This window comes from Soonwooa sp. T0.1_25 (assembly GCF_057652215.1).
This window is the reverse complement of sequence record NZ_JBYFBZ010000001.1, coordinates 115,343-172,222: the sequence shown is the minus strand read 5'-3', so window position 1 is coordinate 172,222 and position 56,880 is coordinate 115,343. Positions and strand designations below refer to the sequence as shown.

General features: G+C 35.7%; 63 protein-coding genes (2 of these 63 only partly in view). 39 read left to right on the top strand and 24 right to left on the bottom strand.

From position 1 onward, the window contains the following. Both AC23MB_RS00835 and AC23MB_RS00830 read left to right on the top strand, forming a co-directional pair. Positions 1-1,161: the 3' portion of a prolyl oligopeptidase family serine peptidase gene (locus AC23MB_RS00835; protein ID WP_487786284.1), read on the top strand. The gene continues 960 nt to the left of window position 1, outside the view; 1,161 of the gene's 2,121 nt are visible here — the last part of the coding sequence; its start codon lies beyond the left edge, outside the window; it ends in the stop codon at positions 1,159-1,161. Between the two features lie 96 nt (positions 1,162-1,257). Continuing rightward, positions 1,258-1,692 carry a hypothetical protein gene (locus AC23MB_RS00830; RefSeq protein WP_374329299.1) on the top strand — a complete coding sequence of 145 codons (435 nt, stop codon included), beginning with the start codon at positions 1,258-1,260 and terminating at the stop codon, positions 1,690-1,692. A 43-nt stretch (positions 1,693-1,735) separates the two neighbouring features. On the opposite strand, the gene AC23MB_RS00825 is transcribed toward AC23MB_RS00830, so the two are convergent. Next, entirely contained in the window at positions 1,736-2,206 is a 471-nt protein-coding gene (locus tag AC23MB_RS00825) for a YdeI/OmpD-associated family protein (RefSeq protein ID WP_374329298.1), read from the bottom strand. A gap of 61 nt (positions 2,207-2,267) precedes the next feature. Then, the gene (locus tag AC23MB_RS00820) at positions 2,268-3,809 is read right to left on the bottom strand and encodes a glycine--tRNA ligase (RefSeq protein ID WP_374329297.1); all 1,542 of its coding nucleotides are present in this window, start codon (positions 3,807-3,809) and stop codon (positions 2,268-2,270) included. Positions 3,810-4,132: 323 nt separating this feature from the next. Between AC23MB_RS00820 and AC23MB_RS00815 the strand changes: the two genes are divergently transcribed. The 3 genes from AC23MB_RS00815 to AC23MB_RS00805 all read left to right on the top strand — a co-directional run bounded on the left by AC23MB_RS00815 (position 4,133) and on the right by AC23MB_RS00805 (position 5,762). Next, positions 4,133-4,465 (top strand): DMT family transporter, encoded by a 333-nt coding sequence (locus tag AC23MB_RS00815; RefSeq protein ID WP_487786283.1) that lies wholly within the window; start codon positions 4,133-4,135, stop codon positions 4,463-4,465. Positions 4,466-4,824: 359 nt separating this feature from the next. Next, complete coding sequence (locus AC23MB_RS00810; protein ID WP_487786282.1) at positions 4,825-5,019, top strand: DUF4177 domain-containing protein; 195 nt, start codon at positions 4,825-4,827, stop codon at positions 5,017-5,019. Between the two features lie 53 nt (positions 5,020-5,072). Next, entirely contained in the window at positions 5,073-5,762 is a 690-nt protein-coding gene (locus AC23MB_RS00805) for a VIT1/CCC1 transporter family protein (RefSeq protein ID WP_374330173.1), read from the top strand. An 8-nt stretch (positions 5,763-5,770) separates the two neighbouring features. Here the strand turns inward: AC23MB_RS00805 and AC23MB_RS00800 are convergent, their stop codons facing one another. After that, on the bottom strand, positions 5,771-6,820 hold the full coding sequence (locus tag AC23MB_RS00800) for a DUF389 domain-containing protein (protein ID WP_313027641.1): 1,050 nt from the start codon (positions 6,818-6,820) through the stop codon (positions 5,771-5,773). 117 nt (positions 6,821-6,937) lie between these two features. Between AC23MB_RS00800 and AC23MB_RS00795 the strand changes: the two genes are divergently transcribed. Beyond that, positions 6,938-7,639, top strand: coding sequence for a pseudouridine synthase (locus AC23MB_RS00795; RefSeq protein ID WP_487786281.1), 702 nt, complete (start codon positions 6,938-6,940; stop codon positions 7,637-7,639). Positions 7,640-7,676: 37 nt separating this feature from the next. Here AC23MB_RS00795 and AC23MB_RS00790 read toward each other — a convergent pair whose 3' ends face one another. Beyond that, on the bottom strand, positions 7,677-7,991 hold the full coding sequence (locus tag AC23MB_RS00790) for a hypothetical protein (protein ID WP_313027647.1): 315 nt from the start codon (positions 7,989-7,991) through the stop codon (positions 7,677-7,679). Positions 7,992-8,304: 313 nt separating this feature from the next. Next, the gene (locus AC23MB_RS00785) at positions 8,305-8,601 is read right to left on the bottom strand and encodes a GEVED domain-containing protein (RefSeq protein WP_312322304.1); all 297 of its coding nucleotides are present in this window, start codon (positions 8,599-8,601) and stop codon (positions 8,305-8,307) included. Positions 8,602-8,924: 323 nt separating this feature from the next. Between AC23MB_RS00785 and AC23MB_RS00780 the strand changes: the two genes are divergently transcribed. From AC23MB_RS00780 to scpA, 3 genes are all read left to right on the top strand, one after another. After that, positions 8,925-9,962 (top strand): quinone-dependent dihydroorotate dehydrogenase, encoded by a 1,038-nt coding sequence (locus AC23MB_RS00780; RefSeq protein ID WP_312322299.1) that lies wholly within the window; start codon positions 8,925-8,927, stop codon positions 9,960-9,962. Between the two features lie 33 nt (positions 9,963-9,995). Continuing rightward, complete coding sequence (locus tag AC23MB_RS00775; RefSeq protein ID WP_312322298.1) at positions 9,996-10,226, top strand: putative signal transducing protein; 231 nt, start codon at positions 9,996-9,998, stop codon at positions 10,224-10,226. An 85-nt stretch (positions 10,227-10,311) separates the two neighbouring features. Next, on the top strand, positions 10,312-12,432 hold the full coding sequence (scpA, locus tag AC23MB_RS00770; RefSeq protein WP_374330177.1) for a methylmalonyl-CoA mutase: 2,121 nt from the start codon (positions 10,312-10,314) through the stop codon (positions 12,430-12,432). Positions 12,433-12,574: 142 nt separating this feature from the next. Here the strand turns inward: scpA and AC23MB_RS00765 are convergent, their stop codons facing one another. Continuing rightward, positions 12,575-12,868 carry a hypothetical protein gene (locus tag AC23MB_RS00765; RefSeq protein ID WP_313028440.1) on the bottom strand — a complete coding sequence of 98 codons (294 nt, stop codon included), beginning with the start codon at positions 12,866-12,868 and terminating at the stop codon, positions 12,575-12,577. Positions 12,869-12,960: 92 nt separating this feature from the next. On the opposite strand from AC23MB_RS00765, the gene meaB reads away from it, so the two are divergent. After that, positions 12,961-13,947 (top strand): methylmalonyl Co-A mutase-associated GTPase MeaB, encoded by a 987-nt coding sequence (gene meaB / locus AC23MB_RS00760; RefSeq protein WP_313028441.1) that lies wholly within the window; start codon positions 12,961-12,963, stop codon positions 13,945-13,947. Between the two features lie 23 nt (positions 13,948-13,970). On the opposite strand, the gene AC23MB_RS00755 is transcribed toward meaB, so the two are convergent. Then, complete coding sequence (locus AC23MB_RS00755) at positions 13,971-14,498, bottom strand: DUF4251 domain-containing protein (RefSeq protein ID WP_312322295.1); 528 nt, start codon at positions 14,496-14,498, stop codon at positions 13,971-13,973. A gap of 107 nt (positions 14,499-14,605) precedes the next feature. On the opposite strand from AC23MB_RS00755, the gene AC23MB_RS00750 reads away from it, so the two are divergent. Next, complete coding sequence (locus tag AC23MB_RS00750; protein WP_313028442.1) at positions 14,606-15,409, top strand: M48 family metallopeptidase; 804 nt, start codon at positions 14,606-14,608, stop codon at positions 15,407-15,409. Between the two features lie 70 nt (positions 15,410-15,479). Here the strand turns inward: AC23MB_RS00750 and AC23MB_RS00745 are convergent, their stop codons facing one another. Further along, positions 15,480-18,008, bottom strand: coding sequence for an ATP-dependent Clp protease ATP-binding subunit (locus AC23MB_RS00745; RefSeq protein WP_374330180.1), 2,529 nt, complete (start codon positions 18,006-18,008; stop codon positions 15,480-15,482). A 162-nt stretch (positions 18,009-18,170) separates the two neighbouring features. Here AC23MB_RS00745 and AC23MB_RS00740 point away from each other — a divergent pair, with 162 nt between their 5' ends. Continuing rightward, positions 18,171-18,395: a uroporphyrinogen decarboxylase gene (locus AC23MB_RS00740; protein WP_312322290.1), complete on the top strand. Its 225-nt coding sequence runs from the start codon at positions 18,171-18,173 to the stop codon at positions 18,393-18,395. Further along, positions 18,395-19,504, top strand: a complete 1,110-nt coding sequence (locus tag AC23MB_RS00735; protein ID WP_374330183.1) for a glycosyltransferase — start codon at positions 18,395-18,397, stop codon at positions 19,502-19,504. Before AC23MB_RS00740 ends, AC23MB_RS00735 begins: the two co-directional genes overlap by 1 nt. A gap of 73 nt (positions 19,505-19,577) precedes the next feature. Here AC23MB_RS00735 and thiL read toward each other — a convergent pair whose 3' ends face one another. Together thiL and AC23MB_RS00725 are read right to left on the bottom strand one after the other, a co-directional pair. Then, positions 19,578-20,633 (bottom strand): thiamine-phosphate kinase, encoded by a 1,056-nt coding sequence (gene thiL / locus AC23MB_RS00730; RefSeq protein ID WP_312324770.1) that lies wholly within the window; start codon positions 20,631-20,633, stop codon positions 19,578-19,580. Positions 20,634-20,637: 4 nt separating this feature from the next. Further along, a complete protein-coding gene (locus tag AC23MB_RS00725; RefSeq protein ID WP_313028446.1) occupies positions 20,638-21,135 on the bottom strand; it encodes an acyl-CoA thioesterase in 498 nt (165 codons plus the stop codon). Positions 21,136-21,321: 186 nt separating this feature from the next. Between AC23MB_RS00725 and AC23MB_RS00720 the strand changes: the two genes are divergently transcribed. Genes AC23MB_RS00720 through AC23MB_RS00705 form a run of 4 tightly spaced genes read left to right on the top strand, consistent with a single transcriptional unit; the run spans position 21,322 to position 24,491 of the window. Then, entirely contained in the window at positions 21,322-22,575 is a 1,254-nt protein-coding gene (locus AC23MB_RS00720) for a BaiN/RdsA family NAD(P)/FAD-dependent oxidoreductase (protein WP_313028447.1), read from the top strand. A gap of 1 nt (position 22,576) precedes the next feature. After that, on the top strand, positions 22,577-23,227 hold the full coding sequence (locus tag AC23MB_RS00715) for a DUF2306 domain-containing protein (RefSeq protein WP_312323507.1): 651 nt from the start codon (positions 22,577-22,579) through the stop codon (positions 23,225-23,227). Then, complete coding sequence (locus tag AC23MB_RS00710; RefSeq protein WP_312323505.1) at positions 23,217-24,122, top strand: YARHG domain-containing protein; 906 nt, start codon at positions 23,217-23,219, stop codon at positions 24,120-24,122. The genes AC23MB_RS00715 and AC23MB_RS00710 overlap by 11 nt, the downstream gene beginning before the upstream one ends. Before the next feature lie 36 nt (positions 24,123-24,158). Next, entirely contained in the window at positions 24,159-24,491 is a 333-nt protein-coding gene (locus AC23MB_RS00705; RefSeq protein WP_079667573.1) for a bacteriophage spanin2 family protein, read from the top strand. A gap of 58 nt (positions 24,492-24,549) precedes the next feature. Here AC23MB_RS00705 and AC23MB_RS00700 read toward each other — a convergent pair whose 3' ends face one another. The 7 genes from AC23MB_RS00700 to AC23MB_RS00670 form a co-directional block, all read right to left on the bottom strand. After that, a complete protein-coding gene (locus AC23MB_RS00700; RefSeq protein WP_487786280.1) occupies positions 24,550-24,888 on the bottom strand; it encodes a hypothetical protein in 339 nt (112 codons plus the stop codon). A 137-nt stretch (positions 24,889-25,025) separates the two neighbouring features. After that, positions 25,026-25,400 (bottom strand): hypothetical protein, encoded by a 375-nt coding sequence (locus AC23MB_RS00695; protein ID WP_487786279.1) that lies wholly within the window; start codon positions 25,398-25,400, stop codon positions 25,026-25,028. Positions 25,401-25,508: 108 nt separating this feature from the next. Next, entirely contained in the window at positions 25,509-26,168 is a 660-nt protein-coding gene (locus tag AC23MB_RS00690) for a PA3715 family protein (protein ID WP_312323502.1), read from the bottom strand. An 86-nt stretch (positions 26,169-26,254) separates the two neighbouring features. After that, entirely contained in the window at positions 26,255-26,605 is a 351-nt protein-coding gene (locus tag AC23MB_RS00685; protein WP_312323500.1) for a hypothetical protein, read from the bottom strand. After that, complete coding sequence (locus tag AC23MB_RS00680; protein WP_312323499.1) at positions 26,602-26,808, bottom strand: DUF6688 family protein; 207 nt, start codon at positions 26,806-26,808, stop codon at positions 26,602-26,604. The genes AC23MB_RS00685 and AC23MB_RS00680 overlap by 4 nt, the downstream gene beginning before the upstream one ends. 388 nt (positions 26,809-27,196) lie before the next feature. Continuing rightward, the gene (locus tag AC23MB_RS00675) at positions 27,197-27,580 is read right to left on the bottom strand and encodes a ribosomal maturation YjgA family protein (protein WP_312323498.1); all 384 of its coding nucleotides are present in this window, start codon (positions 27,578-27,580) and stop codon (positions 27,197-27,199) included. 124 nt (positions 27,581-27,704) lie between these two features. Next, on the bottom strand, positions 27,705-28,064 hold the full coding sequence (locus tag AC23MB_RS00670; protein WP_312323497.1) for a hypothetical protein: 360 nt from the start codon (positions 28,062-28,064) through the stop codon (positions 27,705-27,707). Positions 28,065-28,684: 620 nt separating this feature from the next. On the opposite strand from AC23MB_RS00670, the gene AC23MB_RS00665 reads away from it, so the two are divergent. The 3 genes from AC23MB_RS00665 (at position 28,685) to AC23MB_RS00655 (ending at position 30,278) form a co-directional block, all read left to right on the top strand. Beyond that, a complete protein-coding gene (locus tag AC23MB_RS00665; protein ID WP_312323774.1) occupies positions 28,685-28,972 on the top strand; it encodes a hypothetical protein in 288 nt (95 codons plus the stop codon). Between the two features lie 58 nt (positions 28,973-29,030). After that, on the top strand, positions 29,031-29,408 hold the full coding sequence (locus AC23MB_RS00660; RefSeq protein ID WP_487786278.1) for a hypothetical protein: 378 nt from the start codon (positions 29,031-29,033) through the stop codon (positions 29,406-29,408). Between the two features lie 360 nt (positions 29,409-29,768). Beyond that, a complete protein-coding gene (locus AC23MB_RS00655; RefSeq protein ID WP_487786277.1) occupies positions 29,769-30,278 on the top strand; it encodes a hypothetical protein in 510 nt (169 codons plus the stop codon). A 58-nt stretch (positions 30,279-30,336) separates the two neighbouring features. Here the strand turns inward: AC23MB_RS00655 and mutS are convergent, their stop codons facing one another. Then, a complete protein-coding gene (gene mutS / locus AC23MB_RS00650; protein ID WP_487786276.1) occupies positions 30,337-32,925 on the bottom strand; it encodes a DNA mismatch repair protein MutS in 2,589 nt (862 codons plus the stop codon). A 123-nt stretch (positions 32,926-33,048) separates the two neighbouring features. Between mutS and AC23MB_RS00645 the strand changes: the two genes are divergently transcribed. The 9 genes from AC23MB_RS00645 (at position 33,049) to AC23MB_RS00605 (ending at position 40,911) form a co-directional block, all read left to right on the top strand. Next, entirely contained in the window at positions 33,049-33,927 is an 879-nt protein-coding gene (locus AC23MB_RS00645; protein WP_487786275.1) for a bestrophin family protein, read from the top strand. Between the two features lie 3 nt (positions 33,928-33,930). Then, on the top strand, positions 33,931-34,464 hold the full coding sequence (locus tag AC23MB_RS00640) for an RNA methyltransferase (protein WP_374330215.1): 534 nt from the start codon (positions 33,931-33,933) through the stop codon (positions 34,462-34,464). Positions 34,465-34,717: 253 nt separating this feature from the next. Beyond that, on the top strand, positions 34,718-35,371 hold the full coding sequence (locus tag AC23MB_RS00635) for a CBS domain-containing protein (protein ID WP_312322909.1): 654 nt from the start codon (positions 34,718-34,720) through the stop codon (positions 35,369-35,371). A gap of 3 nt (positions 35,372-35,374) precedes the next feature. Beyond that, positions 35,375-36,244 carry an NAD kinase gene (locus AC23MB_RS00630; RefSeq protein ID WP_487786274.1) on the top strand — a complete coding sequence of 290 codons (870 nt, stop codon included), beginning with the start codon at positions 35,375-35,377 and terminating at the stop codon, positions 36,242-36,244. A gap of 235 nt (positions 36,245-36,479) precedes the next feature. Beyond that, the gene (gene fbaA, locus AC23MB_RS00625; RefSeq protein WP_312322906.1) at positions 36,480-37,547 is read left to right on the top strand and encodes a class II fructose-bisphosphate aldolase; all 1,068 of its coding nucleotides are present in this window, start codon (positions 36,480-36,482) and stop codon (positions 37,545-37,547) included. Positions 37,548-37,644: 97 nt separating this feature from the next. Next, positions 37,645-38,496, top strand: coding sequence for an acetyl-CoA carboxylase, carboxyltransferase subunit beta (accD, locus tag AC23MB_RS00620; protein WP_079667596.1), 852 nt, complete (start codon positions 37,645-37,647; stop codon positions 38,494-38,496). A gap of 33 nt (positions 38,497-38,529) precedes the next feature. Beyond that, entirely contained in the window at positions 38,530-39,042 is a 513-nt protein-coding gene (locus AC23MB_RS00615; protein ID WP_312322905.1) for a DUF6973 domain-containing protein, read from the top strand. Between the two features lie 69 nt (positions 39,043-39,111). Further along, positions 39,112-40,512, top strand: a complete 1,401-nt coding sequence (locus AC23MB_RS00610; RefSeq protein ID WP_312322904.1) for a nucleoside recognition domain-containing protein — start codon at positions 39,112-39,114, stop codon at positions 40,510-40,512. A gap of 3 nt (positions 40,513-40,515) precedes the next feature. Further along, positions 40,516-40,911 (top strand): hypothetical protein, encoded by a 396-nt coding sequence (locus tag AC23MB_RS00605; RefSeq protein ID WP_313028473.1) that lies wholly within the window; start codon positions 40,516-40,518, stop codon positions 40,909-40,911. Here AC23MB_RS00605 and AC23MB_RS00600 read toward each other — a convergent pair. The 3 genes from AC23MB_RS00600 to AC23MB_RS00590 form a co-directional block, all read right to left on the bottom strand. Next, a complete protein-coding gene (locus AC23MB_RS00600; RefSeq protein WP_374330235.1) occupies positions 40,908-42,440 on the bottom strand; it encodes a YifB family Mg chelatase-like AAA ATPase in 1,533 nt (510 codons plus the stop codon). The genes AC23MB_RS00605 and AC23MB_RS00600 overlap by 4 nt on opposite strands. 108 nt (positions 42,441-42,548) lie before the next feature. Beyond that, on the bottom strand, positions 42,549-43,625 hold the full coding sequence (locus AC23MB_RS00595) for a mannose-1-phosphate guanylyltransferase (protein ID WP_374330238.1): 1,077 nt from the start codon (positions 43,623-43,625) through the stop codon (positions 42,549-42,551). A 3-nt stretch (positions 43,626-43,628) separates the two neighbouring features. After that, on the bottom strand, positions 43,629-44,216 hold the full coding sequence (locus AC23MB_RS00590) for a SprT-like domain-containing protein (RefSeq protein WP_374330240.1): 588 nt from the start codon (positions 44,214-44,216) through the stop codon (positions 43,629-43,631). An 88-nt stretch (positions 44,217-44,304) separates the two neighbouring features. Here AC23MB_RS00590 and AC23MB_RS00585 point away from each other — a divergent pair, with 88 nt between their 5' ends. Beyond that, positions 44,305-45,993, top strand: coding sequence for an ATP-binding protein (locus AC23MB_RS00585; RefSeq protein ID WP_374330242.1), 1,689 nt, complete (start codon positions 44,305-44,307; stop codon positions 45,991-45,993). A gap of 9 nt (positions 45,994-46,002) precedes the next feature. Further along, complete coding sequence (locus tag AC23MB_RS00580) at positions 46,003-46,668, top strand: response regulator (RefSeq protein ID WP_487786273.1); 666 nt, start codon at positions 46,003-46,005, stop codon at positions 46,666-46,668. A gap of 174 nt (positions 46,669-46,842) precedes the next feature. Here the strand turns inward: AC23MB_RS00580 and AC23MB_RS00575 are convergent, their stop codons facing one another. The 3 genes from AC23MB_RS00575 to AC23MB_RS00565 are packed head-to-tail and all read right to left on the bottom strand — an operon-like array spanning position 46,843 to position 48,727. After that, a complete protein-coding gene (locus AC23MB_RS00575; protein WP_313215504.1) occupies positions 46,843-47,286 on the bottom strand; it encodes a GNAT family N-acetyltransferase in 444 nt (147 codons plus the stop codon). Next, on the bottom strand, positions 47,286-47,906 hold the full coding sequence (gene yihA / locus AC23MB_RS00570; RefSeq protein WP_313215506.1) for a ribosome biogenesis GTP-binding protein YihA/YsxC: 621 nt from the start codon (positions 47,904-47,906) through the stop codon (positions 47,286-47,288). The genes AC23MB_RS00575 and yihA overlap by 1 nt, the downstream gene beginning before the upstream one ends. Before the next feature lie 59 nt (positions 47,907-47,965). Further along, the gene (locus tag AC23MB_RS00565; protein ID WP_487786272.1) at positions 47,966-48,727 is read right to left on the bottom strand and encodes an alpha/beta fold hydrolase; all 762 of its coding nucleotides are present in this window, start codon (positions 48,725-48,727) and stop codon (positions 47,966-47,968) included. Positions 48,728-49,036: 309 nt separating this feature from the next. On the opposite strand from AC23MB_RS00565, the gene AC23MB_RS00560 reads away from it, so the two are divergent. The 8 genes in view from AC23MB_RS00560 to murD are tightly spaced (at most 41 nt apart) and all read left to right on the top strand, a layout consistent with a single transcriptional unit that may run on beyond the window. Further along, entirely contained in the window at positions 49,037-49,504 is a 468-nt protein-coding gene (locus tag AC23MB_RS00560) for a division/cell wall cluster transcriptional repressor MraZ (RefSeq protein WP_079667606.1), read from the top strand. Beyond that, positions 49,494-50,387: a 16S rRNA (cytosine(1402)-N(4))-methyltransferase RsmH gene (gene rsmH / locus AC23MB_RS00555; protein WP_487786271.1), complete on the top strand. Its 894-nt coding sequence runs from the start codon at positions 49,494-49,496 to the stop codon at positions 50,385-50,387. Before AC23MB_RS00560 ends, rsmH begins: the two co-directional genes overlap by 11 nt. A 17-nt stretch (positions 50,388-50,404) precedes the next feature. After that, the gene (locus AC23MB_RS00550; RefSeq protein ID WP_313215512.1) at positions 50,405-50,773 is read left to right on the top strand and encodes an FtsL-like putative cell division protein; all 369 of its coding nucleotides are present in this window, start codon (positions 50,405-50,407) and stop codon (positions 50,771-50,773) included. Then, a complete protein-coding gene (locus AC23MB_RS00545; RefSeq protein WP_313215514.1) occupies positions 50,754-52,748 on the top strand; it encodes a penicillin-binding transpeptidase domain-containing protein in 1,995 nt (664 codons plus the stop codon). The genes AC23MB_RS00550 and AC23MB_RS00545 overlap by 20 nt, the downstream gene beginning before the upstream one ends. Positions 52,749-52,758: 10 nt before the next feature. Further along, the gene (locus tag AC23MB_RS00540) at positions 52,759-54,219 is read left to right on the top strand and encodes a UDP-N-acetylmuramoyl-L-alanyl-D-glutamate--2,6-diaminopimelate ligase (RefSeq protein WP_313028485.1); all 1,461 of its coding nucleotides are present in this window, start codon (positions 52,759-52,761) and stop codon (positions 54,217-54,219) included. Positions 54,220-54,260: 41 nt separating this feature from the next. Next, complete coding sequence (locus tag AC23MB_RS00535) at positions 54,261-54,638, top strand: four helix bundle protein (RefSeq protein WP_312321909.1); 378 nt, start codon at positions 54,261-54,263, stop codon at positions 54,636-54,638. A 32-nt stretch (positions 54,639-54,670) separates the two neighbouring features. Then, complete coding sequence (mraY, locus tag AC23MB_RS00530) at positions 54,671-55,912, top strand: phospho-N-acetylmuramoyl-pentapeptide-transferase (protein WP_313028486.1); 1,242 nt, start codon at positions 54,671-54,673, stop codon at positions 55,910-55,912. A 12-nt stretch (positions 55,913-55,924) separates the two neighbouring features. Next, positions 55,925-56,880: the 5' portion of a UDP-N-acetylmuramoyl-L-alanine--D-glutamate ligase gene (murD, locus tag AC23MB_RS00525; protein ID WP_487786270.1), read on the top strand. It continues 382 nt past the right edge of the window; 956 of the gene's 1,338 nt are visible here — the first part of the coding sequence; its start codon is at positions 55,925-55,927; its stop codon lies beyond the right edge, outside the window.

Below are 56,880 nucleotides of genomic sequence, written 5' to 3'. Positions count from 1 at the left end.
CGTTTGGTAAAGGCAAATATGGCAAATCCAACACCTGATAAATGGACTAATGTTATCCCAGAAACCGAAAATGTTTTAGGAATAACTTCTGGCGGTGGTTACTTCTTTGCAACCTATATGATCGATGCGATTGATCAGGTTAAACAATATGATAAAACAGGAAAATTAGTTAGAAATATCGAACTTCCAGGTAAAGGAAATATTGCTGGTTTTGGCGGAAAATCTAGTGACCAAGATGTTTATTTCACGTTTACAAATTATGTAACGCCATCTAGCGTGTATCGTTATAACATCGCTGCTGGAACTTCCCGTCAAACGCAACGTCCAATTGTGGATTTTCAGTCAGAGAATTTTGTGTCAGAGCAGGTTTTCTTCACATCAAAAGATGGAACCAAAATCCCGATGATGATCAACTATAAAAAAGGTTTGAAAATGGATGGCAAAAATCCTACAATCCTTTATTCTTATGGTGGATTTAATATTAGTTTGCAACCAGTATTTTCTGTGGTTAATGCCATCTGGATGGAAAACGGAGGTATCTATGCTGTACCTAACATCCGTGGTGGTGGCGAATATGGTAAAAAATGGCACGATGCAGGAACCAAGCAACAAAAGAAAAACGTATTTGAAGATTTTATAGCTGCTGGAGAATATCTACAATCCAAAGGTTATACATCCAAGGATTATATGGCACTTTCTGGACGATCTAACGGTGGTTTGTTGGTTGGTGCGACGATGACAATGCGTCCTGACCTTGCGAAAGTTGCCTTTCCAGGTGTTGGCGTGTTAGATATGTTGCGTTATAACAAATTTACGGCGGGAGCTGGTTGGTCTTACGATTACGGTACGGCTGAAGATTCTAAAGAAATGTTCGATTATCTAAAATCTTATTCGCCGGTTCACAATGTTAAAAAAGGTGTGTGCTACCCTTCTACTATGATTATTACAAGTGATCATGACGACAGAGTTGTGCCAGCACATTCGTTTAAATTTGGCGCAGAATTACAGGAAAAACAATCTTGTAAAAATCCAATTTTATTAAGAATTGAAAAGAATGCAGGTCACGGCGCAGGTCGTTCTACAGATCAAATAATTGGTGAAAATGGTGATTTGTTATCATTTGCACTTTTTGAAATGGGTATTAAATCTTTAAAAAAATAAATTTTAAATAAAATTCCTCGATAATTTTTGTCGGGGAATTTTGCTTTTGGAAAGTTATTTGCATGCTTTTAACAACTTAAAAATCAACCAAATTCTATGAAAACAAATCTTCTTATAGCAACAGTTTTGCTAAGTTTAGTAAGTCTATCTTGCAAAAAAAATGAAGGCGGAAACAAAGGCGTTATTTCAGAATCTTCATCATCAGAAACGACAGTTGTCGATAATAACGGAAATGTTGATACATTAACAACATCAACAGAGCAAACAACTAATGGTAACCAAACCATGGAGACTTCGATAGCTTACAAAGGATTAGACGGGACACGTGCGAAGGCGACTTTCTCTTCTGGAAAAAGTGGAAAAACACTTGTCATCGAATCAGCAAATAATCAAAAATATCAATTAGATTTTAAATCCAAAACTGCTGATGGCGAGCATTATGAAAGAAATGGCGTTTCTGCGAATACCAAAGGCGATTCTTTGATTATTTCGCAAGGTGACACCGAAATACCATTGGTTAAAGTTAAATAATTTACCAAAACTAGGATTAAATAAAAAGGGATTTGAAGCAGTTTCAAATCCCGTTTTTTCCGTCCAAGATCATCTCGATCATTTTAATTTTCCGGCGTTCGCGTGTCTCTTCTTTTTTGGCTTCTTCAATCCAACGGATGTATTCTTTACGGTGTGTGTAGGACATTTTCTCGTAAAGTTCTTTGGCTTTTTGGTTCTCATCCAACAAAATTTTAACATCATCAGGAACCACCACTACTCTTTCTTCCTCGTCTTTCCAAAGTTTAACATCAACTTGATCTCCAAACGTTTTTCCAAGTTGTTTTCTAACGGCTTGTGTTAAGCCTACACAATGTCCAAAACCCATATTAGCAAGACTTCCGCGGTATTCAACCTTGTCATCAAATATGACTTTTATTTTAACTTGTCCTTTAGTCCCAAACAATTTTTGAACATCAAAAGGAAAAACAACAAAAGCGGCATTTATATCATCGTGTTGTTGGATTTGTGCTGAAAAAAGAATTGAATTTTCCATAGTTTAAAAATACGAAAAACCTCTCCGAAGAAAGGTTTTTGTTTTTAAAGATTTTTATCTCTTAAATTTTACTCAAAAGCGTTCTAAAATTCACTTTTTCGTCGATAATTCTTCTCAGTTCAGAAACCGGAACACGCTCTTGTTGCATCGTGTCACGATCACGCAAAGTCACCGTGTTCTCGGTTAACGAATCGTGGTCAACCGTGATACAGAAAGGCGTACCCAAAGCATCATTTCTTCTGTAACGCTTACCGATACTGTCTTTTTCTTCATAAATTAAGTTGAAATCATATTTCAAATCATTGAAGATTTTTTCTGCATATTCGCCCAAACCATCTTTCTTCATCAATGGAAGAATCGCTGCTTTTACTGGAGCCAAAGCTGGTGGAAGTGATAAAACAGTTCTTTCTGATCCATCTTCTAAAACTTCGTCTTTTAGACAATGAGAGAAAATAGCTAAGAACAATCTGTCAAGACCAACCGACGTTTCTACAACGTACGGAACATAGCTTTCGTTTCTTTCTGGATCGAAATATTGCAATTTTTTACCTGAATGTTTTTCGTGAGCCGTAAGGTCAAAATCCGTTCTCGAGTGGATACCTTCCAATTCCTTGAATCCAAATGGAAATCTAAACTCAATATCCGCCGCAGCATTCGCATAATGCGCCAACTTTTCGTGATCGTGGAATTTATAATTCTCTTGGCCCAAACCTAAAGCCAAATGCCAATTTAGACGTTTTGTTTTCCATTGCTCGTAGAACTCCAATTCTGTTCCTGGTGGAACGAAAAATTGCATTTCCATTTGCTCGAACTCACGCATTCTGAAAATAAATTGTCTCGCAACAATCTCGTTTCTAAAAGCTTTTCCGATTTGCGCAATCCCGAAAGGCAATTTATGTCTTGACGTTTTTTGTACGTTTAGATAGTTTACGAAAATTCCTTGTGCCGTTTCTGGACGCAGATACAAATCCATTGCAGAATCTGCCGAAGCTCCCAATTTCGTTCCGAACATCAAGTTGAATTGTCTGACTTCCGTCCAGTTTCTAGAACCTGTGTCAGGATCAGCAATTTCCAACTCTTCTATTAAAGCTTTCACATCCGCTAAATCATTATTTTCTAACGAACGAGCCAATCTTTTCAGCGCTGCATCTTGCTTTGCACGATATTCCAAAACTCGCGGATTAGTCGATTCAAATTCTGCTTTATTAAAAGCATCACCGAATCTTTTCGCTGCTTTTTCTATCTCTTTTTGTGCTTTATCTTCTAATTTCGCCGCCCAATCTTCCACCAAAACATCGGCGCGGAAACGTTTTTTAGAATCTTTATTATCAATTAACGGATCATTGAAAGCATCAACGTGTCCCGAAGCCTTCCAAATTGTAGGATGCATAAAAATCGCCGAGTCAATACCCACGATATTTTCGTTCAACTGAACCATTGCTTTCCACCAATATTGCTTGATGTTATTCTTTAGTTCAGCACCATTTTGTCCATAATCGTATATTGCCGAAAGCCCGTCGTACACCTCGCTAGAAGGGAAAATAAAACCATATTCTTTTGCGTGCGACACCACTTTCTTAAAAACGTCTTCCTGTTTTGCCATAGTTCCAATGAGTTATTATGCAAAAATAGGCTTTTCTTTTGTCCTAGTCAACGGTCGAGCAGCAAAATTATTAGGAGCCGGGAACCTGCTTTCGCTACTCGCTATCTTGCTATTTCTTTCCCTAGGCTTTTCCCACGCAAGATGAGCTCAAACACGCCGCTCAATCAGGGCTACGGAATTTGGTATATTTATATAGTTTGGGTAATAATCACCCAACTTCGTGCTATTTAGAGAGAAATGAATATCCTATTTTCTCACTACAAAAACGAATTAATTTTTCAACACACTTAAATTAATCACGAAATTTGCGTAAAATTAAAATTATGAAAGCAGGCTTTTTTCTTTTTATCGCGATTGTTTTTGAAATTATTGCCACCACATTTCTCAAAAAATCAGAAGGTTTTACAAAGCTTATTCCTACTATTATTACAACTATTGGCTATGCCGGCGCATTTTATTTTCTTAGTAATACCCTAAAAACCATTCCTGTTGGGATTGCTTATGCCATTTGGTCAGGCGTAGGAATTGTGTTGATTAGTTTGGTGGGAATGTTTGTTTTCAAACAAGTCCCCGATCTTCCAACAATCATCGGAATGGTTTTAATCATCGCTGGCGTTGTGGTGATAAATGTTTTTTCTAAATCTAGTGCCCATTAATTTCGAAAATTTAAAAGTACGTCAGTTCGAGTGTTTTTTCGAAATGAAATGAAGAAAAAATATATCGAGAACTTATTATTAAACTTCTCGATACGCTGCGCTACTCGAAGTGACGTTGAATCAAGTGTTTTAAAAAACTTATATTATCTTTACCCGTTGTGCATTTTGAGGTGTTTTCGTCACTTCGAGTAGATTTTTTTAAAAAAATCGTATCGAGAAGTTTGTAATTTTGAAGATAAATCTATTCTCGATACATTTTTTCTCCACTCTGTTACGAAAAAACACTCGAATTGACGAATCAAATATTAAAATGTTTCAAAATGCACAACGGGTTATCTTTAGAAAAAATTATTTAAAATTTGAGAAAACGTTTCGAATACAAAACTGTGGAAGTTAAATCAAAAAGCGTGTGGACTAACGAAGTACCAACTGACGAAATTGATGAAACTCTCAATAAATATGGACAAGATGGTTGGGAACTTGTTGCGATAAAAGTAATTAGTTCTATGGGAACATCACTTTCGAGTTTGTACACCTTTAAAAGAGAATTTTAAATCATTTCCTTTTCAGCGAAACTTCCTTAAATTTATATGACATTTCACTACTTATGAGAAAAATGGAAGAACATTATGTCACTCGAATTGGCTGGTTGCGTGCTGCAGTTTTGGGTGCGAATGACGGTTTGCTTTCCACCACAAGTATAGTTATTGGCGTTGCTGCGGCTCAAGCGACAAGAGATTCTGTGGCTTTGGCAGCTCTTGCAGGGATGATTGCAGGTGCAATGTCGATGGCAGCAGGAGAATATGTTTCTGTGAGTTCACAAGCCGACACTGAAAAAGCCGATATCGAACGCGAACGAAAAGAACTTGAGGAAAATCCAGAGTTTGAACTTCTAGAATTAGCTAAAATCTACGAAAAAAGAGGCGTTTCAAAAGCTACGGCTTTGCAAGTTGCCAAAGAATTACATTCTCACGATGCGCTAGAAGCACACGCCAAAGACGAACTCGGAATCAACGAAATTTCTGCCGCAAGACCTTTACAAGCGGCTATTGCTTCTTTCTTTTCATTTTTGGGCGGCGCAATTATCCCAATGATTGTTGCACTTCTTGCTCCAATCGAGAGGATGGTCTATTGGCAATACGGACTTGCCCTATTTTTCTTAATGGTCTTGGGTGCCATCGCCGCAAAAACAGGAGGTTCTAATATTCTGACAGGCGTTCTTCGTATCGGCTTTTGGGGGACATTTGCGATGGGAACAACCGCTTTAGTAGGACATTTTTTTGGAACAAATGTTTAAACTTTAAATTATTTCTGCTCGGTTTCTTTTAGTTTTTGTTTCAAATCGTTCATTTGAGATTGCAGGAATTTTATTTCGCTGCTTGTGGACGTTGTTTGCTTGGAATAATGCCAAACCAATTCGATGTCTTTATTCAGCATATCGTGTTCGTACAACTCGTTTTTCGATAAAAATGTGGAGTCGTTCAGAACGGTAATATCCAAATATTTTTTATCTCCTTTTTTGAAGGCTTTGTAGTTTACAATAGCTATTTCAGGTGTTTTATCTTCAATTTTTTTAATGTATTGGTCGGCTTCAATTCTAAAATTTTCTTTATTCCATTTTTTAACGGTTAAGAAAATACTTGGTGTCAAAACCAAAATCGAAAGAACGGTAATAATCAAAGTGGTCTGCTTACTTTTCCCTTGAGAATTAAGTAAATAATAGCGTTGATACCCCAAAATGATGCTCAAAATCCAGGTTCCAATCCCGATAAACACGCAATTCACCAAATAATAATACAAACCACCGAAAAAGTATTCCCAATTTCCATTGGCCAAACCAAAACCAGCCGTGCAAAGCGGCGGAATACAAGCGGTTGCAACCGCAACTCCTGCAATAGTTTTAATGGCTTCTTTTCGAGTTATCCCAATAAACCAAGCCAAACCACCAAAAAGCGCAATCATACAATCGAAAACTGTCGCTTCCTTAAATGCTTCCAACTGACTTGTTTCCGAATGAAAAGGTGTAATCATAAAATAAACTGTAGACGCCAAAAGACTGGTGACAATCATGATGAGCCAATTCCAAACTGAAAGCTTAATTAAGTTTTTATCATGAATTGAAAGTCCAAACGAAAGTCCAACAACGGGTCCCATCAAAGGAGAAATTAACATCGCGCCAATCACCGCAGCTTGACTGTTAACATTCAAACCAATGCAAGCAATTGCCATTGCACAAACCAATAACCAAAGATTATGACCTCGAAAATGAATGCCTTCTTCAATCTCGTTGTAGGTGTCTTTCTCCTCTTCTTCCTTAGAAAGCCGAAACAGGTTTATAATATTGAACAAACTCATCAAATTGATTTTATAACAAAAATATGTAAAAATTGGACTTACGCTTTTCATCATTTTATAAATTCTTTGTTTAAACACACATTAAAAATTTCTACAAGAAATCTTTATTTTTGCAAAATGTTAGAAATTCTGTATCGCGACGAGCATCTTATCGCCATCAATAAACCCAGCGGATTGTTGGTGCACAAATCCTATTATGCAGGACCTGCGGACGAATATGCGGTAGAAAAACTAACGAACCAAATTGGTCAAAAAGTGCATCTTGTTCACCGATTAGACAGAAAAACGTCAGGTGTTTTGCTTTTTGCTTTAAATAAAGAAACCTTGAAACTCATCAGCGACCAATTCGTGAGTCGTGACGTTGAAAAGAAATACATTGCGATTCTTCGAGGTTGGACAAAAGATGAAGAAACCATCGATTACGACTTAGCAAACGAAAATGAAGTTATCCAAAATGCCATCACGTATTATCGTCGTTTACAAACATCCGAAATCGATTTGCCTTTTAGAAAACATCAAACTTCGCGATACTCATTTGTGGAAGCCATTCCTGAAACTGGAAGATTTCATCAGTTAAGAAAGCATTTTAAACATATTTTGCATCCCATTTTGGGTTGCCGAAAACATGGTTGCAACAAGCAAAATAAATTGTGGTTGCAGACTTTCAATATTACGGCGATGCCTTTGCATTCGCATCAGCTAAATTTTGTTCATCCGATAACAAGCGAAGAAATCTCAATTAACGCAAGCCTAAACGTCAATCCAGAATTTTTGGAAATCGCTAAAATTTTGAGTTTTGATTTAAAGCAATACATATAAATTAAGAAGGCTTAAATCAATTTAGACTTTCTTTTGTTTAGAAATTATAGCTCATTGCCATGCCATTACCAGCCGATTCTACTTTAAAATAAGGTTGAAATGCCATTGCTTCTTCATTTTCTGTAGCTACTGCTTTTTTGAAGTTTTTGACAGCTCCTGAAAAAAAAGGAATGCTCAACAATGCAATAGCTGCGCTAACACCAAATACTGTCAATCGAGCGGAGTTATTAGGCTTCACTTTAGAAGTCTCACCAAAAGGAGTGTATATAGTTGATTCATGTGAGTTAAAAAGGATATGACCCAAGCTCAAACCCATCCCGAAGCCTCCTGTATGTGCTAAAATATCACCCACCGTTTTGTTAGTTCTTCCTTTTTTTACAAAGATGATAGCTTCTCTATTGCTAAAAACTTGATTGTATTTTGAAATTTTGTAGTTTGTTCCATTTTTTTCGAACTTGCTTCCGTTGAATGTAACTTGCGCAAAGCTAACTTGACTTAATAAAGCGACGGATAATAGTAGTGTTTTTTTTCATAGTTTATTTTAGATTGGCGACTCTAGTTTTATTTTTTGAATTAAAAATAAAAATGCGGACATATTGCCCGCGCTTTCTTTCACTTTTACGATTTCGAATTGATCGTAAGTTGTACTTTGTCGTGTTTGGATGTTAATCTATTGTAGGGTTTGGATAGATTGTGGTTGTAGAAACTGAGGTTTCGTTTGTTCCTAAATTACCAGTAACTTTCAAAGAGTAATCTTCCACTTGTCCATAGTCAAAAGTTCTACAAGGATCTGTCCTGAAACCAGCATATTGTAAAACCAATATCATTCTTAATTTTGGTTTTTTAATAGCACTGCTTGGTACAGTAAATGGTATTTTGAATGGTTTGTTAAATGTTGGCAAGCCAGAACCTCCAATCATTTCATTAGCTCCAGAGAAGCTACCATCGTTGTTCCAGTCGATATATGCGCCATAAGTTTCAGCAGAACTTCCTCCTTGTGTTATGCTACTAAGAATTAGTAGGTTTTTTTTTCATATTAATAATTATTGTTTTGGAGGCTGCAATATAGAAAAAAATTAATTTAAAATATATTTTTGGTTAATAATTAACCCTTTTTTTGTTTTTAATCAAAGATTTTTTATTTAAATATAGGTTTTTGAAAAGGATGCAATAATTGATTATTTAAATGAATACTTCATAATTGTGGAAAGATATTATATGTTAATTTTAACCAAATAAGTTAATATCACTTTAGATTTGACTAAATTTGTAAAACTTTTCTTTGATGTACAAAAGTATCATACGTCCAATTCTCTTCAAATTCGATCCTGAAGAAGTCCATCACTTTACATTTTCAATGCTTAAGAATTTTGGTTTTTTAACCAGATTATTTCTTCCAAAACCTATTGTTGATAAGCGTTTGGAACGAGAAGTTTTTGGTTTGAAATTTAAAAATCCAGTAGGCTTAGCAGCAGGATTTGATAAAAATGCAGTTCTTTTTAATGAGCTAGCGGATTTAGGATTTGGCTTTGTAGAAATCGGAACTGTAACGCCAAAAGCGCAAGCTGGAAATCCAAAAAAACGCCTATTCCGATTGATTGAAGACGGCGGAATTATCAACCGAATGGGATTTAATAATGATGGTTTGGATGCCGCAATCGAAAAATTGAAAACCAATAAAGGAAAAATCATCATCGGTGGAAATATTGGAAAAAACACCAACACGACTCCCGAAAATTACACCCAAGATTATTTGGATTGTTTCGAAGGCCTTCATCCTCATGTGGATTATTTTGTTTTGAATGTAAGTTGTCCGAATGTTGGAAGTCACGCCAAATTGGAAGATGTTGAATATCTGCGAGAGTTGATCACAGAAGTGAAAAAAATCAATGTTTCTAAAGCAAACCCAAAACCTATTTTACTAAAGATAGCACCAGATCTTAATAACAATCAATTGGATGAAATTATCGACTTGATTGCTGAAACTAAAATTGACGGTGTAATCGTCTCTAACACCTCTATTAATCGCGAAGGTTTAAAAACTTCTCCCGAAATTTTATCTGAAATCGGAAATGGTGGCTTAAGCGGAAAACCAATTCGTGAACGTAGTACAAAAATGATAAAATATCTAGCGGATAAAAGCAATCGTGCCTTTCCAATTGTTGGTGTAGGCGGGATTCATTCTACAAAAGATGCAATGGAAAAACTGGATGCAGGAGCTAGTTTGGTACAATTATACACTGGTTTCATTTACGAAGGTCCACAATTAATTAATGATATTAATGCTGAACTTCTGAAAAGAGCAAGTCGTCTTCCAAGATAACTTAATTGAGTTTTTTATTTAAATTTAAAAAATATGGAACTTGTAACGCTAAAAGTTTTTAATACAGAACCTGAAGCCCAAATGATAAAGGCTTTTTTGGAAGCCAATGATGTCGAATGTTTTGTGTTCGGAAATGTCTTGGCAAATACTTATAATGTTTTCAACTTGACTTCTGGCGGTGTTCAGCTAAAAGTTGCTGAAGAAAATCTTGAAACTGCAAAACAGCTTTTAGAGGATTTTTATAAGCAAGATGAGAACGAATAATTTTAGTTCAAAATTCTATTTTAAAGCTTTGTTCTAAGATAAAGTCCCCTAAAAGTTGTAAATTTACAGAGATAAAAATCCCATTATGCGACAAGCCATAAAGGCGACAAAGCCTGATTTTAATATTCAATATACCGAGCCAGAAATCTACTATTTCGAAAAAGATGGACTTCAACTAAAGTCTTCGTACACAGCTTCTGATTCTCAAAATTTAACCGAAAAGTCATATTCTGCAGGGATCGCGCCTTACTTGCGTGGACCCTATTCCACGATGTATGTTCAAAAACCTTGGACCATTCGTCAATATGCAGGGTTTTCAACAGCGGAAGAATCCAATGCTTTCTACAGAAGAAACTTGGCGGCTGGACAAAAAGGATTGTCGGTAGCATTTGATTTAGCGACGCATAGAGGTTATGATTCTGACCATCCAAGAGTGGTTGGTGATGTCGGGAAAGCGGGTGTTGCAATTGACTCTGTGGAGGATATGAAGATTTTGTTCAACGAAATTCCTTTAGACCAAATATCGGTTTCGATGACGATGAATGGTGCGGTTTTGCCGATTTTGTCATTCTATATAGTTGCTGCGGAAGAGCAAGGCGTTTCTCAAGATTTGCTTTCTGGAACTATCCAAAATGATATCCTTAAGGAGTTTATGGTGCGTAATACTTATATTTATCCACCAACGCCGTCCATGAAGATTATCGCTGATATTTTTGAATACACTTCTAAAAATATTCCTAAGTTTAATTCGATTTCTATTTCTGGTTATCATATGCAGGAAGCTGGTGCAACACCAGTTTTAGAAATGGCTTATACACTTGCTGATGGTTTAGAATACGTTAGAACAGGAATAAAAGCTGGGATGAATGTTGATGATTTTGCACCGCGTTTATCATTTTTCTGGGCAATCGGGATGAATCATTTTATGGAAATCGCCAAAATGCGGGCTGCACGTTATATTTGGGCAAATCTTTTAACACAATTCAATCCTCAAAATCAAAAATCTTTGGCTCTAAGAACGCACTCACAAACTTCTGGATGGAGTTTGACAGAGCAGGAGCCATTTAACAATATTACAAGAACTGCTATCGAAGCTTTGTCATCGGCTTTGGGCGGAACGCAATCTTTGCACACAAACGCTTTGGATGAAGCGATTGCGCTACCAACCGATTATTCAGCGAAAATTGCGAGAAATACACAGATTATTCTGCAGCAAGAAAGCGGCATTTGCAATGTTGTTGACCCAATGGGCGGCTCAGATTTGGTGGAAGCCTTGACGCAACAGATGATTGAAGAAGCGATGAAGTACATCGATGAGGTTGAGAAAGAAGGTGGGATGACAAAAGCAATAGAAGCAGGTATTCCAAAGATGAGAATTGAGGAAGCAGCAGCCATTAAACAAGCTAAAATTGACAGTGGAGAAGAATTTATCATTGGTGTTAACTCGTTTAAATCTCAGTTAAAACAAGAAGATATTGAGATTCTGGATATTGATAATTCTGTGGTTCGTCAAAAGCAAATCGAAAGACTTAACAACATCAAAGCAACGCGTGATAATGCCGCTGTTGAAGATATCTTGAATCAAATTCGTCAATCTGCGAAAACCACGGAAGGTAATCTTTTAGCTTTATGTATCGAAGCAGCACGTCGTCGTGTTACTTTGGGCGAAATGTCGGATGCGATGGAAGAGAGCTTTGGTCGTTATAAAGCCAATATCAAAACTATTTCGGGTGTATATGCTATGAATGCTGGTAAAAATGAATACTTCGATAAAGCGGTAAAACTAACCGAAAAATTCGAGGAAGAAGAAGGACGTCGTCCAAGAATTATGGTCGCAAAAATGGGGCAGGACGGACACGACCGTGGTGCCAAAGTTGTTGCGACAGCCTTTGCTGATATGGGATTTGATGTGGATGTTGCGCCATTGTTTCAAACGCCAGAAGAGGTTGCAAAACAAGCCATCGAAAATGATATTCATATTTTAGGTGTTTCTTCTCTGGCTGCGGGACACAAAACTCTTGTGCCACAAGTTGTTGAAGAATTAAAAAAGCTAGGTGCAGAAGATATTACAGTAGTTGTTGGTGGTGTTATACCGCAGCAAGATTACGAATTTTTGTATGCCAACGGCGCTGACCATATTTTTGGTCCCGGAACTAATCTTCCAAAATGTGCCGTAGAAATTTTAGAAAAAATGTTGGTTAAATAATCACGTTTATTAAATATATTGAAAAGAAAATCTTCAGGAATGCCTGAAGATTTTTTTATTTAAATTCAATTTGTTGTGAAATAAAAACGCGCTTTCCATTTCTGAAAAACGCGTTCCGTTTAATATAAAAATGTGATTGGGTTTAGTTTTTTGCGTTGGCACTTACGTAAGCCAATAACCAAGTTCCTTCCTCGGCGCTTAGTTTTGCTTTAGGCGCCATTCTTTCGACAATCGGTTTCCATTCGCTAGCTGTATGGTCTGTTGTTGCTGGTAAATCATGGCATTTTCCACATCTTGCGTCAAACAACGTTTTCGCTGTTGCCATTTGTTCTTTGGTAATACCGTATGAACTTCCTTCGTTATTTGCAGTATTTCTTGAGGTACAAGAATATACCAAAGTCAATGCAAAAACAGCGGTATATAGGTATTTTTTCATTATTTTTGATCTTTGAGTTATTTCAAATTTATAAATTAAAACTGAAACTACTCAGATATAAAAACAATTTATAAACATTCCAAATTCTCAAGATGAGCGTTGAAATATCCTTAGAAACTTTAGTTGAAGGTATAAAATCTGGTGATAAAAGATTGATTGCTAAGGCGATAACATTGGTTGAAAGTAAGAAGTTGGAACATCGCGAAAAAGCCGAGCAACTTCTTAAAGCGATTATGCCATTAACAGGAAAATCAATTCGGGTTGGTATTACAGGCGTTCCAGGAGCGGGAAAATCGACGTTTATTGAGAGTTTTGGACAACTCGCCATCAAGAACGGAAAGAAAGTTGCGGTGCTTGCAATTGATCCAAGTTCTGCGATTAACAAAGGTAGTATTCTCGGTGATAAAACCAGAATGGAAGATCTTGCTAAAGATCCAAACGCGTTTATCCGTCCAAGTCCGAGTTCTGGATTTCTGGGCGGCGTTGCCAATGCAACTTTTGAAACCATGTTAATTTGTGAAGCAGCCGGATATGATTATATCTTGATAGAAACCGTTGGCGTAGGACAGAGCGAAGTTTTGGTTGCCGATATTTCCGATGTTTTTTTGTTTTTAAAAATTATCGGCGGTGGTGACGAGTTACAAGGCATCAAACGCGGCATTATGGAAATGGTAGACGTTATTTTCATTAATAAAGTGTCGGATGAGAATCTTCAACAAGCTAAAAATACAAAGCTGGAATTAACGCGTGCACTTCAATTTATGCCACCAAAAGAAAAAGACTGGAAAGTCCCAGTTTTGCTTGGCTCAGCGCTTAATCATCAAGGTTTAGAAAATGTTTACGAAAAAATCGATGATTTTATTTCTTTAAAAAAATCAAGCGGACGTTTTGAAGAAGTTCGACAACTACAAGGTGAAAAACGTTTTCAATATTGGGTTCAAGCTTATATTTTAGAACAAACAAAAAAGAATCAACAATTGGATGAAGCTTTTAATGAACATAAAAAAAATGCTTCAGAATTGTTGTCTAATCCAAGTTCTGAAGCACGTGAGTTTGTTAATAAATTGTTGAAGTCTTAGTAAGATTTAAAAAAAATTAAATTCTATTTTGTATTTAAATTTGAGATATAACCGTCGTAACTTATTGGTTGTCTGTCGTTAGCGTTGATGGATAAAAATGCGCTTCCGTTTTTGAATACTTCCAAAATAAATGTTGGTGTATTCGATTGGTCGTTGACATTAATTGTTACCACCCAATTTCCTTTTTTATTTTGGGTTTTTGAAACTCGGAAATCTTTAGATTCGAATCTGAAAGAATTCTTATTAAAGTCGCCATAACTTGCGTTGTATAATCTTCCAAAATAGGGAAGTGTCACTTCTAGTTTGTCCGATTTTAAATCAAATCCATAACCACTGTCCAAATTTGTAACTCTTGATGAAGTCGCGCCAGGAATAGAATTCATAACATTAATGACATCCAAATTGGTAGGCAGAGCCGATTTAGCATTAAACGTAAATTCTGCTTTTTCGATAACTGCGTCTACCGCTGTGGTTTCCATATAGTTTTGCGTAGAACACGAACTTAATGATAATAAAGCGAGACAAAATATGATTAAACTAAACTTTTTCATAATTAACTTTTGTTGTGAATACAGCAAAATTAATGCTAATTAGAATTTGATTTCAGATATTTGGAATAATAATTGTTAATTGGAAAATATTTATAAAATCCTAAACTATGAAAGTAACAAAAATATTAGGACTAGGCGCAATATCAATGTCATTGATGGCCTGTGTAACGAATCCCGTAACAGGACGTTCTTCGTTACAAATAGCAAACAATTCTGAGATCGCTACAATGGCATCTCAAGAATACAAAACAACTTTGTCAAAAGCAAAAGTTATTACTGGTACAGCCGATGCTAACCGTGTAAAAAATGTCGGAAACCGTATAAAACAAGCTGCAGAAAAATACTATACAAGCATTGGTCGACAATCTGACTTGGCGAATTATAATTGGGAGTTTAACCTTTTGCAAGATTCTCAACTTAATGCTTGGTGTATGCCAGGTGGTAAGGTTGCAGTCTATACTGGAATTCTTCCTGTTACTAAGGATGATGATGGTTTAGCTGTTGTTATGGGACACGAAATCTCTCATGCTTTGGCAGGTCACGGTAACGAACGTATTTCTCAAGCTATGCTTGCACAATATGGTGGTTCTATTTTGGGAAGTTCAATTAACAATGCACAGTGGGCTAGTATTTTCCAGCAAGTTTATCCAATTGGGGCACAAGTAGGATTATTAGCTTACGGAAGAAAACAAGAGCGAGAAGCTGATAAAATGGGATTATATCTTATGGGGATGGCTGGTTACGATCCAAGAACAGCACCAGCTTTTTGGGAAAGAATGGAAGCTTCTTCTAAAGGTAGTGCGGTACCTCAATTCTTGTCAACTCACCCAAATCCATCGAGTAGAATTGCAGATATTAATGAAGCAATGCCACAAGCTTTAGAATATTATAGGGCTGCAGGCGGAAAATAATTTTTAAAATTTAAAATAAAAAACGGGCACTCAAATTTGAGTGCCCGTTTTCATTTGATATGAAATAATATTATTCAGCGCTTTCTTTTTTACGCTCTTTTTTTGGCGCTTCACTTTCCAATGCATCTTTAGCATCATTAAGTTTAAGCGTTACCAATTGTCCTTCTTTCATTTGTTTGTTAACCAACATTTCAGCCAAAAGATCTTCGATGTACTTTTGGATTGCACGTTTTAATGGACGCGCACCAAAGTCTTTATCCCAACCTTTTTCGGCAATAAAGTCACGCGCTTCATCTGTTAATTGTACTTTGTAACCTAACTTTTCGATTCTAGAATACAATTTGTTAAGTTCAAGATCGATAATTTTCTTGATGTCATCTTTCTCAAGAGAGTTGAAGATAATAATGTCATCAATACGATTCAAGAATTCTGGAGCGAAAGCTTTCTTCAAAGCATTTTCGATAGTTCCTCTCGCACGAGCATCGCTGGTTGTTTTCTTTGCAGAAGTACCAAATCCGACACCATCACCAAAGTCTTTAAGATCTCTAGTCCCAATGTTAGATGTTAAAATGATAATCGTGTTACGGAAATCAATTTTTCTACCCAAGCTGTCCGTTACGTGACCTTCATCCAAGATTTGTAATAAAATATTGAATACATCAGGATGCGCTTTTTCGATTTCATCTAAAAGAACGACTGCATAAGGCTTACGTCTAACAGCTTCCGTCAATTGTCCACCTTCTTCGTAACCAACATATCCAGGAGGCGCGCCAACCAATCTAGACACCGCAAATTTCTCCATATATTCACTCATATCGATGCGGATCAAAGCATCGTCAGAATCGAATAATTCGCGCGCCATAACTTTGGCTAATTCGGTTTTACCAACACCTGTTGTTCCTAAGAAAATAAAGGTTCCGATAGGTCTGTTAGGATCTTTAAGTCCAGCTCTGTTACGTTGGATGGCTTTAACAACTTTTTTAACAGCCTCTTCTTGACCGATAACTTTACCGTTAAGTTTGTTATCCATCGCAGAAAGTTTGTCCAGTTCGTTTTTGCCAACTTTGGTAACAGGAACGCCACTCATCATCGATACAACTTCGGCAACATTTTCCTCGGTAACTTCTTCTTTTTTCTCTTTTACATCTTTGTCCCAATTTTCCTGAGCAAGATTAAGTTCGATTTGTAAACGCTCCTCTTCATCTTTCAGTTTACGAGCTTCAAGATAATCTTGCTTTTTAACAGCTTGTTGCTTGTGCTCTTTAACTTCCTCGATTTTAGCCTCATAATCGATAATCTCTGTCGGAACTTTCATGTTTTTAATATAAACACGAGATCCAGCTTCATCCATTGCGTCAATCGCTTTATCTGGTAAAAAACGGTCTGTGATGTAACGCGCCGTCAAATTAACACAAGCATTAATCGCTTCGTCACTATAATGTACATTGTGATGTTCTTCGTATTTATCTTTAATTTGATGCAAAATTTGGATTGTTTCCTCGATAGAAGTTGGCTCTACCATAACTTTTTGGAAACGTCTTTCTAAAGCACCATCTTTCTCGATATACTGTCGATATTCGTCCAAAGTCGTTGCACCAATTACTTGGATTTCGCCACGTGCCAATGCAGGTTTGAACATATTAGAAGCGTCCAAACTTCCTGTAGAACTTCCTGCTCCAACAATAGTATGCAACTCATCGATGAAAAGGATGACGTCGCGGTTTTTCTCCAACTCAGTCATTATCGCTTTCATACGTTCTTCGAACTGCCCACGATATTTAGTCCCAGCAACCAAACTCGCCAAATCTAAAGTAATAACACGTTTTCCGAAAAGGACGCGCGACACTTTTTTCTGATGAATTCTAAGTGCTAGACCTTCTGCAATTGCTGATTTACCAACACCAGGCTCACCGATAAGAAGTGGGTTGTTTTTCTTTCTACGAGAAAGAATTTGCGATACTCTTTCGATTTCTTTTTCTCTACCGATAACAGGATCAAGCATATCATCTTTAGCCAAAGCCGTCAAATCTCTCCCGAAATTATCCAAAGTTGGCGTTTTGCTTTTACCAGTTCCTAGATTACCAGTTGGTTTTTTCATTTGAGAAAAATCTTCTCTCTCGTCATCGTCATCGTAAGCACTGTTTTGTGGTAGTTGATCTGTGTTTTTCAACATTTTTTGATAATCAGATTGTACACGCTCGTAGTCGATGTCGTAAGCCTGCAAAATATGTGAAGTCGGATCTTCTTGTTTATAAAGAATACCTAACAAAAGATGCACCGTATTAATTTCCGAAGACTGATATTGTCTGCACTCAAGCTCAGAACGTTTTACCGATTGATCAGCCATTTTGGTAAGAGAGATACTTCCCATATTGCTAACAAACGGATTGCTATTTGCTGTGCTCAATGTTTCGATTTTTCTTCGGATTTGTGTTAGGTCTGCGTTAAGACCTTCAAGGATTTCTTTAGCAGAGTTTTCTGTTTTAATAATACCTAACAAAAAATGTTCGGTGTTTAGAAACTCGCTTTGGAGACGCCTTGCTTCGTTTTTACTCTGTTTGAACACGCGGTTCAAACCATCTGAAAATTTATAATCCATTTTTTATCTCCGTGTTAATAGTTAAAATAAAATTACAACAAAAAATATTGAATTTTACACTTTTTGTTTTGCAAATTTGCTACCATTCTAAAAAAATGGACTTTCTGACATTATTTTTTCTAGAATTTTTAAAATTCAGTAAGTTTGTTGAAACTAAAAATCATGGACAATAATTGGGTAGAGTACGTTGGCTATTTAGCTTCTGTATTCATCATTGGTAGCTTTTTGACGAGCAAAGTAAGAAGCATCAGGATTATTAATTTTTTCGGTTGCGTTTGCTTCGTCATTTATGGTATTTATAACGGATTGCTTTGGCCAGTTATCATTCCAAATGGGATTTTGGCTTTGGTCCAAGTCTATCATATTTTTATTAAAAAATCAACTTAATGCGAATTATAGTAAGTGTTTTCAGTAATCTTTACACCGACCAACGTGTCGAAAAAACTTGTCAAACACTTATTGATAATGGTTACGATGTTGAGCTAATAGGCAACGATTGGGGAGGCGCGCCAGACATGCAACGTAGTTATCCTGTAACGCGCATTCCATTGAAATCCAAAACTTTGAAGTTAGCTTATCCGGAATTTATGTTCAAACTTTATAAAGAATTAAAGAAAAGAACTGACAAAAATTCCGTTTTATACTCCAATGATTTAGAAACGATTCTTCCAAATTTTAAACTTTCCAAAAAATTAAATATTCCTTTGATTTTTGATAGCCACGAAATGTTTAGCGAAATGCCTACTGTGCAAGGTAAAACGTCACAGAAATTTTGGAAATGGATCGAAAAAAATTATTTTCACAAGCTGGAAAATATGATAACAGCTAGCGATTCTTATGCAGATTGGTTTGTAAAAGAATATCGCATAAAAAGGCCAACAGTTGTTAGGAATCTTCCACGAAAACAAGATGTACAACAGATTGATTCGGAGCAAAAAAAAATTATTTTGTACCAAGGTTGGCTTAACTATTCTAGAGGAATTGATAAAGCCATTATGGCCATGCAATATGTCGATAATGCGGTTTTAAAAATTGCTGGTGGCGGACCAATGGAAACTGAGTTTCGTGCAATTGCAGAAGAATATAAAGTCCTAGAAAAAGTTGAATTTCTTGGCAAACTTTATCCTGCGGATTTACGAAAAATAACACCTACTGCTGATGTTGGGCTCAGCATTGAAGAAAATAAAGGACTCAGTTATTATTACTCCTTACCCAATAAAATTTCGGATTATGTCCAAGCGAAGGTGCCTGTTGTTGTTTCGGATTTCCCTGAATTAAAAAGGATTGCAACAGGATTTGGAGTTGGGGAAACCATTACTTCACACGATCCAAAACATCTTGCTGACAAAATTAATATTGTCCTCAACAACGGAAAAACTTTCTATAAAGACAATCTTGATAAAGCTTCCGAAGAACTTTGTTGGGAAAATGAAGAATTAAAAATAATTGATGTTGTCAAAAGCGCCATCGAAAAACATAAAAAAGACCTCAATTGAGGTCTTTTTGCATTTAGTATTTCCAACAAGGCTTTCAGAGTTTCAAAGCTCTGAAAGCCTTCTAATTATCAAATTACTCTTTATTCAAAAAAGCATCCCAACCTTGCGCTGTAAGCGGAATCATTTGGTTAGAACCTCGTGCGATAAGGTGATTGCCATCATTTAATTCAGTAGCGTGACCGATAATACTAAAATCTGGATGTCCAACGATTTTATCAAAATCTTCAGGTGCGATCGTGAACAACAATTCATAATCTTCACCGCCGTTAAGCGCTGCCATTGCAGGATTTAGATTCAATTCTTCGGCTGTGCTCATCGTTAAATTATCCAACGGAATTTTCTCCTCATAAACGCGGAAACCAACTTTAGATTGATCAGAAAGATGAAGAACTTCTGACGCCAAACCATCCGAAATATCAATCATAGACGTAGGTTTGATGCCTAACTCTTTCAAAGTATTTTTAACATCCGTTCTTGCTTCAGGTTTTAGTTGACGTTCGAGGATGTAGTCGTAACCTTCCATTTCAGGTTGCATATTTGGGTTTGACAAGAACACCGAATGCTCTCTTTCCAAGATCTGAAGTCCTAAATAAGCGCCACCCAAATCACCAGACACTATCAAGAGATCATTGGGCTTTGCACCGCTTCTTTTAACAATTTCGTCTTCATTTTCGAGGCCAATTGCTGTGATGCTCATCACCAAACCAGAGTTGGAACTCGTTGTGTCTCCGCCAACTAAGTCCACTTTGTAATGCTTGCAAGCCAACTGAATTCCAGCATACAATTCTTCCAAAGCTTCCACAGGAAAACGGTTAGAAACTGCCAACGAAACCAAAATCTGTGTTGGCATAGCATTCATCGCAGCAACGTCGCTAAGGTTAACCACAACCGCTTTGTATCCCAAATGTTTTAGCGGAACATAACCCAAGTTGAAATGCACACCTTCTGCCAAGACATCCGTTGTAACCACCACTTTTTTTCCATCAGGATTTATGATGGCAGCATCGTCGCCAACACCCAATTCCGAAGTCGAATTCTCCAACGGAAAATGTTCTGTAAGATGCTTTATCAGACCAAATTCTCCAAGTTTGGAGATGGGCGTTAATTCTTGTGATTTATCTTCAAACATAATCTTAAATACTAAAAATTTCAGGATCGATATTCGCTGGTCGGAAAGGCAGATTCTTAATGTCTTCTCTCGTCATAATCTTTGTGTCAGACGTTTTATATTTATCCAAAGCCAAAATAATATCATCTGGCGGCGTTGTCGTTTTTCTCAACATCATATCAATCCAAACGCCTGTCGCTTCGGCAATCGCGCAATGTGTACCATCTGGCAAATAGAAGTTATGTACAAATTGATAAATCGACGCATCCTCGGAGTTTCCAGCAATTTCTACACTAACATATACCACTTGATCGGCATAGATTTCTTTAAAAAACGAAAATCTTTCGTGCAAAATCACAGGACCAATTCCCCAACGATTAAGCTGCGCCAATCCCATTTTTTCTTTGTTCATAAAAGCCATTCTCGCTTGTGCGCAATACGCCATGTACGACGAGTTGGCAAGGTGGCGGTTCGCATCGATGTCGCTCCATCTCACATCGAATTTATAAAAATATTTTTCCATGTTTTGTCTATTATTTTGGGCAATTCCCTCGCCACAGCTTTTGGCAGCCGCTCGGGTCGGGCTGTTCGCTATATCTTTTCCCTCCGCTCGGTGGGATCCGCTGCGCTCCGCCACCTCACTCCGGAAAAAGGATGCCGCTTCCATCCCTATTGCAAAAATTCAAAGATTCAAAATTAGTCAATAAAGATGGTTTATAAAAATCGTACTTTTGAAACTAAAATCTATAGCATAAGGTTGATGAAGCAAGTTGTAATCATCGGAGGCGGCGCTGCAGGCTTTTTCTGCGCAGCCAATCTGGACGAAAATAAATATCAAATCAAAATTTTAGAACAAAACAAAGATGTTCTCCAAAAAGTGAAAATTTCTGGAGGAGGACGTTGCAACGTGACGCACGCTTGTTTTGATCCGCAAGATTTGGTGAAGTTCTATCCACGCGGCGAAAAAGAATTGCGCAGTGTTTTCAGCAAATTTCAGCCAGGCGACACAATGGAGTGGTTTGAGAGCCGAGGCGTATCTTTAAAAATCGAAAATGACAATCGTATTTTTCCAGAGAGCAATCAATCGCAAAGCATCATTAATGCGTTACAAACCGAAACCAAAAACAAAAATGTTGAGGTCATTACCCAAGCAACGGTAAGCCAAATTTCTAAAACCGAAGATCAGTTTTTAATCGAAACAAAATCGGGAAATTTTTCAGCGGATTATGTTGTTTTTACAACAGGAAGTGCACCAAAATCTCTGAAATTGGTCGAAAATCTTGGTCACAAAATCGTGAGTTTGGTACCGTCGTTATTTACCTTTAATATCAAAAATCCTTTGCTGGCCGAACATCCGGGCACCAGCTTCGAATGGGCAGAAGTCAGCATTCCAAAATTAAAACTAGAAGAAAGCGGTCCTTTGTTAATAACACATTGGGGACTTAGTGGCCCAGCGGTTCTCAAATTGTCTGCTTGGGGCGCAAGATTGTTGGCACGCGAAAATTACAAGTTTGAGATTTTGGTTAATTTTATTTCTAAGTCGATACAAGAAGCGGAGGAGGATTTTATTGGTTTTAAAGAAAGTAATCCGAAAAAGACCATTGGACAAAGCAAAATCTATAATGTCACCAATCGCTTTTGGAACAGCCTTTTAGCGTATTCAAAAGTAGATTCTGAAAAGCAGATTTCGAATATCAGCAAAAAAGAAATGCAAGTTTTGGCTGGAAATCTTTGCGAAATGAAATTGCAGGTAGAAGGAAAAAGCACCTTCAAAGATGAGTTTGTAACGGCTGGTGGTGTTGACCTCAAAGAAATTAATTTCAAAACCATGGAAAGCAAAGTGGTTCCGAATTTGTTTTTGGCGGGCGAAGTTTTAAATATCGATGCGATAACAGGTGGATTTAACTTCCAAGCTTGTTGGAGCGAAGCTTGGCTCATCGCGCAAGAACTTAATATGAGATAATATGTTAATTAAGCAAAATATTCAGCACAATATTTTTAAAGCCGCAATTTTGCTCGGTTTTATCTACTTTTTTGTGTTGATGTTGCGAATAACATTATTGTACATTCCTTACAATTCGATGGCTAATTTTTTAGCAATTAAACAAACCGAAGTTGAGGCACGACCAGAATATTTGACGATTTTCCATACCCATGTGTACACCAGTATTTTTGTGTTGATTGCTGGATTTGTGGCTTTATTTTTTAATAAAAGTTTAAAAACTCTGCATCGTTTATCGGGGAGAATCTATGTGATTTTAACTTTGCTATTTTCATCAACATCAGGTATCTACATGGGTTTTTTTGCGAATGGCGGAATCTTCTCGAAAATTTCGTTTATCATCCTCGGAATTCTTTGGTTTTATACAACTTACAAAGCTTATCAGGAAATAAGAAATCGAAATATCCAAGCGCACCAACATTGGATGTGGCGAAGTTACGCCTTGTGTTTTTCAGCGGTAACCTTGCGTTTGTGGAAAGTAATTTTAGTATATTTATTCCATCCTAATCCAATGGACGTTTACCAAATCATTGCTTGGTTGGGTTGGATTCCAAACATCTTATTGGTCGAATATTTAATAAAAAGAAAGAAAAAATTAAACTATGAAAACTAATTTAATTCTTGCATTGGTCGCTGCTTCACTTGGACTAAGTTCATGCAAAAAAGATACTGAAGTCAAAAAAGATGAGACTAAAAAAGATTCTGTTGCTGCTGTTGTAGAACCAGAGTTTCATAAAGAGTTGTATGGGGTTTATACAGGGGATTTCGAGACTGTATATAATCCTAATGCTGAGAATATGGAGGACAATTACATCATCAAAAAACTATCGGTTAAGATTAACAGAATTACAAAAGATAGTGTATATGGTTACAGTGTTGTTAATGGCAACCAACGTCCTTTTCGTGGAATTTATAATGAACATACGCAAAAATTTATCCTCGACGAACCTGGTGATGATAAAACGGATGGACGATTTACAATAGGTCTCAGAAAAGATAGTTTGGTTGGCGATTGGAAAGTTTTTAACAGAGAAAAAGTTAAGTTTCCTGAAAAAATTGTTCGATTGTTGAAAAAGGATTTTGCTTATAATCCTAATTTTATGTTGGATCGTGACCACTCGGATATTGTGGATTGGACAACAACTAAAAAAGGAAAAGGCAGCTATGAAGATGAAAATGGAAAAACACAAACTTATGATGTTGAACAACAACGTTATGCGTCTGATGCGATTTTTAAAATAAATGCGTCTACGCAAAAACTTGAAGAAAAAGATCTTAAAAACATGAAAAAACTTGACATGGAAATTATCAAAAATGCAGTGTTTGCACGTCATGGTTATTCATTTAAAAAAGAAACTTATAGACAATTTTTCGATTATCAAGATTGGTATATTCCTGTTTCTAATAACGTGGATAATGATCTATCGCCGATGGAGAAAGAAAATGTTGCGCTTCTTAGTCGTATGATAAAATATGCGGAAGATAATTATGACAGCTTTGGTCGATAAGTAAGACTATTTTATTATTTTTGAAAAAAATTTAAAATGAAGTTATTCTCAAAATATTTAGGAATCCTTGGGATTTTCTCTTTGCTATTGTTAGCGTCGTGTCAAACGAGAGTTGTAGATGTGCAAAAACCATTGCATGACAACACTTTGGAATTGTATAAAAAATACACGATTAGAACTAACGATGCACAAACGATAAAAATGGAAGTTCTAAAAGTCGATGCTGATAAAATCTACGGAAAACTTAATAATGGCGAACAAAAAGAAGTCTTAAGAAGCGAAGTTAGAGAAATCAAAAAAACAGATTATTTGATGAGCGTGATTATCGCAGTTGCAGCGGTTGCAGCGGTAATTTTTATTCCGATTTAGTAGTTGCTTTATCTTTTTAAAAATATTAAAACTCTCGAAATTTTGGGAGTTTTTTGTTTTATATATCAAGTTCTTTTTTGTTGGTGATGAGTTTGTATTTTCGTTGGAGAAATAAGATTATTTTATGTAAAGCCTTGTACATCAAAAATCCGAATAAACATCCAAACCCAATTCCACAAAGGATTCTGGCGAAAATAGAACTATCTTTTTGTTCCCATTTGTAAACCATATTAGTGAACAAAAATGCAATTACTGAAACGATTGTACTGCCGAATGTGGGTGAAACTATGAAAAATGTTTTAAATGCTTTGCTGACAGATCGTTGCTGAAATCCTACCAAAACCGATGTCGAAATAATACCAGCGCTCACCAAACCAATGACAATGACGATAAACAAAAGTCTACTAACAACACCTAAAATTAAAAATAGTAAAAAGACAAATGCGCCGAATAAAATAAGTGTTATGATAAAATCTTCTTCATTGCGCTAAAGGTTTTAAACCAAAAATAATGTCAGAGAAAGTATGTAAAATATCAATCGTCATTGGTAGTTAGTTTTGAAGTTCCCATATTGTTAAATCGTTTTCTAAAAATAATAAAGCTTATAAAAGTCAAAATAAATTGCGTTGTAAGCATGATTAAATAAGGTTTTGTTGCTTTAATAAAGTCACTTATATTAGAAAAAGCATCACTAAGATTATCACAGAAAAGATAGACTAAATAGCCTAAGGAAATTCCGCAAAAACTTATAAAAGATAACAGCCAATTTTTCCGAACTGCAGGAATTAAATTTAGAAAAATACTTCCACTCGAAACACTCAAAAAGATACTCGCTTGCATTGATAAAACGGCAACAATAAACATCAAAAACTGTACGAATTTGCCTTCCGAATTGTCTGCGTCGTCCATGTATGAATGTATTAATACCTGTGAGATTAGCAAGCTAAGAATAACAAGTACTAAAAAATTAGATAATAGATAAAGATAAAGTCGTTTCAAAATTTTATTCTTTTAGTTTTATTTATATGTTTTTCCATTAAATTTTAATACCACATTTTCTTTAGTGTCAACAATTTTCGTTTTGCAATCGCCTTTTATCAAAGTATTGATTTCTTTTTTAATGCTAGTTTTCAGTTTGAGATTATTTAAGCCATTACTTTTATTTTTGTTATCAACTTCAATGCTTGTAATTTCTGTCGAAAACTCGCCGTTACATTTGATATCCCAATCGCCAGAATTTCGATAGACTGTAATGTTGTCTGTAATCCTGTTAAGTTTTTTATTATCAACGAGATATAGTTTTAGTTCTTCTAACGCAAAAGGATTGGGTCCGCTCGTATTATGTGTATTAACACGTACACCAAAAGCTCTTTTTTGATCCGCCAGAATATACAATCCGGTGTCGATAACAAGGCTTTCCATAATCATAGCATCAGAAACCCAAGTTTCTGGCTCTATGTTTTGATAAAGGATTTTTCCAGATGCGTTGTCAACAACCAGAACAATGGCATCCATCACTAAAAAATAATTTTCGTATTCGTCTTGCTCGTTGGTTTTATATTTTGGAATCAGAAGAACACTTTGCGCTTTATAGTTGGGCAAAACTTTTTCGGTGAAAAGATTCAGGTTAATTTGAGATTCTTTTAGATTAAGTTGCTGCAAAGCTTTTGTTAGCAAAACAGATTTTTTTTCTTACCCAAAAATAGATTGAGTTAAGGTAAATAAAACAAAAAGTAAGATTATTTTTTCATCATTTTTAAATTTTAAAATAGCGCATCTCCAATTTTAATAATACTTGTACAAAAGCAATTTCGCTTTGTGATTTGACAAATTATATATGCGATTGGTGTTGATAAAATCAAAAGTAAAACTGCATCAATTTTTACAATATTATATTTTTTGATTCGGATTTTTTTAATGATATCAACAAGAAAAACCAGAAACAAAACCAGCAAAAGTCCAGTCGCCATAAATGCAATTCCGAGTCCAGCATCGGTACGATGTTCGCGGCGACTATTCGCTTCAAAAGCCATCTGTGCATAGAAATATAAAGCAACAATAGGGATGACAATTAGCAATAATTGTTTCAGGAAAGATTTTATTAATGGACTCATCGGTATTTGTTAGAAATTTTTTGTTCAGGTTTGGTTTCCAAAAGATATAAAGAAATTAGAAATATCAGTTCCAAAGGTTTCATCAAAATATAAGTAAGGTTAGAACCCAATTCGGAGTTTATATTTTTGGATAAATTATAACCGTATTTGTCATAATTTCTGCGGACAATCCCATGAATTTTTGGCGAAAAATCCTGCAACATTCTTCGAGAGCATTATCTAAACATCAAAGCTAATCATCGCATCAATTATTAAAAATATTAAGCTTAAAACTAAACTTAAAAGAGGAAGAATCCGTCCTTTTTTCCAAATAAGAAATGCGGAAATATTAAAAATGATAAAGTAAAAAAGCAAACTAAAAATATGTTTTCCCCCGGACGGAATGTAGCAAGAATCAATAGGATCAATAGCAATATTAAAATCTTCAGCATGCGTCATCAAACCAAAAGCAAAGACGACTAACGACAGAAAGTAGCCAGACAAAATTTGATGCTGCCAACCGAAATTCTTTTCCCTTTTATTTCAATTGTTGAAAAAAAGAAAATAACAACGGCCAGAATAATTATTGCTAAAACTAAAATTCCTGCCATACTAACGAGACTTTGATTTTGCTAAGACTTCAATTAAATACAATATTAATCCACCAGCCAAATAACACAGAATATCGATCCAACTAAAAGAATTGCCGAGGACAATCATCGCGATTTTATTATCTTTAAAACCGATCATCTCTGCAAAATGAAAGTATTGCAAAAACTCAATAACACAAGAAAAAATTAAAAGCGCAATTATTAATTTGGTATTGTCAACTTCCACAAAAGCTTTCACAAAATAATACATCAACATCACGACAAGAACATCGCCTAGATAAGCTCTTACGAAAACGATATCTTTAAAAGTTGTGGCAATTAAAAACTCGATAATGAAAATAATAACTGCAATGATGAGGTTTTTAAAATTGAATGTTAATTTCATACTAGTTTTTCTTCTTTTTTAATTTTTTCGGTTTTTGGTTTTCATCATTTGGATCAACTTGCAAACTGTAAATAATTCCTTTTTCAACAAATACTTTATCGAGCAAATCTTTGTTATTAATTGGTTAGCATCCATTTGAAAGCAAGAAAGGCTCGAAAAGTTTTTTCCAAGTCCCATTAACATTGGTGAAAGTACTGAATGTGTAAGTGCAGCCATTCAATGGTGCTTGTACAACAGATATTTCGTCCAATCCATCGCCATTCAAGTCGCCTTCATTTATTAAAGTCGCTTCGCAACAACATATTTTTAAAGCTTTAGTAGTTTTCATATCGGATAGCAAAGTATATTCGTCAGGAACGCCATCTTCAAAAGAATTTCCGTGTCCTTTTTTAGTTTGTTTTATAAAGAGATTTTCATGCACTTTTTTATTGGTAAAATGACCCTTGATTTTTCCGCCAATATTTTTATAAATATCTGGGATCATTTAGTTATTTAAAATCAAACCTTTTAACACAAAACGAAAAAGAGCTTGACAAGTTTTCGCCAAGGACATCTAAAACCTATGACTTTCTGATCAATAAAAATTTTTATAGAATAACTATTGATTCAGCTATTTTTGAAAGTCAATTGTTTTATCACCAAAAAGATACAATTTCCGATTTTAGAACCAGTTCTACAATTTTATTTAAATAAATAAAAATGAAAAAAAATTATAACGTTTCTGCCAATTGCAGCCATACTTTTGCCGATGCTTATTTATTTAAATCCTTTTATTTGGGGAATGAAACGGAGGCCCATATACAGACCTTCGGTAAAAACAAGTAAACTCATTTCTGATCTGAATGCAAAATATTCATTAGAAATGCAAACAGGAAATGTCGTGGATAAGCTTTGGTATTTTCGTGATTTAAAATCAGGAAAAATCACTTAAAAACAAAATTTTGACCTCGAATTATTTGCCCAAGATCATTAGAAAGATAGTTTAGAATTGATAAAAAAAATATGTTGCGGATTTCGTAAAAACTTTGAGCATCGCCAATATTTCGACTCTTTGAAAGTGAAAAGGTCTAATCGCGATTCTTTAATCTATAAAACAAAGATCCAATGAATCTCGCGAAAATATTTAAAATCCAGCTTTCGGTGTACGCATTTATTATTCTTTTTGCGATTCAACATTCTTTTTTCAAAAACTATTTTTATCTGTGGATGCATTATGAAAACATCATTTTAGGTGTTTTTGTTATTTCAGTTATTGCCGTTTTAGGATCGGTTATTTTTCTTATTTACGAAAGTATTGTTTTCATAAACCAGGAAAAACAAATTTCAGCGGAAATTGCTTGGCTAATGGTTTCCATTTTGGCATATTACGGTGTTATTGCATCCAGCTTGTAGCTTTCCACACAATGTCGACTTTAATTTTTTCATCAAAATAAGTGCTATTTTAATCAGTTTGCAAGATTTTACAGACCAAGAATTGGCGTTTTTCTACAAGTACAGATTTGCTCAATATACGCCAGAAACTCAGGAAGAAATAGCAAATTTTATCTTTGAAAAAAGACAAATTTTTTTAGATAAAATCGAAACATTACTTAAAACGCCAAAACCCAAAAATGCATTCTGCAAAAGATTTGGGTCGGACAAAATCTTAAATTATGATGTTGTATATGATAATCCAGCATTCAAAAAACTATCCTATTATCAATGGGAAGATTTGAAGGCAAATTTTAGCAAAAAGAATCAAATTGAATGTTTCGTTTGTGGGAATATTATCGAAAACCCAAACGAAACTTATTTTGATAAAATCTTGAAATTCATTAAAGGGAATTAAGTTTTAAATGATTCAGCATGAAAAATCTACAAAAACATTAAAACACAACTTCTATTTTTATTATTAAGTTCTTCTCTTCTGACATCATGCGCCAAGAAAACGATAGATAAAAAGGAAGCAGCAAAAAAGCGCAATTGGGATTTCACGCAAGGTGATTTCAAGGAATCTCACGTGCAATTGTTAAATGTGTATGATGTTTTCAGTGTTGATAAATTATCAGACTGTTTAATAGTTATAAATGGAAGTCTTTTTAACGGTTGAAAGGTTAAGAGAGCTACATTTTCGGCTACTTTGCAATTATTAGAAAACTTCATTAGCAAAGATAGTTTAGGAAATAATAAGACTCAAATTTTGTCTTATGTGAAAACTAAAAACAGAGCTAACGATATTTTTTTTCAGTTGATAATTAACGAAAATCCTAGCCTCAAATACTCTTTTGAAAAAGCAGGAAAGAAGAAAGGAAATACCGAGGAGCTAAAACAAAAAGTAGATACTACGTGGTATTTTACAAATCTTTCAGTTAAAGAAATCAAAAACGGCTATATGTTATTCGACGAAAATTTTAGTTTAGAAATGACGGTAAAAGATTTTGACCTTAAAAAACATAAAATAACGAAAAGCGACGGTCATTTTATTTCGAAAATTAGCGACGCAAGACCTTGGGGAATTGAGGGTGATATTCTTCCTGAAATGAATGCGTTAGACAAAGTGATTGTAACGTATAACAAAGTTAAAATTACGTTTCCTAAAGAAGCCGTCAAAAATATGTTTCAGTTTGCTATAAACACAGATTACATTGGCGTTTCTAAGTTTGAGGATCGCACTTATTTCTTTTATTCGCAAAACAGTGATGGCGCTGGCGCTTACTGAAAGTGTTTGGAAATAGTTGACGGAAAAGCCGTTCAGCAGTTGATTTCCACGTTTTAGATTAACCACCAATCATTTTTTTGATGGAGTTTAACTTCATCAAAGCTTCAATTGGTGTTAATGTATTAATGTCGATTTTTGTCAACTCTTCGCGAATATTTTCTAAAACGGGATCGTCTAATTGAAAGAATGACAACTGCATGTTTTCTTCGGTCACACGTTTTATTTTTTCTCCAGAATTCTCTGACGATGTTCTGTTGGATTCTAAAGTTTTTAAAATTTCGCCAGCTCTATTTACCACTTTTGAAGGCATCCCAGCCAACTTCGCAACATGAATACCAAAGCTGTGTTCGCTACCGCCAGACACTAATTTTCTAAGAAAAATAATGTTGCCTTTATTCTCTTGGATTGACACGTGGAAGTTTTTGATACGTTCAAAATTCAATGTCATTTCGTTGAGTTCATGGTAGTGTGTTGCAAACAAAGTTTTGGCTTGCGACGCGTGTTGATGAAGATATTCTGCAATAGCCCATGCGATAGAAACACCATCATAAGTTGAAGTGCCGCGACCGATTTCGTCTAGCAAAATAAGGCTTCGCTCCGAAATATTATTAAGGATATTCGCCGCTTCATTCATTTCCACCATAAAGGTAGATTCCCCCGCAGAGATGTTGTCTGTGGCACCAACTCTGGTGAATATTTTATCTAAAGTTCCAATCTCTGTATGTTTAGCAGGAACAAAACTTCCGATTTGTGCTAACAAAGCAATGATGGCAGTTTGTCTCAGTATTGCCGATTTACCAGCCATGTTGGGACCTGTTACCATAATAATCTGCTGCGAATCTTTATCTAAAAAAATATCATTCGGGATGTATTTTTCCCCTAGTGGAAGCGATTTCTCAATAATTGGATGGCGACCTTCTTTGATGTCAATCGCAAAACTGTCATTGAGAATAGGCTTTGTATAATTGTCCTCAATGGCAAGGTTTGACAATCCCACAGCGCAATCCAACTCGGCAACTAGACGCGAGTTTTCTTGTATTTGGTCAATGTAGATTAACACTTCTTCGCAAGAATTTCGGTAGAGTTGGAGCTCTAGTTGCGAGATTTTTTCTTCGGCACCGAGAATTTGACTTTCGTATTCTTTAAGTTCTTCCGTGATATAACGCTCAGCGTTTACCAAAGTTTGTTTTCTAATCCAATCCTCAGGAACTTTGTCTTTATGCGTGTTTCGTACTTCAATATAATAGCCGAAAACATTATTAAAATCTATTTTTAAACTAGAGATTCCTGTGCGTTCAATTTCTCTTGCGCACATATCATCCAGAAATCCACGACCTTTACTTTGCAAACCTCGTAGGTGATCCAGCTCTTCAGAAATTCCAGCTTTAATGACATTTCCTTTGTTGATATTAACAGGCAAATCTTCGTTAAGGTGCATTTGCAAATAACGGATGAGGTCTTCCATATTGTTGAAAGGATCAATCCATGCCAATACATCGGGGAAATTGTGGAGTTTGGCTTTTATCTCTTGAATATTGATAATCGACTGACGAAGATAACCTAATTCTTTCGGTGAAATCTTCTCTGCGGCTAGTTTACCAACCAATCTATCCAAATCCGAAATGCCTTTTAGAAGTTCTTCAATTTCGTATTTTAAATGATCTTCTTTATTTAAAAACTCAATCAGGCTGAGTCTTCTGTTGATGTCGCTTATGTTTTTTAATGGTAAAATCAAACGCCTTCTCAACAAACGTCCGCCCATTGGCGTTTTAGTTTTATCAATAATATCAAGTAAAGATTTGCCTTGATAATTCGATGAATAAACGATTTCTAAATTTCTTAAAGTGAAATTATCCATTATCAAATAATCGTCTTGCGGAATATTTTGGATTTTGGTGATGTGTTGTAAAAGCGCATGATGCGTGTCTTCCACCAAATAGGCGAAAATAGCGCCAGCAGCCGTTATCCCAAGTTTTTGATCTTCAATTCCGAAACCTTTTAACGAGTTGGTTTTGAAATGTGATGTTAGCTTTTCGTAAGCATAATTATATTGATAAGCCCAATCTTCTAGTTTGAAAGAATTATTATTTTTTAATTGACTTGGGAGTTCGGTAGTTCTTTGATAAATAATTTCGCTTGGATCAAAAGTGTGAACAATGTGTAAAAGCTTTTCCAATGGACCTTCGCTTACCAAAAATTCTCCAGTCGACACATCGACCAAAGCCATTCCGAATTTTTCTTTTTCCTTGTGAAGTGAAAGCAGAAAGTTATTTTTCTTCGATGTTAAAACTTGGTCGTTAAAGGTAACTCCCGGCGTTACCAATTCTGTAACACCACGTTTAACAATACCTTTCACCATTTTTGGATCTTCCAATTGATCGCAAATCGCAACACGCATCCCAGCTCTTACCAACTTTGGAAGATAAGAATCTACAGAATGGTGCGGAAAGCCAGCCAACTCGATGTGACCATCACCATTAGCACGTTTGGTTAAAACAATGCCTAAAATCTGGGACGTTTTGATGGCATCTTGGCCAAAAGTTTCGTAGAAGTCGCCAACACGGAATAGCAACAAAGCGTCTGGATATTTAGCTTTTATTGTATTGTATTGACCCATCAACGGAGTTTCTTTCTTTGCCTTTGCCATAATCAAAAATTGGATTTCAAAAATACGAAATTCGTTTAGGCTTCAAAAGTTTCGACCAGAATTAACAGAAATTATCTTTTTGAAGAAGACAAAAAAGATAGAATTTTTATCTTTGTCGTTACGATGCGCATATATAACACCAAAGACTTTCTAAAAACCGTTCTGAGTTTGCACAAAACAGATACGCTGAAGTTATTGTTTCCGACAATGTTATTGGTAGGTTTGTATTCTTTCGGCATCGCTTATTTAGAAATCGAATATCTAGATTTGACAAGCAAATCGACGGTTACTAATGTAGGTTTGGTACATAGTATGTTGGGGTTTGTGCTTTCTTTGTTGTTGGTTTTTAGGACAAATACAGCCTATGATCGTTGGTGGGAAGGGCGAAAACTTTGGGGCAAATTGGTGAATGACACTCGGAATTTTGCTCTCAAAATCAATGCAATTTTACCAAAAGAAGAGCAACATCACAAAGATCAAATTGCAAAATATTTGCGCTATTTTCCTTTGTTTCTGGCGAAACATCTTTCTAAAGAATCCACTAGATTGGCTTTGGATGAAGAGTTTTCGAAACTTGAAGAAGGATTAAAACACAATGCTCCCATTGAGTTGGCTTCTATTTTAATGCAAAAAATTAAGCAACTTAACAGAGAAGGTATTATTACAGATGTTGATTATTTGTTTTTGGAGAACCAGTTGTCGGGTTTTCTAGAACTTACTGGCGGTTGCGAACGAATTAAAAATACACCAATTCCATATTCTTATTCATCGTTTATCAAAAAGTTTATTTTGCTTTTTGTTTTGGCTTTGCCTGTGGCGTATGTTATTAATATTGGATATTTTATGGTGCCTTTGACCATGTTTATTTACTATGTTTTGATGAGTTTGGAGATTATCGCAGAAGAAATCGAAGATCCATTTAATAATGACGTTAACGACATCCCAATGGAGACTTTGGCTCAGAATATTGGTAAAAATGTGAATTTAATATTTAAAAAATAGATTGTGGCTAGAAAATTAAAACTAGAAGAACTAGGAAGAATCGATGTCGAAACTTTTAAGGAAACTGAGAAAATTCCTTTAGTTGTTGTGTTGGATAATGTGAGAAGTATGCACAATGTTGGTGCAGCTTTTCGTACGGCTGATGCTTTTTTAATTGAAAAAATTATCTTGTGTGGGATTACACCACAACCGCCACATCGCGAAATTCACAAGGCTGCCCTAGGCGCCACCGAAAGTGTAACTTGGGAATATGACGAAGATGTGAAGTCGACGATCAAGAAATTGCAAGACGACGATTTCGTAGTTTGTGGTATCGAACAGACAACTGATAGTGTGCTTTTAACAGATTTTGAAATAATAAAGGATAAAAAGTATGCCGTAGTTCTCGGAAACGAAGTAGACGGCATCAGTGATGAGATTGTTTCGGACTGTGATGTTTTGCTAGAAATTCCACAACTTGGGACAAAGCATTCCCTTAATGTAAGCGTGTGTGGAGGGATTGTTATGTGGGAATTTGCGAAAGCGCTAGGTCTATAAAAACAAAAAACTGCATTAGCAATTGCCAGTGCAGTTCGAAATAAATCTAATAAAAAGTAAAAATGAAAGGCGACAAAGGTAAGCTTTTTATTTTTTAAAAACCAAATTTTTTGACAAAAAGTTATTCGAAGAATACTAAATTGTGGGATGTTTGATAATTCCTTCCAAAATTGCGAAAGGATTTAATATAAAAATTTTATCAAAAACCATAAACAGACTCTAAGAATTCGAATGCTTTTTTTAACTTAGCCATATGTATATAAAAGACTATTTGTCCAAAGATTTTCCCGCCTTCAGCATTTCTGATTCTATTGAAGAAGCTTCGGAATTGGCCAAGGAATTTGGATATTCACATATTTTTATAAAAAAGAAAGGCATCTATATGGGGGCCCTTAGTCAATCTTTTTTGGAAGATAGTCCAGAAGGACAGTTGGGTAGTCTTGCGATGCACTTTGAGAAATTTGCAATTTCGGAAGATAGTAATATTTGGGATTCTATTAAGTTGTTTCATACTTTTAATACCAATGTTGTCCCAGTTATTAATAGTGACGAAAAATTTCTCGGTTACATCAGTTGTGATGATATTTTTAGCGAGTTTTCGAAATATCCAATATTTTCGGAAGCTGGCGCCATCTTGACCGTGCAAACCAACAGTCTGCATTATTCGATGGTAGAAGTGGCAAAGATTATCGAAAGCAACAATTCTAAACTTTATGGTTGTTTTATAACAGCTGTTAAAGAAGATCATATAGAATTAACTTTAAAAATAAGCCAAGACAATCTTAGCTCTATTGATGAGACTTTTGAGCGTTTTGGATATACCGTAATTAATAAATTTTATAACGATCAAAAAGAAGATCTGTTAAAAGATCGCTTTGGGTTTTTCCAAAAATACTTGGAGTTTTAGGCTATGGTTGCAGCAATATATTCTCAGAAAAAAGATTTTGATAGCTTCTTGTATCTCAACAAGTTTATCTCGGAGTTGGAGTTAAGACAAATCCCAATTGTGTTGCACGAAGACATGGCAAAAAACATGAAATTCTCTAGTAGTTACGACACCTTTCGAACTAAAGAAGATCTAAAAGCTAAAGGCGTGGACTATGTTTTCAGTTTTGGGGGCGATGGGACAATCCTGAGTGCGATGTCCTTTATCCAAGAATTGGAAATCCCGATTGTTGGGATTAACATGGGAAGATTGGGCTTTTTGGCGAATTTTAAAAAAGAGGAAATCTTTAAAGAGATTGATGTTATCTTAAAAGGTGAATATACCGTAAGTAAACGAAGTATTATAAAAGTAACGACTTCCAAACCTAATTCTATTGATTTTCCGTACGCGTTAAATGATGTGACCCTGTCGCGACAAGAAACAACATCCATGATCACAATTGATTCTTATATTAATGATGATTTCCTGAATGTATTTTGGGGCGATGGTTTGATTATATCCACGCCGACAGGTTCCACGGCTTATTCTTTGAGTTGTGGAGGTCCGATTATTTCGCCGACCAATGATAATTTTGTTATAACGCCCATTGCACCGCACAATCTTAATGTTCGTCCTTTAATTGTTAATGATGACGCCAAAATCACATTAAATGTCGAAAGCCGATCAACGCAGTTTACTTTGTCATTGGATTCTCGATTGTATTATATGGACATTGGTAACGAAATCTATCTTGAAAAAGGCGATTTTTGTTTAAATCTTATTATTCCAAATAATTTTAGCTTCTACGAAACCATCCGACAAAAACTGCTTTGGGGGATTGATAAAAGAAACTAATCTTTCGCAATAGGGATGGAAGTGGCATCCTTTGACCGGAGTGAGGCGGCGGAGCTAAGCGGAGCCGACCGAGCGGAGGGAAAAGATACAGCGGACAGCCCGACCTTGGCATTGCTAGCGGCTGCAAAAGCCTAGGAAAATGACAAGGGATTGCCCTAGAAAAAATCATGATTCGGATTTGTGAATTATTCGTAAATTAGCAAACTAAAATAAATCTATTAAAAAAACATTAATTATGAGTAGAAAGTTTCCGGCTGGTGTAGCCACAGGATCTTTGGTAACAGAAATTTTTGATTACGCAAAAGAGAATCAATTTGCACTTCCTGCAGTTAACGTTATTGGATCTAGCAATGTTAACGCAACTATGGAAACCGCTGCTAAGCTAAACGCGCCGGTAATCATTCAGTTTTCTAACGGAGGAGCAGCTTTTAATGCAGGTAAAGGACTTTCTAACGATGGACAAAAATCTGCAATTCTTGGTGCTATCGCTGGTGCTAAGCATATCCACACTTTGGCAGAAGCTTATGGTGCAACGGTTATACTACATACGGACCACTGTGCAAAGAAATTGTTGCCTTGGATAGATGGATTGATGGATGCTAACGAAGCTTTCTATAAAGAAACTGGTAAGTCTTTGTACTCTTCTCACATGTTGGATCTTTCTGAAGAGCCTCTAGATGAGAATTTGAGTGTTTCTGCGGAATATTTCCAAAGAATGGCAAAACTAGGGATGACATTAGAAGTTGAAATCGGAGTAACTGGTGGAGAAGAAGATGGTGTTGACAATTCTAGCGTTGACAACTCTTTGTTATACACGCAACCGGAAGATGTTGCTTTGACTTATGAAAAACTAAAAGCTATCTCTGATAACTTTACAATTGCAGCGGCATTTGGTAATGTACATGGTGTGTACAAACCGGGTAACGTTGTTCTTACACCTAAAATTTTGGATAACTCTCAGAAGTTTGTTCAAGAAAAATTCGGAACTGCAGCTAAGCCAATTAACTTCGTATTCCACGGAGGATCAGGATCTACACTAGAAGAGATTCGTGAGGCGATTAGCTACGGTGTTGTAAAAATGAATATCGATACAGATCTTCAGTTTGCTTATACTGAAGGTGTAAGAGATTATATGACAGGAAAAATTGACTATTTAAGAACTCAGATTGGTAACCCAGACGGTGCGGATTCTCCTAACAAGAAATTCTACGACCCAAGAGTATGGTTGAGAAAAGGTGAAGATACTTTCTCTGCGCGTTTAGTACAAGCTTTCGAAGATCTTAACAACGTCAACACACTTTAATAAATTTGTAAAATGTAGAATGTACAAAGCATAAAGTAATTAAAATGCTTTTGATTTGTACATTTTACATAATACATTCTACATAAATATAGATAAAATGGCATTTGATTGGTTTAAACGAAAAGCGCAAAATATTACAACCTCTACTGAGGACAAAAAAGATCTTCCTAAAGGTCTATGGCACAAGACTCCCACAGGGAAAATTATCGAAGCTGAAGAGCTAAAAGCGAACAATTATGTCTCGCCAGAAGATGGTTTCCATGTAAGAATCGGAAGTAGAGAATATTTTGATATTTTATTTGATGATCAAAAGTTTGAAGAACTTGATGCCAATGTAGAAAGTGTTGATATTCTTAAATTTAAAGATACAAAAGCCTACACTGATCGTCTTAAAGAAGTAAAAGCTAAAACCAAACTTAACGATTCTGTACGTAACGGAACAGGGAAGGTTAATGGTGTAGAAATGGTAGTGTCTTGTATGGATTTCGCTTTTATTGGAGGATCTTTGGGTTCTGTAATGGGTGAAAAAATCAAGAGAGCTATCGATTACGCTATGAAGCACAAATTGCCTTTCATGATTATTTGTCAGTCGGGAGGTGCACGTATGCAGGAAGCAGCTTATTCTTTAATGCAAATGGCGAAAGTACAAGCTAAATTGGCACAATTGTCAAATGCTGGTCTTCCGTATATCGCTTATCTTACCGATCCAACTTTTGGTGGTGTAACGGCGTCTTTTGCGATGACCGCAGATATTATTATTGCTGAACCAGGCGCTTTGATAGGGTTTGCGGGACCTCGTGTTATCCGCGAAACAATTGGACGCGATTTGCCAGAAGGTTTCCAAACTGCTGAATTCTTACAAGAGAAAGGTTTTGTTGATTTTATTGTTAAACGAACAGAGGTTAAAGAAGTGCTCGCAAAAACGATAAAGTTGTTGATGCACGCTTAAAATATAACTCTCACGAAAGTGGGAGTTTTTTGTATGAGGAAGTTTATTACAATATTTTTTAATGCGCTGAAATCGTTGTCTTTCAAAAAGATAATTGTGGTTTTAGGGATTGGCATTGGTCATCCATTGTTTTCGATTTTATATTTTTATGCAAGTTTTAAAGCTTTTAATATTGCTAAAAAATTGTATCCTAAAACAAGTTCAACTAACGGCGCAGGCAACGCATTTCGACATTCGTTTTGGGTTTGTCTCATTATGATGTATTTCTGTAAAGTGTCTTCTCCTGAAAAGTCTTTAAAGTGGTGTCGAAAATTAACCGATTTGCACGAAGATCTTTTCCCGAACGAACCTCTCGAAACCATGATGGACAAACATAATAACGAAATAGGTTTACAATATTTTATGAGCTTGTTGTCTGGTGTACATCGACAGTTTTTCGAAACAACTTTCTTTATTGAAGAACTTCAAAAGAAAACCAAAGATGCCGTTATCCTCGAAAATCTAGGTCAAGAACTTGACGAGCGTTTGGTTTATTTAAGAGAATAACAAGCAATTATTCAGTTTTCGCATCTTAGATTTAATAAAATCTTTTATTTTTACTAAAATTAAAATTAAATGGTACTTAGCCGCATCTGGTCTGCGTTTATCATTATTGCGATAATCGTTGCTGGGATTAAATATACGTCGTCCGACAACTACAAAGAGATTTTTAACGATATGGTTGTTGGGAAAGGTGGCGACACGATAAAAATTTCGAAGCAACCGATAACTGCATTTTCTTCAGAAATCCAAACTAATCTTCAGAAATCACCCGATTTTGAGGCGTCCCATATCCATTACAAAAAAGATTCGCTTAATAATGTCGGTGTTTATCGTATACAATCGACAGATGGCGTTATTGGCACCAGCGAAACTGCCGTTAATATTTGTTTAAAACTTATTGGGATTATGGCATTATTCATGGGTTTTATGAGTATTGCCGAACGTGCTGGAGGTATCAATTTGTTGAGTCGTTTAATACAACCTTTCTTTTCAAAACTCTTTCCTGAAGTTCCCAAAAATCACCCGTCTTTTGGACACATGATGCTGAATTTCAGTGCCAATCTTTTAGGTTTAGATAACGCTGCAACGCCCTTCGGACTCAAAGCCATGGAAAGTTTACAATCCTTAAATCCTGACAAAGATCGTGCGAGTAACGCGCAAATTATGTTCTTGTGTTTGCATGCTAGTGGATTGACGTTGATTCCAGTTTCCATTATCGCTATTCGTTCGTCGATGGGCTCAGAGACACCGACAGATATATTTTTGCCATGTATGATTGCGACATTTTTTGCAACAATGGCAGCAATGATTATTGTCTCTATTAAACAAAAAATCAATCTTTTCCAACCTGTAGTTTTAGCTTATGTTGGTGGGATTTCCGCAATTATTGCGTTATTGGTTGTCTATCTTGTGCAACTTAGTAAAGACGAATTGGATGTCTTTTCTAAAGTCTTGAGTAATGGACTTATTTTATTGATTTTCTTTGCGATAGTGCTTGGCGCAATGTACAAGAAGATTAACATTTTTGATGCGTTTATTGACGGCGCGAAAGAAGGTTTTACAACCTGTGTTAAAATTATTCCGTATTTGGTTGGGATGTTAATCGCGATTTCGTTGTTAAGAACGAGCGGCGTTTTTGAAGTGATCATCGATGGCATGAAATGGCTAGCGCAATCTGCTCATCTGGATACAAGATTTGTAGATGGCTTGCCAACAGCTTTGATAAAACCGCTTTCTGGTTCTGGTGCTCGCGGTATGATGGTGGACACCATGACGACTTTTGGAGCAGATAGTTTTGCTGGCCGTTTGTCAGCGATTTTGCAAGGAAGTTCGGATACGACCTTTTATGTAATTGCCGTTTATTTTGGTTCTGTTGCTGTAAAAAATACGCGTTATACGGTAGGTGCGATGTTGTTGGCAGATTTGGTTGGCGTTATTACAGCGATTACATTAGCTTATTTATTTTTTGGTTAAAATATGATTCAAGATAAAGATTTTACGTTGCGTTTAATTCGACAATTGACGCAAGCTTTAGAAAAGATTTTGTTGGGAAAACCTGACGAAAGTTTAATGCAAAAAGATTTGGATTTCGACTCGTTGATGAAGGATATTTTTAAATTTGATTTTAAAACATTATCTGCAATGTCAACTTCTGAGATTATAGATTTGGTTAACGAACGTCAGGAGCGTGATCATGTGGATTATTATCAAATGTTGGGGAATGTTTTTCAGTTTCATTTTAACCAAACCGAAAACCTTGACTTTGCCGAAAAAGCAAAAACCTTCTACGAATTGTACTTACAAAAAAGTGGCATTTTCGCATTGCCAATCATCAATAGAATTTCTGTTTTAAAATCTAAACTAGAAAACTAAGCATTCCAAAATTCGCGGTCGAGACTCCTGTATTGTATCGCTTCAGAAATGTGATGACTTTGGATGTTTTCGGAAGCTTCAAGATCAGCAATCGTTCTTGATACCTTTAAGATTCTGTCAAAAGCTCTTGCTGAAAGATTGAGTTTTGCCATTGCAAGTTTGATGAGATTTTGAGACGTTTCATCTAATTGACAATGTTTTTCGATAAGTTTTGGTGGCATTTGCGCGTTGTAGTTGATGCTTTCAGTTTCAAATCTTTTGGATTGAATTTCCCTTGCATTCATTACTCGTTCACGGATGGCTTCACTAAGTTCGCCTTTTCGTTTGTCCGACAATTGTTCAAATTCCACTTTAGGAATTTCTACATGAATGTCGATTCGGTCCAATAAAGGTCCCGAAAGTTTGTTCATATAACGCTGCATCTCAGCAACCGATGAGGTGTTGTTGGGATCGTCTGGAAAATAACCCGACGGACTGGGATTCATGCTTGCGACCAACATAAAACTCGCAGGATAATTAACCGTAAATCGTGCTCTCGAAATGGTAACCTCGCGGTCTTCCAAAGGTTGGCGCATTACTTCGAGAACACTTCGTTTGAATTCTGGCATTTCGTCCAAAAATAAAACACCATTATGCGCTAAAGATATTTCGCCAGGTTGTGGATTGGTTCCACCGCCAACCAAAGCGACGTCGGAGATGGTGTGATGCGGCGACCGAAAAGGGCGAATGGTCATTAGCGAAGTTTCCGCGCCCATCTTTCCTGCCACCGAATGGATTTTAGTTGTTTCTAAGGCTTCTCGTAAAGTTAAAGGCGGAAGAATACTCGGAACACGTTTAGCAAGCATGGTTTTGCCACTTCCAGGAGGACCAATTAGGATAATGTTATGGCCGCCAGCGGCGGCAACTTCGATGGCGCGTTTTGCCATTTCTTGTCCTTTAACTTCAGAAAAATCAAAAGGAAAATTTGTTACTTTTTCATTAAACAGTGTTCGGGTATCAACGATTGTTGGTTCAATTGTTTTTTCATTATTAAAAAAATCGATGACGTCTTTTATATTTTCGACACCAAGAACATCTAGATTGTCGACAATTGCTGCTTCTTGTGTATTCTGGATAGGAAGAATAATGCCTTTAAAACCTTCCTCTCGGGCTTTGATCGCAATTGGAAGAACACCTCGTAACGCTTGTAGACCGCCATCCAAAGATAATTCCCCCATGATGATATAGTTGCTGACATTTTCGCCCTTTATCATCCCAGATGCTGCAAGAATCCCAATTGCGATACTTAAATCGTAAGCGGAGCCTTCTTTTCTAAGATCGGCAGGCGCCATGTTAATGGTGATTTTCTTACCTGGAAGCTTGTAGCCAACATTTTTTAACGCCGCCGAAATTCGGTAACTACTCTCCTTAATAGCATTGTCAGGAAGGCCAACAAGATGATAGCCGACGCCTTGGTCAACATTAACTTCGATGGTAATTGTGATGGCAGAAACACCATAAATCGTGCTTCCGTAGATTTTTGTCAACATTGGTGTTTGTTTTCAATAAAGTTAATAAATTATTTATTTAATAATTAAAATGCATAAAAAAAATGCCTTAGAATTTCTAAAGCATTTACTAATATTTGAAAAAGAGCTTTACATAAAGCGTTCTCCTTTTTTTAGATTTTTAAGATCAAGGACATAATCTTTTATTAGTTGATCATGATCGCGAGGACATATTAATAGAGCTTTGTCGGTGTCAACAACAATATAGTTTTTGAGGTTGTCAATAATTACTGCTTTGTTCTGATTTTTCACTCGGATAACATTGCCTTTGGAGTTGTAAGTCAATACATTTTTAGAATTGATTGCGTTGTTGTCATCATTTTTTTGAGCATTAGTATAGACCGAAGTCCATGTTCCAAGGTCGCTCCAACCAAGATTAGATGGGATGACATAGACGTTATTAGCTTTCTCCAGAATCCCGTTGTCAATTGAGATTTTATTGATTTTAGGATAGATTAAGGCGATGCAATCTTTTTCATTTTTTGCATTGTAGTCGCAACTGTCAAAAAGATGATTCATCTCGGGAAGATACTTCTCAAACGAAGAAATGATGGTTTTTGCGCTCCAAATAAATATCCCAGCATTCCAAAGAAAATCACCAGATTCTAAAAATGTTTTAGCGATTTCTAAATTTGGTTTTTCAGTAAAAGTTTTAACCTTTGCAATTTCCTCTTTATCTTTTTTAATAAACTGAATATAGCCATAACCAGTATCAGGGCGTGTCGGCGTGATACCCAGTGTTACTAAATAATCTTTTTGTTCAATTACACTAAAGGCGTATTCGACTTTTTTCAAAAATGTGATTTCATTTAAGATTAAATGATCTGCTGGCAGAACAATCATCTTAGCATTTCCATTGATTGCTAAAATCTTTTTTGCCATGTAGACGTTGCAGGCTGCAGTATTTTTCATGACAGGCTCTCCAACAATGTTCTCCTTCGAAATTGTGGGTAGTTGTTGTTCTACAAGCTCGGTATATTCGATATTGGTGATAACAAAAATATTTTCGTCAGGAATAATCTGACTTATGCGGTCATAGGTCTGTTGGATCATAGTTCTGCCAACGCCTAAGATGTCTTGAAACTGTTTCGGAAATTTTTTTGTGCTCATTGGCCAAAAACGACTTCCGATGCCGCCTGCCATAATAACACAATAATGATTGTTCATACTTTACACTTTTTGAACTTTTGCTAATGGTTTAAACAAGTATTTTTTAGCATTTGTGGAATTAATGCAAAGATATAGCTTTTTTCTTTTCTGCTCGACTTTGTATGCGTCTTCTCGATACATAAAACGATCACCAATTTGTAAAGATTCCACAAAAACTTCATCATCTTTTAATTGATCAAAATGAAAATATCTCACCAAATCGGAACTTGACATAAAGTTTGCTTTTGGACTTTTTGAAAACTTTTTTAAGATTAATTGTAAATCTTGCGGATAGATTTCCAAACTATCCAAAATCATTTGCGCAAAAGTTGTTTTCCACTCGTTACCGTGGGCCGAAATTCGGCGCCCAAATTTTTCAAAAGCGATAAGATGTGCTAACTCATGTGTTAACACAAAGAAAAACAAAGCAGGCTCTAGGGTCGAATTAATTGTAATTTGGTGCGAGTTATCAGGCATTTTTCGATAATCACCAAGTTTAGAATTCCGATTGCGTGTAATTTTGATATGTATCGGATAATCCGCAAACCAGATTTTTAAAAAAGATAAAGCATTTTCGGGGAGATAAGATTTTAAAGTTTCAATCGACATAGGTAGATCCAACGGACATTTATCATTATAAAAGTAGACAGTAAAGATAAAAAGAATTTGTAATTTTAAAAATTAAACTAAACACCAATTGTCAGAGAGATTTTTACTTTTTTCACTTTTAATATTTGTTCTAAATTCTTGTAATAAAAGCATTTATGACCCTCCAAAAGAACGACCAGATAATCATTTCTACAAAAAGGCCTGGAAGGTTTTTGATGAAGGGAAGAAGGATAGCACGTTTTATTATCTTAATGCGGCAAAAGACTTGTCCATACGTGAGAAAGACAGTTTTGGCGCGGCAAAGAGCCTTGTCAACATGGCGATTATCCAAGAAGAAGCGAGCGATAATTATGGAAGTCTAGAGACTAGTTTGGCAGCTCTCGAGTTTTTGAAAGATAGAGACACGACGCATCATGCCTTTCTGGCAAGCAATTATAACAATCTTGGCGTTGTGTCTAATAACTTAAAAGATTATGATAATGCGATTAAGTTTTATAAAAAAGCAATTCTATATTCGAGTGACGATGACGAAATTTTAATGCTTAATAATAATTTGGCGAACACTTATTTTAATCAAAAAAAATACGATGACGCCTCAAGCATTTATGAAAAGTTATTAGAAGAGAATAAAATTGAAGACGAAATCTATGCTCGAATTCTTATGAATTCTGCAAGAGCAAAGTATTCTTCAAATGTCGATTTTAAACCTAGAAAATATTTTGATAAAGCGTTAAAAATATGTGAGCAAGAGAAAGACGATTGGGGATTAGATGCTGGTTACGCTTATCTTTCAGATTATTATTTGGGGAAGAATAAAGACTCAGCGTTTTATTTTTCGAAGCTAATGTATCATAAAGCAAAAGTCTTGAAGTCGCCGCAAGATCGGATGGAAGCCTTGCAAAAAATGATTAAAGTTGGAAGTCCTTCTGACGCAAAATCCTACTTCGACGAGTTTCACAATATTGATGACAGTCTGCATGTTGTTAATACGCTTGCTAAAAATCAGTTCGCTTTAATTCGTTATGAAAGTGAAAAGAGTAAGCTTGAAAACGAACAACTTAAAATTGAAAATCTACGTCGAAAATATCAGATTCGACAACAGCAATATGTTGTAATTGCCTTTATCATTACATCTTTGGCGATGCTAGGTTTGTTTTATTATAGATTTAAAAAACGAAAGTTAAAGCTAAAATTAGAAGCTGAAAATCTTGTGAAAACAAGCAAACTTATCACTTCCAAAAAAGTACACGACGTTGTGGCCAACGGACTTTATCGTGTTATGACAGAGATCGAAAACAAGGAAGATATCGATCGCAACAGTATTTTGTACAAGTTGGAAGAGATGTACGAAAAGTCTCGAAATATCTCTTATGACGAGGAAATTATAGATGATAAAAGCTTTCATCAAAAGTTGTCAGAAATGATTCGGTCGTTTGATAATGAGACTATTCAGATTTTTATTGTCGGAAATTCGGATGAAATTTGGACTAAATTTAATAAAGATTTTCAAAGTCAGATATTTTTAGTACTTCAAGAGTTATTGGTCAATATGCGCAAACACAGTCGTGCGAGTCGTGTCGTTTTAAAATTTGAAAATCGAAACCAACAAAGTCTTATATCCTACAAAGACAATGGTGTTGGCATGCAAAATAGTCAACGCAAAAACGGACTTAAAAATACGGTTAACCGTATTTTTGTAATGCAGGGAAAAATTATTTTTGAAAACTCAAATGATGACGGACTAAAAATTAATATCGAAATTCCACATCAAACCTAAATGCTATACATGCTAAAACGAGTTTTAATAGCTGAAGATTTTGAATCGACCAATTTTTCATTACAAAAAATGTTGGAAGATTTTGGTATACCTCATGTTGATTTTGTGTATTATTGTGATGATGCACTTTCTAAAATTAGAATAGCAATTGAAAAAAAAGAAGCTTATGATCTCCTAATAACAGACCTTAATTTTGAAGAAGATCATTATATTCAAACTTTAAAAGGCGGTGAAGATCTGATAAAAGCTGCGAAAAAAATGCAACCAGAACTTAAGATTTTGGTTTTTTCAGCTAATGATAAATCTGGCGTTGTGGATCGATTGGTGAAGAATTATAATATCAATGCCTTTGTTAGAAAAGCAAGATCTGACTCAAAAAACCTGAAGCATGCTTTGGAAGCCATCCAGAATGATGAAAAATTCTTTTCAGAAGATGTGAAAAATTCTGTGCGAAAACTCAATACTTTTGAATTCAGCAATTATGATATTAGCGTGATTGATCTTTTAGCAAAAGGAATTAAAGTTAAAGACATCCCAGCCTATTTGGAAGAAAACCAGATAAAACCTTTTGGGTTAAGCAGTGTTGAGAAAAGAATTAGTCTTTTAAAAGATTCGTTAAATCTTCCGAACAATGCGCAATTGGTTGCTTTTTGCAAAGATTTAGGAATTATTTAAAAATAAACTCTGCTTTTACGGTTTACCGTATTTTTTACCGCCGAAAGTCTAGTAGTTTTGCTTTTAAGGAACGGCGTAATTTGTTTCTGACCAAAAACACACTTAAAATACACACACACTTTACATTTTTTGCGAAGAGGTCTATTTCGAAAGAACTAGACCTCTTTTTTATTGTTAAATGCGATACATTTCTGTGTGGGGAAGATTGTCTTCTAGGTATTTTTTGTCAGTTGCGATAAAACCAAAATCACTATAAAATTTTATCAAATAATCTTGTGCCGATATCCTGATACTTGATGTTTTGTAACGCGTCTCAATGCAGCTAATTGCATAAGCTATTAATGTGCGACCAAGCTTTAGACCGCGATATTCAGGATGTGTTAAGACGCGCCCAATACTGGTCTCGTCATATTTTATTCCTTTGTCAAAAACGCGACAATAAGCAACAACTTTGCCGTTGATTTCAGCCCAAATGTGCAAAGCATTTTGGTCCGTATCGTCGGTGTCTAGATAATAAGTCTTTTGTTCGACAATAAAAACCTCTTGTCTAGATTTCAAGATCGCATAGAGCTCATCTCTTGTAATTTCGCCAAATGCTTTAATTTTCCAAAGTATCATTAGTCGAAACGGATTTTATTTTTTTGTAAATATTGGTTGGTTTGTTCGATGTACTTTAGGATGTCGTCGCCGCCTTGTTTTTTTTCTGCTGATGTAATATACATTTGTGGCGCTTCTTCCCAAGTTTTAAGAAGTTCGTTTTCGTAGATCTCAACATTACGTTGTGTACCTCCAGGTTTCAGTTTGTCGGCCTTTGTAAAAACTATCGAAAACGGAATACCACTTTCGCCACACCATTGCATGAATTCTAGATCAATCTTTTGTGGTGTGTGACGTACATCAACCAACACAAAAAGATTCACCAAATTTTTACGATTAAGAATATAATTGGTAATAAGTTTTTCGAAATCCTTTCTTGTACTTTTCGACACTCTTGCATAACCATATCCTGGAAGATCGGTTAGATACCATTCTTCATTAATAAGAAAGTGGTTAATAAGCTGGGTTTTACCAGGCGTTTGAGACGTTTTTGCAAGATCTTTATGATTCATCATCGCATTAATAAGTGACGATTTTCCAACATTTGACCTTCCAATAAAAGCATATTCTGGAATTGTGGCCTCGGGACACTCTTGCCATTTTCCGCTACTTTTTACAAATTCCGCTGTTTTGATTAGCATAATCTATTAATTAAAAACCATTAAGATTTCGCGTTCTTAATGGTTTGTTATTATGTGTTTTACATGACTTTTTGTAACCAAGCGTAAAGAATTTCGTTGAATTCTTTTGGTTTTTCCATCATGGCTGCGTGACCGCATTTCTCAATCCAATATAGCTCCGAGTTAGGGATAAATTTGTGCATATCTTCTGCAACATCTGGTGGTGTCACATTATCTTGCTTTCCCCAAATAAGACAAGTTGGACAAGTTATTTTGGGAAGGTCATTCAACATATTATGTTTGATAGCACTTCTTGCCAGCATTACAGTTTTAATGCCCTTCATACGATCGTTAACGACACCAAAAACTTCGTCAACCAATTCATCAGTCGCAATATTAGGATCGTAAAAAACCTCTTCGGTTTTCTTTCTTATATAGTCTTTATCGCTTTTTCTTGGGAAACTATCACCGAATGTTCTTTCGTACAATCCAGAACTTCCTGTTAATACTAGATTTTTTACCAAATCTGGTCTAGCCAATGTTAGGATAAGTCCAACATGACCTCCCATGGAGTTTCCTACGATAGTTACAGGTTCTGAAATCTCTTGATCTTCGATAAATTTAATAACAAATTTTGCGATGGTCGTAAGATTAGTATTAAGAACGGGTAAGTCGTATATCGGTAATTCAGGTACAAAAACGTGGTAGCCTCTTTCTGAGAAGAAGTTAATAGTATCCTCAAAATTGCTAAGACCCCCCATTAATCCGTGTAAAAGAATCATTGGATGACCGCTACCAGCTTCGATGTAATTGAATTTTTTATTTTTCTTTTTGAATATCATAAAAGTGCTTCGCAAATAAGCTTTGCAAAAATACAAATAAAAGACAAAATTTTCTTTTAATACTGTCTTATTTCAAAAATATTAAAAATATTTAACGGAAAAAATCAATTTAGTCTATTTTTTATCAAATTATTAATGGATATATAGAAAAGCTTGGTTTTATCATAGTTTGAAGATTGTTTTTGTTATAAAGTGTTTAAAATCAAACTTTTAAATGTGTGATAAAAGCTGTTAAAAGTTATAAACATTAAGTAAAATTGTGGAGCAAAGTGGGAGAAAGTGGAAAAAAAATATATAAATTTGTCCCAAATGAATCATTTCATCGGAACATACGAGTGTAAAATTGATGACAAAGGCCGCATCAAACTTCCTTCTTCGCTGGCGAAGCAGTTGGAAGTATTTGGTGATCAGACGCTTATTGTTAAGCGTTCTGTGTTCAATGATTGTCTTGAAGTGTATCCTCAAAAAAACTGGGAACCTGTTATGAAGCAAGTGAACAGTCTCAACAGATTCGTTAAGAAAAATGTTGAGTTTATTCGAATTTTCACAGCGGGTGTTAAAGTTGTCGAACTTGACTCCAGTTCAAGGTTGCAAATTTCTAAAGATCTTGCGGTTTTTGCAAATCTTACGAAAGATATTGTGATTGCGAGTGCTGGCGAATTGTTCGAGGTTTGGGATAAGGAAGCTTATGAGGCAATTATTAATGCTGGCGCTGCAGATTTTGCAAACTTGGCAGAAGAAGTGATGGGAAATAATAATAATGACGATGTATCATAATCCTGTATTGTTAAATGATAGTGTAGATGCCTTGGTAACTAATCCCGATGGTATCTACGTGGATTGCACCTTTGGTGGTGGTGGGCATTCTCGTGAGATTTTGTCAAGGTTGTCTCCAGAAGGACGTTTGTTTTCTTTTGATCAAGATACGGATGCGTTAAAAAATGCTTTGGATGATTCTCGTTTTACATTAATTAATCAGAATTTCAGATTTCTAGAAAATTCGATGTTAATGTATGGTGTTCCTCAGGTTGATGGGATTTTAGCGGATTTGGGCGTTTCGTCACATCAGTTTGATGAAGCGGATCGTGGATTTTCGATTCGCAGCAATGCGCCTTTGGATATGCGAATGAATGTGATGCAAGCTCTTGACGCGAAGAAGGTTGTTAACGAATACGAAGAAGAGAAACTTGCTGACATCTTTTATTATTATGGAGAATTGCGTGAAGCGAGAAAGTTAGCGCGCCAAATTGTTCATCATCGTAAGAATCAATTAATTGAAACAACACAGGATCTGAAAGATATTTTCAGTTATATCCCTTCGCATAAGAGTAACAAATTTTTTGCACAAGTCTTCCAAGCGGTAAGAATTGAAGTGAATCAGGAGTTGGATGTGTTGAAGGAAATGTTGCTTCAGTCTTATAAAATTTTAAAACCAGAAGGTCGTTTGGTGGTGATTTCTTATCATTCTTTAGAAGATCGTTTGGTGAAGAGATTTTTGAAAAACGGAATGTTCGAAGGTGAGCCAGAACGTGATATTTATGGAAATTTTAAAAAGTCATTTGACTTGATAAAAACCAAAGCCATTATTCCTGATGATAAGGAGATTGAAGAAAATTCGCGTGCTAGAAGTGCGAAAATGAGAATAGGAAGTAAAATTTAATAAAGAGAAAATAAAAATTGGCTAGAAGAAACCTTAACCGTCCAAAGAAAAAATTAACCGTGATAGATATTATCAAGGGGAATTTTCTTAATCGTGATGAGGTTACAGTTCATTACAAATATTTCTTGATGGTATTCGGGTTGTTAATGGTGATGATCTACAGCAACCACTTGGTTGGTAAAAAAATAGAACGCGTTAACGAATTAAAAGAAGAAACGGAAGAATATAAATCTCGAAATGCCTACGCGCAAAGTAGATTGATCAAGATAAAATTAGAATCAGAATTAGGGAAAGAAATGTTGACAGACTCGCTAATGACCTTAGAAAGTCACCCGATGAAACTCCTTATAAAACTAGATAGCACAAATGTCAAAACAAAACAATGATTACGAAAAGAAGCGTTCCAAAGCGTTGAGATGGGGCTACCTTTTTGCATTGGTAGCTTTTGGTCTCTTTACGATATTTTTGGTTCGTATTCTTATTTTACAAAATACAAATGTTGAAGAGTTTCAGAACAACTATATCAACAAAAATTACCGCGAAGCAACGCTGAAAGCGGCGCGTGGAAATCTTTACGCAGCCGATGGTTCTATCTTGGCAACAACGGTGATGCGTTATGATATCTATTTGGATTTCAAAACGATGCGTGATACAATTTATCAAAATAACATTGGCGAATTGACAGATTCTTTAAGCTTAATGTTTGATAAACCAAGAAGTTATTTCCGTGCAAAATTTGACGAGCAGAAAAAGAAAAAAAATCAATATTATTCTTTAGTAAAAGGTCTTGACTTTGATGAATACGATAGAATCCGCAATTTTCCAATTTTTAAGAAAGGGAAAAACAAAGGTGGTTTTATTGTTGACAGAAATTATAAAAGAGAACTAGCAACAACGCAAATCGGCGCCGGAACAATTGGTGCTGACAACGAAAACGGAAAATCTGGTCTCGAAGGTGCTTTTAGTAAATATTTAACTGGCACGGACGGCAAACGTCTAGAGCAAAGAATCAACGCATCACAGTGGAAACCAATTGATTATTGGAAAGTTCAGGAGCCTGTTGATGGCGAAGATGTGTACACAACTTTAGATTTAAGAATTCAAGATATTGCACATACAGCTTTAGAAAATCAGTTGATTAATTTCGATGCGGATCATGGTTGTGTTGTCGTTATGGAAACACAAACTGGTAAAGTTCGTGCCATGGTCAACCTTCGTAGAACAGAACCTGGGATTTATGTTGATGCCTATAATTTTGCTGTAAAAGATGCGCAAGAGCCCGGATCTATCATTAAAACAATGTCAATTTTGGCGGCGATGGATGACGGATTTGTGGACGAAAATACCAAAGTTAATATCGGAAGTGGGAGCTGGACTTACGCGGGACAGTTAATTACAGACGGTCACGGTGGTGGAACTTACGACGTTAGTGATGTTCTTGCAAAATCGAGTAATGTTGGTGCTGCTAAAATTATTACTTCGCATTATGCTGATAAACCAGAAGTGTTTTTGGACCATTGGAGAAGATGGAAAATGTTTGATAAAATGGATATTGAACTTCCTGGTATTGCAAAACCTTCCATCCAAACACCAAAAAGTAAACGTTGGAACAAAGCGACTTTAGCGTCTTTGTCTTACGGTTATTCATCAAGTTTTAGTTTGTTGCAATTGACAACTTTTTACAATGGTGTTGCGAATCATGGCAAAATGGTAAAACCGCTTTTCATTGATAAAGTAATGAAAGATGGGAAAGTGTTGTACGAAGCAAAACCTGAAGTTTTGGTTAACAAAATGGCATCAGATAAAGCTATTAAAATGATGACCGATGCGCTGACAAAAGCAGTAGAAAAAGGAACGGCGAAAAGTATTTACACGCCAAATCTGAAAATCGCTGGTAAAACTGGTACAGCAAGATTCGAATATTGGAAGCCAGGTCCTAGAAAATATCAAGCTTCATTTGCAGGTTTTTATCCATCGGACAATCCAAAATATACATGTATTGTGATGATTAATCAGCCCGATACATCGAAAGGATTTTATGGTGGATCAGTTTCGGCGCCAGTTTTTAAAGAGATTGCTGGTAAAACATTTTTGAAAACGCCTCTTAATGTTGAAAAAGAATTGTTGGTAGAGCACAAGGTGAAACTTGACAAAATGATTGAACCTAACCGCAAAGTCTCTGTTGAGAATCGTCAAATGCCGAATGTTGTTGGGATGATTGGGAAAAATGCAATTCCACAATTAGAGAATTTGGGCTATCGCGTGGACTTCAAAGGTGTTGGTAAAATCATGGAGCAATTCCCGTCTGCGGGAGCAACAATTGGAAAAAATCAAAGAATATATCTGACTTTACAGAAATAAAGAATTGAAAATGAATTTAGAAAAATTATTAGCAAACATCACGGTTTTAGAAACTAAAGGAACTTTGGACAAAGAAGTTTCTGTGTTGGTTTTCGACAGTAGAAAAGCTGTTGAAAATGCTTTGTATGTTGCTATTAAAGGTGTGGTTGCAGATGGACATTCATTTATTAATTCAGCGATTGAGAAAGGTGCGAAGATTATCGTTTGCGAAGCTTTACCAGAAACGATTAATGAAAAAATTACTTATATTTTAGTTAAAGATTCGTCGAAAGCTTTAGGTCATTTGGCTTCAAATTTCTACGACAATCCTTCAAAAAAATTAAACTTAGTCGGTGTTACTGGAACTAATGGAAAAACTTCTGTAACAACTTTGTTATTTGATATTTTTAAAAATTTGGGTTATCCATCAGCGCTTATTTCGACGGTGGAATATCGTATTGCCGATGAGGTGATCCCAAGTACACATACAACGCCTGACGTTATTCGCCTTAACGAAATGTTGGCGAAAGCGGTTGACAAAGGCTGTGAATATGCTTTTATGGAAGTAAGTTCTCACGGCATTACGCAAGATCGTATCGAAGGTTTACATTTTAAAATTGCTGGTTTCACGAATATCACAAGAGATCATTTAGATTATCATAAAACTTTCGAGAACTATATTCAAGCCAAAAAGAGATTTTTTGATGAGTTAGAAGTTGGCGCAATTGCCATTACCAATGCTGATGACAAAAACGGAAGCGTGATGTTGCAAAATACCAAAGCGACAAAAAAATCTTTCGCGATGAAGACGATGGCAGATTTCCACGGAAAATTGTTGGAAGTGGATTTCAACGGGATGCTTTTAAATTTTAATGGAAAAGAATTTTGGACGACTTTATCAGGGAAGTTCAATGTATATAATTTGCTTTTAGCTTTTGGGATTGCGACAGAATTAGGAATGCAAGAAGATGAAATTTTACAAGCGATTTCAAAACTTCATCGTGTTAATGGTCGTTTCGAAACGATGAAATCCGATGGTGGAATATTCTTCGTGGTCGATTATGCGCATACGCCAGATGCTTTAGAAAATATTTTGGACAGCATTAACGAAATCAGAACTAAAAATGAAAGACTGATTTGTGTTTTTGGTTGTGGAGGTGATAGAGATCATGGCAAACGTCCTCAAATGGGGAAAATTGCAACACAGAAAGCAACTTTAGCGATTATCACTTCGGACAATCCAAGAACGGAAGATCCAAGTGCGATTATCAAAGAAATTGAAGCTGGGGTTGAGCCTCAGAATTTTAATAAATATGTTTCAATACCTGATCGTAAAGAAGCCATTAAAATGGCTATCAAGTTCTCAGAGCCAAAAGACATCATTTTGGTTGCGGGTAAAGGTCACGAAACGTATCAAGAAATAAATGGTGTTAAACATCATTTCGATGACAAAGAAGTCATCACAGAACTTTATAAATTAATGAGTAAGTAGAATTAAAAGATTTAAGAATTTAATTATTTAAAAACTATCAGATGACAAAAAATTTTGAAGAGTTTCCAGTTTATCAAAAGAGCTTGGACTTAGTTCAAAAGATTTTTGAATATGTTAAAAACGATAGTTTTAAGAATGAATTTGAATTCGTAAATCAAATAAAAAGAGCTGGAATATCGGTAGCAAACAATATCGCTGAAGGTTCAGAATATAATAGCAATAGACAATTCATTCGCTTTCTGAAGATATCTAAAGGAAGTTATGGAGAAGTAAGAAATATGATTTTTATAAGTAAAAAAGTGGGACTTGATGATGAGAATATTGGAGACGAAATCTTAGTATTATCAAAAGAAGTATCTTCTAATTTATCAAATTTTATAAAATATCTAAGTCAAAATATAGAAAAGAGAAATCTTTAAATTTTTAATTATTTAATCTTTAAATCAAGAAAATGTTATACTATCTAAACGAATATCTCATCAGTCATGGCATCCATATTCCGGGGATGAACTTGTTTCGATACATTTCGTTTCGAGCGGCGATGGCTGTGTTGTTTTCACTGATTATTGCTTTAGCATACGGTAAAAAAATCATCAATTATCTCCGTCAAAAACAAATGGGCGAGTTGGTGAGAGATTTAGGTTTAGCAGGTCAAAAACAAAAAGAAGGAACGCCAACAATGGGTGGTATCATCATTATTGTGGCGACGATTATTCCGGTGCTGTTGTTCACAAGGATTACAAACGTCTATATTGTTTTGTTGATTGTATCGGTGTTTTGGATGGGTGCGATTGGATTTTTGGACGATTATTTAAAAAAGATTAAAAAAAATAAAGACGGATTACAGGGAAAATTCAAAGTAATTGGACAAGTTGGTTTAGGCTTAATCGTTGGAGTAACAATGTATTTCCATCCAGATATCGAGGTTAAAAGAAAATATTCGGATGCAAAAGTTGTCAACCGTAACAATGTTGAAAAAAACTTTATGCCTGAGGAAAAAATCCCTGTTTCGACCGTTCCGTTTACAAAAAATAACGAATTCGACTACAGCGGTATTTTGTTTTGGATGAGTCCAAACGAAGCGCATGAATGGTCTTGGATTGTGTTTATCCCGATTGTTATTTTCATCGTAACAGCGGTATCTAACGGTGCTAATATCACCGACGGAATTGACGGTCTTGCGGCCGGAACCAGCGTCGTCATATTGTTGACTTTAGCGTTTTTTGCGTACTTGTCGGGTAACATCATTTTTGCAGATTATCTTAATATTATGTTCCTCCCGAATATGGGTGAAACTACGATTTTTGCGCTCGCATTGGTTGGTGCAGTTATCGGATTCTTCTGGTACAATACTTATCCGGCACAAGTATTCATGGGAGATACGGGAAGTTTGATGTTGGGCGGTGTGATTGCAGTTTTAGCAATTATTTTAAGAAAAGAATTACTAATCCCTGTGCTTTGCGGAATTTTCTTGGTAGAGAATCTTTCGGTGATGTTGCAGGTGGTTGTTTTTAAATATAGAAAAAGAAAATACGGTTTAGAATACGCTCAGAATAACCGTCTGTTTTTGATGTCGCCTTTGCATCATCATTATCAGAAAAAAGGTTACCACGAGAGCAAAATTGTAAACAGAGCAATTATTTTGGGAATGTTGTTGGCAATTATTTGTTTAATAACACTCAAAACTAGATAACAAATCTTGAGTATGAAAGTAGTTATTTTAGGAGGTGGCGAAAGTGGCGTTGGTGCTGCATTTTTAGCAAAGAAGAAAGGATTCGATGTTTTTCTTTCGGATATGGGCACGATTCGCGACAACTACAAAAACGAGTTAATAGACTTAGGCGTTGAGTTCGAAGAAGGTCAGCATACGGAAGAACGCATTCTTTCGGCGGATTGGGTGATCAAAAGTCCCGGAATTCCGAAAAAGGCGGACATCGTTTTTAAAATCAAAAACCAAGGCATTAGATTGTCTTCGGAGATAGAATTTGCTTCAGAATTTACTGACGCTAAAATCGTTGCGATTACAGGAAGTAATGGTAAAACAACGACGACTTCTTTAATTTATCATATTTTAAAAGAGGACGGTTTCAATGTAGGTTTGGGCGGTAACATCGGGAAAAGCTTTGCAAAACAAGTCGCGGAGGAAAATTTCGATTATTATGTTTTGGAAGTTTCTAGTTTTCAATTAGATGATATTCAAACATTTAGACCATATATTTCATTGTTATTGAATTTGTCAAAAGATCATCTCGACCAGTATAATTATGATTATGAAGAATATGCTTTAGCGAAATTCAGAATTACCGAAAACCAAGATCAGCAAAACTTTTTCATCTACAATAAAGATGATGAAATGAGCCAAAAGATTCTGGAAAAGCTTGATCTCAAAGTTAATAAAGTGCCTTTCTCGATGTCCGAAAAGTTGGATTATGGTGCTTATGCGACCGATTCTAATATTTTCGTGAATGTTGAAGAGCAGCATTTCGAAATGAAAATCGAAGAGCTTTCTTTAATGGGAAAACATAATGTTGCCAACAGTCTTGCCGCAAGTATTGCTGGTAAATTATTGAATATCAGTAATGAAAGCATTCGTAATTTTTTAATGACTTTCCAAGCGGTTGAGCATAGATTGGAGAATGTTGCTGAAGTCCACGGTGTAAG

Bases quoted from the DNA above. Each gene is read 5' to 3' on its own strand.
- AC23MB_RS00830 (WP_374329299.1), top strand. From the start codon at position 1,258: ATGAAAACAAATCTTCTTATAGCAACAGTTTTGCTAAGTTTAGTAAGT.
- AC23MB_RS00825 (WP_374329298.1), bottom strand. From the start codon at position 2,206: ATGGAAAATTCAATTCTTTTTTCAGCACAAATCCAACAACACGATGAT.
- AC23MB_RS00820 (WP_374329297.1), bottom strand. From the start codon at position 3,809: ATGGCAAAACAGGAAGACGTTTTTAAGAAAGTGGTGTCGCACGCAAAA.
- AC23MB_RS00815 (WP_487786283.1), top strand. From the start codon at position 4,133: ATGAAAGCAGGCTTTTTTCTTTTTATCGCGATTGTTTTTGAAATTATT.
- AC23MB_RS00805 (WP_374330173.1), top strand. From the start codon at position 5,073: ATGAGAAAAATGGAAGAACATTATGTCACTCGAATTGGCTGGTTGCGT.
- AC23MB_RS00800 (WP_313027641.1), bottom strand. From the start codon at position 6,820: ATGAGTTTGTTCAATATTATAAACCTGTTTCGGCTTTCTAAGGAAGAA.
- AC23MB_RS00795 (WP_487786281.1), top strand. From the start codon at position 6,938: ATGTTAGAAATTCTGTATCGCGACGAGCATCTTATCGCCATCAATAAA.
- AC23MB_RS00780 (WP_312322299.1), top strand. From the start codon at position 8,925: ATGTACAAAAGTATCATACGTCCAATTCTCTTCAAATTCGATCCTGAA.
- AC23MB_RS00775 (WP_312322298.1), top strand. From the start codon at position 9,996: ATGGAACTTGTAACGCTAAAAGTTTTTAATACAGAACCTGAAGCCCAA.
- scpA (WP_374330177.1), top strand. From the start codon at position 10,312: ATGCGACAAGCCATAAAGGCGACAAAGCCTGATTTTAATATTCAATAT.
- AC23MB_RS00765 (WP_313028440.1), bottom strand. From the start codon at position 12,868: ATGAAAAAATACCTATATACCGCTGTTTTTGCATTGACTTTGGTATAT.
- meaB (WP_313028441.1), top strand. From the start codon at position 12,961: ATGAGCGTTGAAATATCCTTAGAAACTTTAGTTGAAGGTATAAAATCT.
- AC23MB_RS00755 (WP_312322295.1), bottom strand. From the start codon at position 14,498: ATGAAAAAGTTTAGTTTAATCATATTTTGTCTCGCTTTATTATCATTA.
- AC23MB_RS00750 (WP_313028442.1), top strand. From the start codon at position 14,606: ATGAAAGTAACAAAAATATTAGGACTAGGCGCAATATCAATGTCATTG.
- AC23MB_RS00745 (WP_374330180.1), bottom strand. From the start codon at position 18,008: ATGGATTATAAATTTTCAGATGGTTTGAACCGCGTGTTCAAACAGAGT.
- AC23MB_RS00740 (WP_312322290.1), top strand. From the start codon at position 18,171: ATGGACAATAATTGGGTAGAGTACGTTGGCTATTTAGCTTCTGTATTC.
- AC23MB_RS00735 (WP_374330183.1), top strand. From the start codon at position 18,395: ATGCGAATTATAGTAAGTGTTTTCAGTAATCTTTACACCGACCAACGT.
- thiL (WP_312324770.1), bottom strand. From the start codon at position 20,633: ATGTTTGAAGATAAATCACAAGAATTAACGCCCATCTCCAAACTTGGA.
- AC23MB_RS00725 (WP_313028446.1), bottom strand. From the start codon at position 21,135: ATGGAAAAATATTTTTATAAATTCGATGTGAGATGGAGCGACATCGAT.
- AC23MB_RS00720 (WP_313028447.1), top strand. From the start codon at position 21,322: ATGGTTTATAAAAATCGTACTTTTGAAACTAAAATCTATAGCATAAGG.
- AC23MB_RS00715 (WP_312323507.1), top strand. From the start codon at position 22,577: ATGTTAATTAAGCAAAATATTCAGCACAATATTTTTAAAGCCGCAATT.
- AC23MB_RS00710 (WP_312323505.1), top strand. From the start codon at position 23,217: ATGAAAACTAATTTAATTCTTGCATTGGTCGCTGCTTCACTTGGACTA.
- AC23MB_RS00705 (WP_079667573.1), top strand. From the start codon at position 24,159: ATGAAGTTATTCTCAAAATATTTAGGAATCCTTGGGATTTTCTCTTTG.
- AC23MB_RS00695 (WP_487786279.1), bottom strand. From the start codon at position 25,400: ATGGACGACGCAGACAATTCGGAAGGCAAATTCGTACAGTTTTTGATG.
- AC23MB_RS00685 (WP_312323500.1), bottom strand. From the start codon at position 26,605: ATGAGTCCATTAATAAAATCTTTCCTGAAACAATTATTGCTAATTGTC.
- AC23MB_RS00680 (WP_312323499.1), bottom strand. From the start codon at position 26,808: ATGTTGCAGGATTTTTCGCCAAAAATTCATGGGATTGTCCGCAGAAAT.
- AC23MB_RS00675 (WP_312323498.1), bottom strand. From the start codon at position 27,580: ATGAAATTAACATTCAATTTTAAAAACCTCATCATTGCAGTTATTATT.
- AC23MB_RS00670 (WP_312323497.1), bottom strand. From the start codon at position 28,064: ATGATCCCAGATATTTATAAAAATATTGGCGGAAAAATCAAGGGTCAT.
- AC23MB_RS00665 (WP_312323774.1), top strand. From the start codon at position 28,685: ATGAATCTCGCGAAAATATTTAAAATCCAGCTTTCGGTGTACGCATTT.
- mutS (WP_487786276.1), bottom strand. From the start codon at position 32,925: ATGGCAAAGGCAAAGAAAGAAACTCCGTTGATGGGTCAATACAATACA.
- AC23MB_RS00645 (WP_487786275.1), top strand. From the start codon at position 33,049: ATGCGCATATATAACACCAAAGACTTTCTAAAAACCGTTCTGAGTTTG.
- AC23MB_RS00635 (WP_312322909.1), top strand. From the start codon at position 34,718: ATGTATATAAAAGACTATTTGTCCAAAGATTTTCCCGCCTTCAGCATT.
- AC23MB_RS00630 (WP_487786274.1), top strand. From the start codon at position 35,375: ATGGTTGCAGCAATATATTCTCAGAAAAAAGATTTTGATAGCTTCTTG.
- fbaA (WP_312322906.1), top strand. From the start codon at position 36,480: ATGAGTAGAAAGTTTCCGGCTGGTGTAGCCACAGGATCTTTGGTAACA.
- accD (WP_079667596.1), top strand. From the start codon at position 37,645: ATGGCATTTGATTGGTTTAAACGAAAAGCGCAAAATATTACAACCTCT.
- AC23MB_RS00615 (WP_312322905.1), top strand. From the start codon at position 38,530: ATGAGGAAGTTTATTACAATATTTTTTAATGCGCTGAAATCGTTGTCT.
- AC23MB_RS00610 (WP_312322904.1), top strand. From the start codon at position 39,112: ATGGTACTTAGCCGCATCTGGTCTGCGTTTATCATTATTGCGATAATC.
- AC23MB_RS00605 (WP_313028473.1), top strand. From the start codon at position 40,516: ATGATTCAAGATAAAGATTTTACGTTGCGTTTAATTCGACAATTGACG.
- AC23MB_RS00600 (WP_374330235.1), bottom strand. From the start codon at position 42,440: ATGTTGACAAAAATCTACGGAAGCACGATTTATGGTGTTTCTGCCATC.
- AC23MB_RS00595 (WP_374330238.1), bottom strand. From the start codon at position 43,625: ATGAACAATCATTATTGTGTTATTATGGCAGGCGGCATCGGAAGTCGT.
- AC23MB_RS00590 (WP_374330240.1), bottom strand. From the start codon at position 44,216: ATGTCGATTGAAACTTTAAAATCTTATCTCCCCGAAAATGCTTTATCT.
- AC23MB_RS00580 (WP_487786273.1), top strand. From the start codon at position 46,003: ATGCTAAAACGAGTTTTAATAGCTGAAGATTTTGAATCGACCAATTTT.
- AC23MB_RS00575 (WP_313215504.1), bottom strand. From the start codon at position 47,286: ATGATACTTTGGAAAATTAAAGCATTTGGCGAAATTACAAGAGATGAG.
- yihA (WP_313215506.1), bottom strand. From the start codon at position 47,906: ATGCTAATCAAAACAGCGGAATTTGTAAAAAGTAGCGGAAAATGGCAA.
- AC23MB_RS00565 (WP_487786272.1), bottom strand. From the start codon at position 48,727: ATGATATTCAAAAAGAAAAATAAAAAATTCAATTACATCGAAGCTGGT.
- AC23MB_RS00560 (WP_079667606.1), top strand. From the start codon at position 49,037: ATGAATCATTTCATCGGAACATACGAGTGTAAAATTGATGACAAAGGC.
- rsmH (WP_487786271.1), top strand. From the start codon at position 49,494: ATGTATCATAATCCTGTATTGTTAAATGATAGTGTAGATGCCTTGGTA.
- AC23MB_RS00545 (WP_313215514.1), top strand. From the start codon at position 50,754: ATGTCAAAACAAAACAATGATTACGAAAAGAAGCGTTCCAAAGCGTTG.
- AC23MB_RS00540 (WP_313028485.1), top strand. From the start codon at position 52,759: ATGAATTTAGAAAAATTATTAGCAAACATCACGGTTTTAGAAACTAAA.
- AC23MB_RS00535 (WP_312321909.1), top strand. From the start codon at position 54,261: ATGACAAAAAATTTTGAAGAGTTTCCAGTTTATCAAAAGAGCTTGGAC.
- mraY (WP_313028486.1), top strand. From the start codon at position 54,671: ATGTTATACTATCTAAACGAATATCTCATCAGTCATGGCATCCATATT.